At 42.6% G+C, this 57,671-nt stretch carries 44 protein-coding genes and 1 riboswitch (2 of these 45 cut by a window edge); of the genes, 35 read left to right on the top strand and 9 right to left on the bottom strand.

Annotation, left to right across the window (positions count from 1 at the left end; translation table 11 throughout):
- Together ACSYSH_RS01675 and pepT are read left to right on the top strand one after the other, a co-directional pair.
- On the top strand, positions 1–288 hold the 3' end of the coding sequence (locus tag ACSYSH_RS01675; protein ID WP_491702525.1) for a Nif3-like dinuclear metal center hexameric protein. It extends 501 nt beyond the left edge of the window; only the last 288 of its 789 coding nucleotides appear in the window; the start codon falls outside the window, past its left edge; the stop codon is at positions 286–288.
- Between the two features lie 26 nt (positions 289–314).
- Positions 315–1,556, top strand: coding sequence for a peptidase T (gene pepT / locus ACSYSH_RS01670; protein WP_489815707.1), 1,242 nt, complete (start codon positions 315–317; stop codon positions 1,554–1,556).
- 92 nt (positions 1,557–1,648) lie between these two features.
- Here pepT and ACSYSH_RS01665 read toward each other — a convergent pair whose 3' ends face one another.
- The gene (locus ACSYSH_RS01665) at positions 1,649–1,846 is read right to left on the bottom strand and encodes a YjzD family protein (protein ID WP_252773920.1); all 198 of its coding nucleotides are present in this window, start codon (positions 1,844–1,846) and stop codon (positions 1,649–1,651) included.
- Positions 1,847–2,063: 217 nt separating this feature from the next.
- On the opposite strand from ACSYSH_RS01665, the gene ACSYSH_RS01660 reads away from it, so the two are divergent.
- The 20 genes from ACSYSH_RS01660 (at position 2,064) to ACSYSH_RS01565 (ending at position 22,806) form a co-directional block, all read left to right on the top strand.
- Positions 2,064–5,465: a DNA polymerase III subunit alpha gene (locus ACSYSH_RS01660; RefSeq protein ID WP_491702526.1), complete on the top strand. Its 3,402-nt coding sequence runs from the start codon at positions 2,064–2,066 to the stop codon at positions 5,463–5,465.
- Positions 5,466–5,560: 95 nt separating this feature from the next.
- Positions 5,561–6,979: a pyruvate kinase gene (gene pyk, locus ACSYSH_RS01655; protein WP_252773922.1), complete on the top strand. Its 1,419-nt coding sequence runs from the start codon at positions 5,561–5,563 to the stop codon at positions 6,977–6,979.
- 93 nt (positions 6,980–7,072) lie between these two features.
- A complete protein-coding gene (locus ACSYSH_RS01650; RefSeq protein ID WP_489815704.1) occupies positions 7,073–8,074 on the top strand; it encodes a PhoH family protein in 1,002 nt (333 codons plus the stop codon).
- Positions 8,074–8,556: an rRNA maturation RNase YbeY gene (gene ybeY, locus ACSYSH_RS01645; protein ID WP_489815703.1), complete on the top strand. Its 483-nt coding sequence runs from the start codon at positions 8,074–8,076 to the stop codon at positions 8,554–8,556. The genes ACSYSH_RS01650 and ybeY overlap by 1 nt, the downstream gene beginning before the upstream one ends.
- Positions 8,534–9,055, top strand: coding sequence for a diacylglycerol kinase family protein (locus tag ACSYSH_RS01640; protein ID WP_489815702.1), 522 nt, complete (start codon positions 8,534–8,536; stop codon positions 9,053–9,055). Before ybeY ends, ACSYSH_RS01640 begins: the two co-directional genes overlap by 23 nt.
- An 8-nt stretch (positions 9,056–9,063) precedes the next feature.
- On the top strand, positions 9,064–9,975 hold the full coding sequence (gene era, locus ACSYSH_RS01635; RefSeq protein ID WP_489815701.1) for a GTPase Era: 912 nt from the start codon (positions 9,064–9,066) through the stop codon (positions 9,973–9,975).
- An 82-nt stretch (positions 9,976–10,057) separates the two neighbouring features.
- Positions 10,058–10,843, top strand: a complete 786-nt coding sequence (recO, locus tag ACSYSH_RS01630) for a DNA repair protein RecO (protein ID WP_491702527.1) — start codon at positions 10,058–10,060, stop codon at positions 10,841–10,843.
- Entirely contained in the window at positions 10,840–11,802 is a 963-nt protein-coding gene (locus ACSYSH_RS01625; protein ID WP_491702528.1) for an asparaginase, read from the top strand. Before recO ends, ACSYSH_RS01625 begins: the two co-directional genes overlap by 4 nt.
- A 130-nt stretch (positions 11,803–11,932) precedes the next feature.
- The gene (glyA, locus tag ACSYSH_RS01620) at positions 11,933–13,165 is read left to right on the top strand and encodes a serine hydroxymethyltransferase (protein ID WP_491702529.1); all 1,233 of its coding nucleotides are present in this window, start codon (positions 11,933–11,935) and stop codon (positions 13,163–13,165) included.
- A gap of 73 nt (positions 13,166–13,238) precedes the next feature.
- Positions 13,239–13,784, top strand: coding sequence for a 5-formyltetrahydrofolate cyclo-ligase (locus ACSYSH_RS01615; RefSeq protein ID WP_491702530.1), 546 nt, complete (start codon positions 13,239–13,241; stop codon positions 13,782–13,784).
- Positions 13,785–13,922: 138 nt separating this feature from the next.
- Complete coding sequence (locus ACSYSH_RS01610; RefSeq protein ID WP_489815697.1) at positions 13,923–15,260, top strand: Y-family DNA polymerase; 1,338 nt, start codon at positions 13,923–13,925, stop codon at positions 15,258–15,260.
- Positions 15,253–15,651: a hypothetical protein gene (locus tag ACSYSH_RS01605; RefSeq protein WP_489815696.1), complete on the top strand. Its 399-nt coding sequence runs from the start codon at positions 15,253–15,255 to the stop codon at positions 15,649–15,651. The genes ACSYSH_RS01610 and ACSYSH_RS01605 overlap by 8 nt, the downstream gene beginning before the upstream one ends.
- Positions 15,638–15,898, top strand: a complete 261-nt coding sequence (locus ACSYSH_RS01600; RefSeq protein ID WP_491702531.1) for a hypothetical protein — start codon at positions 15,638–15,640, stop codon at positions 15,896–15,898. The genes ACSYSH_RS01605 and ACSYSH_RS01600 overlap by 14 nt, the downstream gene beginning before the upstream one ends.
- Positions 15,899–16,032: 134 nt before the next feature.
- On the top strand, positions 16,033–17,856 hold the full coding sequence (gene spxB, locus ACSYSH_RS01595) for a pyruvate oxidase (protein WP_491702532.1): 1,824 nt from the start codon (positions 16,033–16,035) through the stop codon (positions 17,854–17,856).
- 116 nt (positions 17,857–17,972) lie between these two features.
- A complete protein-coding gene (locus ACSYSH_RS01590; protein ID WP_491702533.1) occupies positions 17,973–18,686 on the top strand; it encodes a 2,3-bisphosphoglycerate-dependent phosphoglycerate mutase in 714 nt (237 codons plus the stop codon).
- Positions 18,687–18,768: 82 nt separating this feature from the next.
- The gene (locus tag ACSYSH_RS01585) at positions 18,769–19,437 is read left to right on the top strand and encodes an SDR family oxidoreductase (protein ID WP_491702534.1); all 669 of its coding nucleotides are present in this window, start codon (positions 18,769–18,771) and stop codon (positions 19,435–19,437) included.
- 457 nt (positions 19,438–19,894) lie between these two features.
- A complete protein-coding gene (locus tag ACSYSH_RS01580; RefSeq protein ID WP_491702535.1) occupies positions 19,895–20,716 on the top strand; it encodes a 2-keto-4-pentenoate hydratase in 822 nt (273 codons plus the stop codon).
- Positions 20,717–20,915: 199 nt separating this feature from the next.
- Positions 20,916–21,021: riboswitch (TPP riboswitch) on the top strand.
- Between the two features lie 275 nt (positions 21,022–21,296).
- Positions 21,297–21,803 carry an energy coupling factor transporter S component ThiW gene (thiW, locus tag ACSYSH_RS01575; RefSeq protein WP_489815691.1) on the top strand — a complete coding sequence of 169 codons (507 nt, stop codon included), beginning with the start codon at positions 21,297–21,299 and terminating at the stop codon, positions 21,801–21,803.
- A 50-nt stretch (positions 21,804–21,853) separates the two neighbouring features.
- Complete coding sequence (locus ACSYSH_RS01570) at positions 21,854–22,510, top strand: HAD family hydrolase (protein WP_491702536.1); 657 nt, start codon at positions 21,854–21,856, stop codon at positions 22,508–22,510.
- Positions 22,507–22,806, top strand: coding sequence for a thiamine-binding protein (locus ACSYSH_RS01565; RefSeq protein ID WP_252773938.1), 300 nt, complete (start codon positions 22,507–22,509; stop codon positions 22,804–22,806). Before ACSYSH_RS01570 ends, ACSYSH_RS01565 begins: the two co-directional genes overlap by 4 nt.
- Positions 22,807–22,867: 61 nt before the next feature.
- Here ACSYSH_RS01565 and ACSYSH_RS01560 read toward each other — a convergent pair whose 3' ends face one another.
- On the bottom strand, positions 22,868–23,560 hold the full coding sequence (locus ACSYSH_RS01560; protein ID WP_489815689.1) for a YjjG family noncanonical pyrimidine nucleotidase: 693 nt from the start codon (positions 23,558–23,560) through the stop codon (positions 22,868–22,870).
- Positions 23,561–23,811: 251 nt separating this feature from the next.
- On the opposite strand from ACSYSH_RS01560, the gene ACSYSH_RS01555 reads away from it, so the two are divergent.
- On the top strand, positions 23,812–24,813 hold the full coding sequence (locus ACSYSH_RS01555) for a YeiH family protein (protein ID WP_491702537.1): 1,002 nt from the start codon (positions 23,812–23,814) through the stop codon (positions 24,811–24,813).
- A 112-nt stretch (positions 24,814–24,925) separates the two neighbouring features.
- Entirely contained in the window at positions 24,926–25,606 is a 681-nt protein-coding gene (locus tag ACSYSH_RS01550) for a type 1 glutamine amidotransferase (protein ID WP_491702538.1), read from the top strand.
- Positions 25,607–25,672: 66 nt separating this feature from the next.
- Here ACSYSH_RS01550 and ACSYSH_RS01545 read toward each other — a convergent pair whose 3' ends face one another.
- The gene (locus ACSYSH_RS01545) at positions 25,673–26,875 is read right to left on the bottom strand and encodes an ammonium transporter (protein WP_491702539.1); all 1,203 of its coding nucleotides are present in this window, start codon (positions 26,873–26,875) and stop codon (positions 25,673–25,675) included.
- A 217-nt stretch (positions 26,876–27,092) separates the two neighbouring features.
- Here ACSYSH_RS01545 and epsC point away from each other — a divergent pair, with 217 nt between their 5' ends.
- The 8 genes from epsC (at position 27,093) to ACSYSH_RS01505 (ending at position 37,024) form a co-directional block, all read left to right on the top strand.
- Positions 27,093–27,596 carry a serine O-acetyltransferase EpsC gene (gene epsC / locus ACSYSH_RS01540; RefSeq protein ID WP_252773942.1) on the top strand — a complete coding sequence of 168 codons (504 nt, stop codon included), beginning with the start codon at positions 27,093–27,095 and terminating at the stop codon, positions 27,594–27,596.
- 140 nt (positions 27,597–27,736) lie between these two features.
- Complete coding sequence (locus tag ACSYSH_RS01535; protein WP_491702540.1) at positions 27,737–28,420, top strand: zinc ribbon domain-containing protein; 684 nt, start codon at positions 27,737–27,739, stop codon at positions 28,418–28,420.
- 221 nt (positions 28,421–28,641) lie between these two features.
- Positions 28,642–29,427 carry a glutamate 5-kinase gene (proB, locus tag ACSYSH_RS01530; RefSeq protein WP_489815685.1) on the top strand — a complete coding sequence of 262 codons (786 nt, stop codon included), beginning with the start codon at positions 28,642–28,644 and terminating at the stop codon, positions 29,425–29,427.
- Between the two features lie 3 nt (positions 29,428–29,430).
- Positions 29,431–30,672 carry a glutamate-5-semialdehyde dehydrogenase gene (locus ACSYSH_RS01525; protein ID WP_252773945.1) on the top strand — a complete coding sequence of 414 codons (1,242 nt, stop codon included), beginning with the start codon at positions 29,431–29,433 and terminating at the stop codon, positions 30,670–30,672.
- 103 nt (positions 30,673–30,775) lie between these two features.
- Positions 30,776–32,305, top strand: coding sequence for a ClC family H(+)/Cl(-) exchange transporter (locus ACSYSH_RS01520; RefSeq protein ID WP_491702541.1), 1,530 nt, complete (start codon positions 30,776–30,778; stop codon positions 32,303–32,305).
- Positions 32,306–32,394: 89 nt separating this feature from the next.
- A complete protein-coding gene (gene rfbB, locus ACSYSH_RS01515; protein ID WP_252773947.1) occupies positions 32,395–33,402 on the top strand; it encodes a dTDP-glucose 4,6-dehydratase in 1,008 nt (335 codons plus the stop codon).
- A gap of 6 nt (positions 33,403–33,408) precedes the next feature.
- Positions 33,409–33,858, top strand: a complete 450-nt coding sequence (locus ACSYSH_RS01510) for a GNAT family N-acetyltransferase (protein WP_491702542.1) — start codon at positions 33,409–33,411, stop codon at positions 33,856–33,858.
- Between the two features lie 523 nt (positions 33,859–34,381).
- The gene (locus ACSYSH_RS01505) at positions 34,382–37,024 is read left to right on the top strand and encodes a cation-translocating P-type ATPase (protein WP_491702543.1); all 2,643 of its coding nucleotides are present in this window, start codon (positions 34,382–34,384) and stop codon (positions 37,022–37,024) included.
- A 481-nt stretch (positions 37,025–37,505) separates the two neighbouring features.
- Here ACSYSH_RS01505 and ACSYSH_RS01500 read toward each other — a convergent pair whose 3' ends face one another.
- Entirely contained in the window at positions 37,506–38,006 is a 501-nt protein-coding gene (locus ACSYSH_RS01500) for a prolyl-tRNA synthetase associated domain-containing protein (RefSeq protein ID WP_491702544.1), read from the bottom strand.
- A gap of 191 nt (positions 38,007–38,197) precedes the next feature.
- Here ACSYSH_RS01500 and ACSYSH_RS01495 point away from each other — a divergent pair, with 191 nt between their 5' ends.
- The 3 genes from ACSYSH_RS01495 (at position 38,198) to ACSYSH_RS01485 (ending at position 42,292) form a co-directional block, all read left to right on the top strand.
- Positions 38,198–38,512: a SemiSWEET family transporter gene (locus tag ACSYSH_RS01495; protein WP_489815678.1), complete on the top strand. Its 315-nt coding sequence runs from the start codon at positions 38,198–38,200 to the stop codon at positions 38,510–38,512.
- 143 nt (positions 38,513–38,655) lie between these two features.
- Positions 38,656–41,016, top strand: a complete 2,361-nt coding sequence (locus ACSYSH_RS01490) for a leucine-rich repeat domain-containing protein (protein WP_491702545.1) — start codon at positions 38,656–38,658, stop codon at positions 41,014–41,016.
- Positions 41,017–41,437: 421 nt separating this feature from the next.
- Complete coding sequence (locus ACSYSH_RS01485; protein WP_491702546.1) at positions 41,438–42,292, top strand: aldo/keto reductase; 855 nt, start codon at positions 41,438–41,440, stop codon at positions 42,290–42,292.
- Positions 42,293–42,568: 276 nt separating this feature from the next.
- Here ACSYSH_RS01485 and ACSYSH_RS01480 read toward each other — a convergent pair whose 3' ends face one another.
- From ACSYSH_RS01480 to ACSYSH_RS01460, 5 genes are all read right to left on the bottom strand, one after another.
- Positions 42,569–43,204, bottom strand: a complete 636-nt coding sequence (locus tag ACSYSH_RS01480; protein ID WP_491706151.1) for a hypothetical protein — start codon at positions 43,202–43,204, stop codon at positions 42,569–42,571.
- A 624-nt stretch (positions 43,205–43,828) separates the two neighbouring features.
- Positions 43,829–44,797 (bottom strand): S66 family peptidase, encoded by a 969-nt coding sequence (locus ACSYSH_RS01475; RefSeq protein ID WP_491702548.1) that lies wholly within the window; start codon positions 44,795–44,797, stop codon positions 43,829–43,831.
- A gap of 160 nt (positions 44,798–44,957) precedes the next feature.
- Positions 44,958–45,533, bottom strand: a complete 576-nt coding sequence (locus ACSYSH_RS01470; RefSeq protein ID WP_491702549.1) for a GNAT family N-acetyltransferase — start codon at positions 45,531–45,533, stop codon at positions 44,958–44,960.
- A gap of 642 nt (positions 45,534–46,175) precedes the next feature.
- Positions 46,176–56,078 carry a DUF1542 domain-containing protein gene (locus ACSYSH_RS01465; RefSeq protein ID WP_491702550.1) on the bottom strand — a complete coding sequence of 3,301 codons (9,903 nt, stop codon included), beginning with the start codon at positions 56,076–56,078 and terminating at the stop codon, positions 46,176–46,178.
- Between the two features lie 414 nt (positions 56,079–56,492).
- Positions 56,493–57,671, bottom strand: partial view of a DNA topoisomerase gene (locus ACSYSH_RS01460; RefSeq protein ID WP_489816520.1) — the 3' portion only. 906 nt of this gene lie beyond the right edge of the window; the window shows 1,179 of its 2,085 coding nt (coding positions 907–2,085); its start codon lies beyond the right edge, outside the window; its stop codon occupies positions 56,493–56,495.

The following is a 57,671-nucleotide window of genomic DNA, read 5'->3' as shown; positions in this document are numbered from 1 at the left end:
ACCAATGATGCGACTAAAATTGTGAACCGGGTTGCCATTCTAGGTGGTGATGGTGGTAAGTATTGGCAAAAGGCGCAAGAAGCTGGCGCTGACCTTTACTTAACTGCTGATTTGTACTACCATGTTGGTCATGATGTATTGGCCGCTGATTTTGCCGTGTTAGACCCCGACCACCATATGGAAGCCTTGGCCAAAGAACCGATGGCTCAAAAAGTGCAAGAGTGGTTTGATGGACAATTACCGGTCACGGCTAGTCAGATAAATACTGATCCCTATACCTATTTTTAGGTCTGTTTGCAAGCAGGAGGTTTTGCATGTCTGAGAAGTACCCGCAGTTAGTGTCTCGTTTCTTACGCTATGTCAAAGTTGATACGCGGTCTGATGAAGAGAGTCAGACGATTCCATCATCGCCAAAAGAAGTTCAGTTTTTAAAGGATTTGGCCGTTGAATTAAAGGAAATTGGCTTGGAAAACGTCCGCACGATGAAGGATGGCTATCTTTTTGCTGAATTGCCTTCGAATTTACCAAACGGACGGGGAACAAAGATCGGCTTTATTTCCCATGTGGATACGGCCGATTTTGAAAGTGAGCATGTCAACCCACAAGAAGTTGATCACTACGACGGACATTCCGTTTTGGAGTTGGGGACGTCCGGCTACAAGTTGGACCCAGAAGTGTTCCCGCATCTCAAGAACTATCAAGGACATGATTTGATTACGACGGACGGGACCACCTTACTAGGTTCTGATGACAAGTCTGGTGTGGCTGAAATCATTGCTTTGGCAGAATATTTGTTGGCCCACCCAGAAGTAAAGCATGGTCCAGTTCGCTTTGCTTTTGGTCCGGATGAAGAAATTGGTATCGGCGCTAATCATTTTGATGTTGCTGCCTTTGATGCTGATTTTGCCTACACCGTTGATGGCGGTCCGTTGGGCGAATTGGAGTGGGAAACCTTCAATGCTGCGCAGGCCGAGATTGTGATCACCGGTCAAAACGTTCATCCTGGTACTGCCAAGGGAGCAATGGTTAATGCCATTCAAGTCGGGATTGATTTTCATAATGCGTTGCCTGAGCATGACCGTCCCGAAAAGACAGAGGGTCGTGAAGGTTTTTATCATTTGATTGATATGGCAGGAACGCCAGAGAAAGCTACGTTAACTTACATTATTCGGGATCACGATCGGGAAAAGTTTGAAAGCCGCAAGCAAACGCTGGTCCAAATCGTCGACCAATTAAATCGGGATTTGCAAAAAGACCGAGTAGCTTTGACCCTAAAAGATCAATACTACAACATGGGTGATGTCTTGAAGGATCACCAAGAAGTTGTTCAATATGCCGATCAAGCCATGATGGATTTGGGCATCACACCGGATACACAACCGGCTCGAGGTGGTACGGATGGATCAAAGATTACGTTCTTAGGTCTGCCAACGCCAAATCTTTTTGCCGGTGGTGAAAACATGCACGGTCGTTATGAATTCGTGTCAAAACAGGTGATGGAACAGGCAACTGATGTTTTGTTAGGGATCTTGACAAAGGCGGCAGAGTCAAAGTAAGCAGACTGGCTTAACTTGATTAATTAAAATTAATGGCAATAAAAAAGACTAGGATTTTTTCCTAGTCTTTTTTAAAGTAAACTGTTGGTGTTTTAGGCTTGGTTGTCTGCCTTTTCTACATTTGGAGAATCTGACAAGGCAGGTACCAAAACGAGGGCAGCTTCACCAACGATAATCGTTACGAGAGCTGTCACACCTGGATTGAAAGTTACGCCGGTCATTTGTCCGACCAAGTAACCAAGAACTTCACCAAACAGTGCACACCAGAAGGCGGCGGTAATATAGCGCATGTTTCCACTTCCTTTATGATTTACCCACTATGATACGCCCCTCTGATAAATTCGCAAGAGAATTTGTTTGATTTAAGGACAACAATTTCAGATAAGTGTTGGTTAAAAAGGCCAAGCAGCTAAAAAGGGGCGGGCGATGTTCTTGGAATTTTTCAGCTAGGCAAACAAATTTTCGGTATAATGTTTTTAGACTAGTGACGCCGTCAAGGAGGACTTTATGTACGCACCATTACAACAAAAAAGCGCTTATTCGCTTTTGCAAAGTCCTAATTCGGTAGAGCAAATTATTCAAGTGGCCAAGGACCGGGGCTATCAAGCGGTCTCTTTGGCAGAAGAAAACGTGCTTTATAGCGTGGTTGCCTTTTACAAAGCGGCCAGAAAAGCCGGTATTAAACCAGTTTTTTCGCTGGTCTTGCAGGTTAATGGCTTGGTGAATGTGGCCACAGCTTTCCCGGTTTTACTGACCGCTAAAAATCAGGTTGGTTATCAAAACTTGGTTTATTTGTCTTCTAAAAAGATGGCAAATCCTGATCAGGCGCTTCAATTGTCTGACTTGACTGGTCACCTCGATGGGCTTTCTTTGACTTTGTCGCCAAAATCAGAATTGGGGCAGTTAATTGTTGTCGAAGATTCGGCGGTTAAAAATTACCTGGATCAGTTAACTGACAAGGTTGGTGGAGCTGATTTTTACTTAGGCATTAATCCATTAATGTCGGTTCACCACCAAGACCTCTTAGTCGCTTATGCCATGGCCCATCAAGTGCGCTTAATCGCTTGGGACCAAGTCGATTATTTAAACGAGGAAGATGTTTTTTTTGCTCAAGTTTTGCGAGCCATTAATCAGGGAACTCAGTTAGAAGACTTGGACCTTTTAGCCCGTGAAAAAGGGGCCTATTACCTCAGGTCACAGGCGGAAATTGCTGAATTGTATCAAAAAAATGCGGCTTTACGTGGTGCTTATCAGAATAATGAGGCCCTGATTGGTGAGGCGAACGTTGACTTGGCGTTCAAGTCACCAGCCCTACCTGTTTTTCAACAGGATTTTGGGTTGGATTCGAAAACATATCTGACCCAATTGGCCAATGCGGGCTTAAAGCGTCGGCTAACGGGCCATGAGGAATCCTTTCAAGACTATCAGGACCGGCTGAACCATGAGTTGACCGTCATCGTGGGGCTTGGCTTTGCTGATTATTTCTTGATAGTTTGGGACATTGTTAAGTACGCCAGAGACCACCATGTCCAAACTGGTTCCGGTCGTGGATCCGCTGCGGGGTCCTTGGTTGCTTATACATTAGGGATTACCAATGTTGATCCCTTAGCCGAAGGATTGCTATTCGAACGGTTTTTAAATCCTGACCGAGCATCGATGCCCGATATTGATATTGATTGGCCAGATGACCGTCGTGATGAAGTTCTTGCTTACCTTCATGATAAGTACGGTCAGGAATCTTTCGCACAGATTATTACTTTTGGTACCTTGGCAGCTAAGCAGGCATTGCGCGATACAGCCCGTGTTTTCGGCCTTGATGCCAAGGCACAAAAACGGCTTTCAGAGGGCGTACCGGCTGGTAAAAATGGTCGTAAGGTGCCTCTGAAAGAAGCCTGGACGGCGCCTGACCAAAAGCTTAAACAAGCGATTTATGACTTGGACTTTGGTCAACTGCTGCTAAAAACGGCTTTGGCAATTGAAAACTTACCGCGAAATTATTCAACCCATGCTGCCGGCGTCGTCCTTTCAGACCAACCATTAGTGGCCACGTTGCCGGTTCAAGTTGGCAATGATGGCTATCTCTTAACTCAGGTTGAGAAGGGGCCAGTTGAAGAACTTGGCCTATTAAAAATTGATATTTTGGGCCTGACGAACTTGAAAATTTTGGCGCAAACGATTGCCTTGGCTCAAGACGATCTGCCAGCTGATTTTGATATTAAAAAAATTGATTTTCAGGACAAAGAAACCTTGCAACTTTTTGCCAATGGCAATACAACAGGCATTTTCCAGTTTGAGTCGGCTGGTATGAAAAATGTCCTAAAGCGACTGGAAGTGGATGATTTTCATTTGATTGTGGCGGCCACGGCCCTTTATCGACCAGGTCCTAGCCAACACATCGACCCCTTTATTAAACGACGCTTGAAACAAGAACCCGTGCCGACGATTGACCCTGTCGTTGACCAAATCTTGGCCCCAACCTACGGTATCTTAGTTTATCAGGAGCAGGTCATGCAGGTGGCTGCTGCCTATGCTGGCTTCTCATTGGCCCAGGCGGATTTTCTTCGGTCGGCGATGTCCAAGAAAAAGCTTGAGCAGATGGCAGCGGTCAAAACTGCTTTTATAACTGGAGCACAGCAAAAGGGGCACCGTCTTGACGAAGCAGAAAAACTGTTCGCTTATATCGATCAGTTTGCTAATTATGGTTTTAATAAGTCGCATGCAGTCGCTTATAGTCAACTATCGTTCCAGCTGGCCTACATGAAGGCCCATTACCCATTGGCCTTTTATACAGCAATTTTGAATGCCCACCAAGGCGGTGTCGAGAAGGCGCAAGCCTATTTGGCCGAGGTCAAGCAACTCGGTTTGAAGGTTTTGCCGCCAGATGTTAATACCTCCACTAGGGATTGGTCTATCCAAGCTGGCGCTCTGGTTATGGGCTTGGGCAATATTAATGGCTTGCAAACGGCCTTTGTGACAACCTTATTGGATAGTCGCAGTCAGATTGGTCGCTTTGCTAGTTTGCAAGACCTGATCAAGGCTTTGCCTGAGAAATTCCGCGATGAAAAGTTTTTAAATCAGCTTGCCTATGCAGGGGCACTTGACCATTTTGGCTATAACCGGGCGGAACTCTTAGCCAATTTGCCGGACTTGATTAATGCGGCTAGTTTTGGTGACTTAGTTTTGTCAGAGACGAAAATCAAGAAATTGGCTGATTTACCGTTAGTAGAGCGACTGCAAACGGAAAAAGAGGCCCTTGGCTTTAACTTATCGGGCCATCCAACTGAGGCTTTTCAAGCCGATTACGACCGAGGAACCGTGACGGCCATGGTCAATTTAGTTGCTGGGCAGCGTGTCAAAGTTTTAGGTCTCGTTAAAAACGTCAAAGTTATCCAGACGAAACGGGGGGACGATATGGCCTTTGTTAATTTAACGGACATGACCGGCAGCGTCGATGTCACCATCTTCCCCAAAATTTATGACAAGGTCAAAGCGGTCTTAAAGGTTGGACGCTTAGTTCAGGTAGGCGGCAACACAGAAGTCCGCCAGGGGCTCTCTGTTATTGGCAATTTCGTTGACGCAGTGGATGCCAGCCAAAGTCAAAATTTCCAAGCTGATTTGGACAAAAAACATCCGGTTCATCAGCAAACAGCACCAACAAAAAAGACTGCTCAGTCAGGTACATGGTTTTTGCGCCTGGACGAAGACCATGATCAAGAGCCGATTAAAAATCAGCTTTGGCAGGTTATGCAACAAAATCCTGGTGACTACCCGGTTATTTTGTATTGGCCGAAGACAAAGATAAGGCGAATGTTACCACAATCTTACAATTTAGCTGGTTCAGACCAGTTAAAGTGGGCATTAGAACAGGTTCTATCTAGTAAAAATGTCGTTTTCCGACAAAAAGACTAAATTGTGTCTTGTGAATTGGTTATAGAGTGTATTACAATATGAAAAGGAAGTTGTTTGTAGGCAACTCACCAAGATATCAAAGGAGCTATTTACCCATGAAAAAGACGAAGATCGTCTCAACACTTGGTCCATCATCAACTGATGTAGACACAATTGTGAAGTTAATCGAAGCAGGTGCGAACGTATTCCGTTTCAACTTCTCACACGGTGATCACGAAGAACATTTGGGCCGTATGCAAGCAGTTGCAGAAGCCGAAAAGATTACTGGTAAGACTGTTGGTCGTTTGCTTGATACAAAGGGTGCCGAAATCCGGACTACTAAGCAAGCTGATGGTAAGATTCAATTCTCAACTGGCGATGTATTCCGTATCTCAATGGACGACAGCATCGAAGGTACAAAGGAAAAGATTGCAGTTACTTATCCTGGATTGTTTGACGACGTTAAGGTTGGCGGACAAGTGCTCTTTGATGATGGTTTGTTAGCTACTACTGTCACTGAAAAGGACGAAGCAAACAAGGAATTGGTTGTTAAGGCTGAAAACAATGGTTTGTTGGGATCACGTAAGGGTGTGAACGCTCCTGGTGTTTCAATCAACTTGCCTGGTATCACTGAAAAGGATGCTGATGACATTCGTTTTGGTTTGGACCACGAAATCAACTATATCGCTGCTTCATTCGTTCGTAAGCCTGAAGATGTTTTGGATATCCGTGCCTTGTTGAAGGAAAAGAACATGGAACACGTTCAAATCATCCCTAAGATTGAATCACAAGAAGGTATCGATAACTTAGATGCTATCTTGGAAGTTTCTGATGGTTTGATGGTTCCACGTGGAGACATGGGTGTTGAAATCCCTGCCGAAAACGTGCCTTTGATTCAAAAGGAAATGATTGACAAGATGAACGTTTTGGGATTGCCAGTTATTACTGCTACTCAAATGCTCGACTCAATGGAAGAAAACCCACGTCCTACACGTGCCGAAGCTTCCGATGTTGCCAACGCTGTCTTTGATGGTACTGATGCAACAATGCTTTCTGGTGAATCAGCTAACGGTGATTACCCAGTTGAAGCTGTTGCTATGATGGCCGCTCTTGATGAAAAGGCTGAATCAGCTTTGTCATTGTACAGCCGTCATGCTGATACTTTCTACGGTGATGATGATGTTGAATCAGTTGCTTCAGCAGCAGCTCGCTTGTCAGATTCAGTTGAAGCTAAGGCCGTCGTTGTTTTGACTGAAACTGGTTACGCTGCACGAATGGTTTCAAAGCACCGTCCTGCTGTCATGACCATTGCAATGACAAAGTCAGAACGTGTTCAACGTGGATTGACTTTGAACAACGGAATCTTGCCTGTTTTGGTTGACACACCAAAGACTGTTGATGACTTGGTTGCTAAGGCCAAAGAAGAAGCCCAAGCTCAAGGATTGGCAACTGCTGGTGACAAGATTGTTGTTGTGACTGTTGCTCCAATTGACATGGCTAAGTCAACGAACAACGTTTCTGTTGAAACAATCTAATAAGTTTACTGAAAAAGTCCGATTTTGTCGGGCTTTTTTTGTTCTAAATTGTGTTAAAATAGGGTAAGTTCAACTAAATGAGGTGCGGAATTTTTGACAACGCAAACTGAGAAACTATTCACTTTTGAAAACATTGAACAGCAGACCAAATTAACGGGTCCAAAGGATCAACTTTTGGTTTTAATAGAAGAAGGCCTGGCCGTTAAAATGCTCGTTCGTGGCAATCAGGTAGCTGTCCAAGGCGATTCGAACCAAGCTTCTTTGGCACTTGCCGTTTTGGAAGCACTGACACAATTAATTAAGAAACAAATCTCCGTTGGTCCTGCTGACGTTATCTCTGCGATGACGATGGCCAAGCGGGGAACGCTGGATTACTTTGCAGATTTGTATAGTGAAAGTATTATCCGCGATAACAAAGGCCGTGCAGTCCGGGTTAAAAACTATGGTCAGCGCCAATATGTTCAAGCGATTCGCAAAAATGATTTAACTTTTGGGATTGGACCAGCTGGAACAGGAAAAACTTTCTTGGCCGTTGCCATGGCCATCTCGGCCTTAAAGAAGGGTGATGTTGAGCGAATTGTCATTACTCGTCCTGCGGTCGAGGCTGGCGAATCACTTGGGTTCTTACCGGGTGATTTAAAGGAAAAGGTTGACCCTTATATGCGGCCGATTTATGATGCCATGAATGCTTTAGTCGGAGCAGACCATGTTGCTCGCCTAATTGAACGGGGTGTCCTAGAAATTGCGCCACTCGCCTATATGCGTGGTCGCACCCTTGATGATGCCTTTATTATTGTCGATGAGGCTCAAAATACGACAAATGCCCAAATGAAGATGATTTTAACACGCTTGGGCTTTGGCTCTAAGATGGTTGTTAACGGGGACCCCTCTCAGATTGACTTACCGCATGGTGTTCGATCTGGGCTGGTTGCTGCCCGTCGGATTCTTCGCGATGTCAACCGCATCGCCTTTATTAACTTTGAAAGTGGTGACGTTGTTCGTCATCCAGTTGTTGGTCTGATTGTTTCCGCTTATGAGGATGCAGATGCCCGACTAGCAGAACTAAAAAACGCACAGAAAGAAGCCAATAACTAATGGATTTAGCATTAATTGATCAGACGAGCGATGGTGTAACACAGTTTCACCAAGACCTTGTCCAATCTGTTTTAAATTATGCTGGTGCCTATCTAGAATTACCAGACAACACTGAGATGTCAGTGACCTTTATGAATAACGATGCCATCCAGGCCTATAACCGCGACTATCGTGGCAAGGATAAGCCAACGGACGTCATTTCTTTTGCCATTGAAGAAGATGGCGAGGATAGCCCTGTCTTGCTTGATGAAGAAATGGCCGCCGATATCGCTAAAAATATTGGGGATATTTTGGTCTCCGTTGATATTATTGAAAGCCAGGCGGAATACCTTGGTCACTCTTTTGAACGTGAACTTGGTTTTCTAGTGGTTCATGGCTTCTTACACTTAAACGGTTATGACCACATGCTTGGTGATGCCGAGGAAAAAGAGATGTTTGACTTGCAGAGGAAGATTTTAGATGACTACGGACTTACGCGATAACAATCACGGTCAGAGTGAAGAGGCTGATTTCCATCCTAAGTCTGCTGTGGAAGAATTGGCGGAACAAACCAATCCCAAGGCGCCGTCTGGGCGGAACAAGAATTTTTTAATTTCAATGTATCATGCATTGAAAGGAATTTTCTTAGTAGTGATTCGCGAGCGAAATATGCGCTTTCATTTAAGTTTTGCGTTCTTTGTTCTGGTGCTTGGCCTCTACTTAGGTCTGAACCGGTCTGAATGGCTTTGGGTCGTGATTGCAGTTTTTTTGGCTGTTTATGGCGAGTTCTTAAATACAGTGGTGGAAGCTGTTGTCGACCTGGTGGTTGAACGTAAATACCATCCTTTAGCTGGTCTGGTGAAGGATGTTTCGGCCGGAATGGTTTTAGTCGCTGTTGGTGCTGAGGTGATTATCTTAGCTTTGATCTTCCAGCCACACATCTGGCATTACTTCGGGATTGAAACGGACTTCTCTCGTTTTGTTCACCGTTTGAAAGGATAACTTACTTTATGACAAATCCAGGATTTAAATCAGGTTTCGTGGCCATTATTGGTCGACCAAACGTTGGAAAGTCGACTTTATTGAATCGCATTGTTGGTGAAAAAATTGCCATCATGTCCAATAAGGCGCAGACTACCCGAAACAAGATTCAAGGTATTTATACTACCAACGATGCCCAGGTGGTTTTTATCGATACACCGGGTGTTCATAAGCCTCAAAATTCTTTGGGCGATTACATGGTCAAATCAGCTTTCTCAGCCTTACATGAAGCAGATGCAATTTGGTTTGTTGTTGATGCAAGTCAAAAGCGGGGCGGGGGTGATAACTATATCATTGACCGTTTAAAGGAAGTGACGAAGACACCGATTTACTTGCTGGTCAACAAAGTCGACTTGTTGCCTAAGGAAGAACTGTTTGAAGTCATCCAATCTTATCAAGAAGATGCACCAGTCTGGAAGGAAATCTTCCCGATTTCAGCAACCGAGGGGGACAATGTTCCTGAGCTGTTGGAAACAGTCATCAGCGATCTGGATGAAGGCCCCCAGTACTTCGATTCAGATCAGTTAACGGACCATCCCGAACGCTTCGTTATCTCTGAATTAATTCGTGAGAAGGTTTTGCAATTGACCAAGCAAGAAGTCCCACATTCTGTGGCGGTTGTCATTGATAAAATCTCTTCCGATGATGATGGTTTGGTTAGCATCCAAGCTTCAATTATCGTTGAGCGTGCCAGTCAAAAGAACATTGTGATTGGTAAGCAAGGGCGGATGATTAAGGAAATTGGTACACGAGCACGGAAAGACATTGAACGTTTACTCGGGTCTAAGGTCTTTTTGGAAACCTGGGTCAAGGTTGAAGAACGTTGGCGTGATCGACCACAGGCCTTGCAAAGCTTTGGCTACCGTAAGGATGATTTTTAAGGTCGCCTTACCAGCCACAATAGCTGAGCAGACAACCATCAGCCTGATGGTTGTTTTTTTATGGAAAAGGGGGGGGACCGTGATGGCATTGATTGAAGGTCTAGTCTTGTATACACGACCTTACCGAGATAACGATTTACTGGTTCGAGTTTTTACGAAGGAACAAGGGATAATGACTTTGATGGCTCGAGGAGCTAAGAAGGCAAAGTCAAAAATTGGTTTTGCCTGCCAGGCTTACTCTTGGGCCATTTTCGATGGCGCTTATCCAAAAAATAATCAGGGTTTAGGCTTTATTAATGATGTGCAAGACAGTCATCCCTATAAAAATGTTGTTGGGGACATCAATGTGAGTGCCTATGCAGCACTAATTGTAAAACTCTTGGATTTAGCCTTCGAGGAGGGAAAATCAGAACCAGAATGGTATGAAAAAACGTTGATTGGTTTTGACAAACTCAATGAGCAGGTAGACCCCCAAGTCATTACCAATATTTTTGAACTGCAGTTGCTGCCTGCTTTTGGTGTGGCCCCTAATTGGCAGGCCGACCCGCTTTCCGGAGCGGTAACGGGGGTGTTTGATTATTCTGAAAAATATAACGGTATCATTGAACGGTCACATTTTGACCTTGATGACCAACGTTTAAACTTAGATCAGAAGGTTGTCTATTACTTACGGCAATTTTCAGCAATTGACATGAATAAGATTGCTAAGGTAACCTTATCTTTAATGACTAAGCGCGGTATTCAACGGGTGATTGACTATCTTTATGACCGAGAAGTTGGGTTGAAGCCAAAAGAAAAGGTCTTCATTCAAAAAATGGCTGCTTTTGAAGGGCAGCTGGCCATTAAGGCTCGAAAGGGAAAGCCATGAAAAGAATTTTAGTTTTACATACTGGTGGGACGATTGCCATGCACGAGGATGTTGATGGTGATGTTGAACAGGGTGCACAAAACCCATTGAATGATGCTCATCTTGATTTACCTGAAGTGGAGCTCACAACTGAAAATATTTTTAACTTGCCATCCGAACACATCACACCAACTCATATGTTGGCTCTCTATAACCGCCTCAAAGATGCGCAAAAAGATTTTGACGGGGTAGTGATTACGCATGGAACAGATACTCTAGAAGAGACTTCATTCTTTTTGGACGGAACGCTTTCCTTTGAAATGCCGATTGTCATGACTGGTGCGATGCGTTCCTCCAACGAATTGGGATCCGATGGTTTATATAATTTCCAATCAGCCTTACGCGTGGCCATCGATGAACAGTCTAAAAATCGGGGTGTCATGGTTGTTTTAAATGACGAAATTCATGCTGCTCGTTTCGTGACAAAAACGCATGCAACAAACGTTGCCACCTTTGCTTCACCGATTTCAGGGGCGATGGGCATGGTGAATAAACGCAAGATTCTCTTCTTTTATGATTTGACAGATAAGCGGACTTATCCAATTAAAGCTGTTGATAAAAGAATTCCGGTTATGAAAGCCTACGCTGGGATGGATGGCCATATTTTGAGCCTGTTAGCTGACTCAGGAATTGATGGCATCGTGATTGAGGCGCTTGGAGCGGGAAACTTGGGTGAGGACGCTGCCTTGGGCGTTTTGAAGCTTTTGGATGCTGGAATCCCAGTGGTGATTGTTTCGCGGTCTTTTAAGGGGATTGCCGAACCGGTGTACGATTACCTTGGTGGTGGTGTACAGCTCGAGAAGGCTGGAGCCATCTTTGCTTCGGCCGTTAATGGGCAAAAAGCCCGACTAAAGCTGTTGATTGGGTTGGAGAACAAGCTAAACACGAACGATTTAAACGATTACTTGCATGAATTTTAATAAAAGTCGTACTTATACTAGACTAGCGCAATCAATCTTTGCTATAATTACCTTACACTAGTTAATCAGCTGACTGGCTAGCCACTGTTGTTTGATTTAGTGAAAGAAGATGCCCAGGAGAGCTTAAATCATGAATTTTACTGACCAAGACCCATTGATTTTTTCAGCCATTCAACAAGAAGGTGCCCGGCAAAACCGGACAATCGAATTGATTGCTTCTGAAAACTTTGCTTCAAAAGCCGTGCGAGCTGCCCAAGGTTCGGTATTGACGAATAAGTACGCGGAGGGATATCCCTACAAGCGTTACTACGGTGGAACGGAATATGTTGATATTGTTGAACAAGCTGCGATTGATCGTTTAAAGGAGTTGTTTGGTGCAGAATATGCTAACGTGCAACCACATTCTGGTTCACAGGCAAACGCTGCAGCCTACATGGCCTTCTTGAAACCAGGCGATACAATTTTGGGTATGGATTTGGATGCCGGTGGTCACTTGACTCACGGAGCTAAGGTAAGTTTTTCTGGTAAGGTTTACCATTCTGAAACTTATGGTTTAGATCCAGAGACTGAAACTTTGGATTATGATGCCATCATGGTACAAGCTAAGGAAGTCAAGCCACAGATGATTGTGGCTGGTGCATCTGCTTATTCACGAACAATCGACTTTAAGAAATTCCGAGAAATTGCTGATGCAGTTGGGGCCTACTTGATGGTTGACATGGCCCACATTGCTGGGTTGGTTGCAGCTGGTTTGCACCAAAATCCAGTTGGCATCGCTGATGTTGTGACATCAACAACCCACAAGACTTTGCGTGGTCCACGTGGTGGGGTAATTTTGTCACAAGAAAAGTATGCTAAGCAAATCAATTCAGCCATCTTCCCTGGTTCACAGGGTGGACCTTTAGAACACGTGATTGCAGCCAAGGCCGTTGCCTTTGGCGAAGCATTACGTCCAGAATTTAAGGACTATGCTAAGCAAATCATCAAGAATTCACAGGCAATGGTTACGGTCTTTGAAAAGACTGACGACATCCGTGTTGTCGCTGGTGGTACTAATAACCATCTCTTCAACCTAGATTTGACCAAGACTGATTTGACTGGTAAGGAAACACAAGAATTGTTGGACCGTGTTTCGATCACGACCAATAAGGAAGCTTTGCCAAACGAACAACGCAGTCCATTTATTACTTCTGGAATTCGTATTGGAACACCCGCCATTACGACTCGTGGTTTTGACGAAAACGATAGTGCTGAAGTTGCTCGTTTGATTGTGGAAGCAATTCATAACCATGACGATGAGAAGGTATTAAAGGACATTAAGAAACAAGCGGAGCGTTTGGCAATGGCCCATAAATTACCGTAATGCCCAATTAGATGAGAATGATGAAAAGCTGTTAAGTCAGCTTTTTTTCTTTGAATCTGCTGGAGATGAAAAAATGCTTGATAAAAAGACGATTCGCCAGGAACAAAAGGCCAAGTTAAAGGCTTTGAACCCTTTAGTAAAAATTGAACAAGAAAAACAGTTATATCAAAAACTGTTTCTACAGCCAGCCTGGGTTCATGCTCAAACTGTCGCTGTGACGGCCTCGCTTCCTTTTGAAGTCGACACAAGGCCGATTATGGCGGCCGCTTGGCAGGCAGGCAAGACAGTTGGTTTGGCGAAGGTGGTTGACCGTGAATTAACCTTTATTGGAATTAGTACTGATAGTACCCTGACAGTCGGTCAGAGCTTTGGTATTTTAGAGCCCGAAAATGGTCGGCAACTGAAGAAATCAGCAATTGATTTGGTCTTAGTGCCGGGGCTTGCCTTTAACGAGGAAGGTCTGCGTGTCGGCTTTGGTGGTGGCTATTACGACCGCTTTCTAGCTGATTATGAGGGGGCAAGTGTCAGCCTTGCTTTAGCAGAACAAAGGCGGTCTGATTGGATTCCCGACAACTTTGATGGGGTGGTTGGCCAGGTTTTGACCCTAAAAAATCAGTGATTGTAACATAAAATTTGAATGAGAGTCTCAACGTGAACGTTGGGGCTTTTTCTTAGCAAATTTTTATTGATTTTTTCTTGCTAAAGCGAACATCTGTTCGTATAATGAAAACAGACTCAATAGGGAGGAGCCCGTCAAATGACCACTAATGATTTTGCCAAAATTTATCAAAATGAAGACCGGCGGGTTGTTTTTCTAATCGATTCAAAGAGTTTCTATGCCAGTTGCGAAGCGGTTGAACGGGGCTTAAATCCGCTGCAGGCCATGCTGGTGGTGATGTCACACCAAGAAAATGACACAGGGGGGCTAGTGTTAGCTTCATCGCCAATGGCCAAGAAACGGCTTGGCATCTCCAACGTTACTAGACAAAAGGATGTCCCAGATGTGCCTGGTCTGATTAAGGCAGAGCCGCGGATGAACCTTTATATCCAAAAAAACTTAGCGATTAATGCCATCTACCAACAATACGTTGATGATGAACACTTGTTACCGTATTCCATTGATGAATCAATCTTGGATATCACTGATTTTTGGCACCTTTTTGGTAAGAACCCAAGAGAAGTCGCTCAAAAAATTCAGCAGCAGGTCCTTGCTGAAATGGGAATTTATCTTTCAGTTGGTATCGGCGATAGCCCGGTTTTAGCCAAATTGGCCTTGGATTTGGAAGCGAAGAGGGCCCCACACCTACTGGCTGAGTGGCATTATGAAGATGTACCCAAGAAGCTGTGGCCTGTGACAAACTTTGGACACGTGTGGAGTATTGGCCAAAAAACGGCAGAAAAGTTGAAGGGGTGGGGAATTGCAAGCATTGGTGATTTAGCCAGGCAAAACCCATATATGCTGAAAGAGCGCCTTGGATTAATGGGTGAGCAACTTTATGCTTTGGCTTGGGGCATTGACCGGTCTGATTTAACAGAAAAAATTATGCCCAAAGATAAGTCTTATGGGAACTCACAGGTTTTACCGGAAAATTATCATGATGGGGCGGCCATCCAAGTAGTTGTGCAAGAAATGGCCGACCAGGTAGCAAGTCGTCTGCGGGCACATCAGCAACAAGCGACCTTAGCGTCACTTTACCTGGGTTACGCGGACCAAGGAATCGCTTTCAATACGCGCCACAGTCCAAAAACGGGTTTGCATCAAACTGTCCGGATTGAACCAACCAACCGTAGTCAAACATTAATGAACGTTTTGAAACGTATTTTTCAAGAAAATTGGTCGGGTGATGCCGTTCGCTATATTGGAGTTTCTTTTTCTGGCTTATCAAGTGAAAGTGTTCAAGAAATTTCACTTTTCGACAAGACTCCTAGTCCAACCGACCAAGAAGAAGACCCGGTTGATACGGTGGTTGACCAAATTCGCCGTCGCTTTGGGGCAGCGAGCCTGGTCCGATCTATTTCCTTAGAAAAGGGGGCGACGGCGATTAGCCGTGCTAATTTAGTTGGGGGCCATAATGGGGGCAATGCTTATGAGTGAGAATTTTTTTGCTGATCCTGATTGGCTAGCAACTGTCTCCGGCTACTTTGACCATGATTACCGTGACCGAGGCAAAGTTAAGTGGAATGGTTTTTTTCTTTCGGACCACACTGCCGAATTAAAAAATCAGAAGACGAATCAAGATCAGGCCGATCAAACAGAATTGCATGAGGCCATGTCATACGAACAAATGCAACAGGTGGTTGCTTTGGCATACCGTAACTCACAGCGGTTAGTTGTCCAGGCAAACAGTTTCGATATCGAGGGCCGTGCTAGTCCTGTGGAAATTGGGAAGGTAACTGGCTTTTTTATGGACGGTTTTTACTTAGACAAAGAACCAAAAAATTGGGAAGAGTTGCAGTTTGTGGGGGTTGATCATGATCGAAAATGAATTAATAACTGAAATTTTAAAGGAAATGGCACCGTTATTTAAACGGGCTAAAAATACTATTTATGAATTACGAGTGGTAGACCAACGATATGCTGGCCAAGTTAATTTTTTCTTTGAGTGGAATCAGGTTGGTCGCTCAACCATTTCTCGTCAAATTTTAACCGTTCCTAGACGGCGGGTAAAAGATTTAGAAGGATTAATTACGGCCTTGAAATTTAAAACAATGGTGACAGTGACACTGGTATAACCCCTATCAAAACAGCACTAAAAAACTTTTTATTAATAATTGTCTATTTTATGTTACAACTGTGCAAATTGTTTTACATCTTTGTAAAACAGAGATATAATATGGCTATAGCAAAGTAGAACAGGAGATGTCTTATGTCAGTAACAGTAAACACAGTTCCAGCAAGCATCGCAATGTTGAAGGTGCTTGAAGATTGGGGTGTTGATCACCTCTTTGGCTATCCTGGGGGTTCGTTTAACTCCACCATGGCAGCCCTCGCAGAGCGAAAAGAACAGATTCACTATATCCAAGTTCGCCATGAACAAGTTGGTGCTTTAGCAGCAGCAGCAGATGCCAAACTCACTGGTAAGATTGGTGTTGCCTTTGGGTCGGCTGGGCCTGGGGCAACAAACTTGCTAACGGGTCTTTACGATGCCAAGGAGGATCATGTGCCTGTTTTGGCTCTTGTCGGTCAAACACCACGCGCGGTAATGAACTCGCACTTTTTTCAAGAGTTCAACGAGGATCCAATTTTTGAAGATGTATCCGTTTATTGTCGAACTGTCATGACAGCCGAAAGTTTGCCACACGTGGTTGACCAAGCTATTCGTGAAGCCTACAAGCATCAGGGTGTCGCAACAGTGATTATTCCAAATGACTTGGGCTACGAACAAATTCCAGATATTGCTTATGGTTCTCATGGAGCCACAGATGATAAAAAGGCACCACAGCCAGAACCAACTGCGGCCGAAGTAGACCAATTCTTGGCAATGGTTAAGGAAGCCAAGCGACCAGTTATTCACGTTGGTCGTGGTATCCAAGAAGGTGGTGATGCCCTCATTGAATTGTCAAAGAAATTGCAAATTCCTTTGGTCATGACTGGTTTAGCAAAAGGGCATGTTGATGAAAGCTATGCCGGAAATCTGGGTATGGCTAACCGTGCTGCCTCAAAGGCTGCTGATGAAATCATGGCAAGTGCTGATTTGTTGATTGCTATAGGGGCCGATTTTCCATTTGCAAAACTAGTTTACACGACACATCCGTTTAAGTTTATTCAGGTTGATAACGACCGAACAGAACTTGGACGCCATCATAACCTGGATTTGGGTATCTGGGCAGATGCAACTACTTTTGTCCAGGCTGCCCTAGATCGTAGTGAACAAGCGCCAGAATCTGCATTCTTCAAGGCCGCTTGTGCCGATAAGGAAAACTGGTTTGCCTACCAAAAGCAATTGCAAGATGATACTCGTGAACCGCTTCGCGCTGAACCGATTTATAAGGAAATTAATCGTGTTGCTGACCCCGATGCTGTCTTTGCCATTGATATTGGTGACAATATTATTAACTCCTTCCGTCATTTGCATGTGACGCCAAAGAACAAGTTCGTGATTTCTGCCATTTTTGCTTCTATGGGTTCTGGACTGCCAGCTGCTTTGGCTGGACAATTATCATATCCTGGTCGCCAAGTTTGGAACATCGCTGGTGATGGTGCCTTTTCAATGATTATGCAAGATTTGTTAACCGAGAAGAAGTATGATTTGCCAATTATTAATGTCATTACAGCCAACAAGACATTGAACTTTATCAAAAGTGAACAGGATGATGTGGCCATGCATCATTCAGGAATTGATCTTGCTGATCAAAATTTCGCTATGATTGCTCAAGGAATGGGTGTTGAGGCGGTAACCGTGACAAAGGCTAGCGAATTGCCAGCAGCTTTTGACAAGGCGATTGAGGTAACCAAGGCGGGTCGACCATTCTTGATTGAAGCTAAGATTTCTGATGCCCGGTCATTGCCTGTCGAGGAGTTGCAATTGAAGCAAACAGACCAAGGGATGGAAGAAACGCTTAATCCAACGTATAACAGTAACCTTGATTTGCAAAGACCAAGTTCTGTTCGTGAATTCTTAGATTCATACGATGGTCAAAACTTGAAAACACTCCCAGAGTTCTTCGAAGAATACGGTGTTAAATGGTAAGCTTATAAGCTAACGTATAATAAAAGTCTTCTTTTGAAGGCTTTTTATTTTGTTGTTAGAAAGCATTGCTTGCTTAAAGAGAATCGGTGTAAAATAGAGCGCAAAGGAGCTTGATTATGCCAAAACTTGTTTTACTTCGTCACGGTCAAAGTGAATGGAACCAGTCTAACCGTTTTAATGGTTGGATCGATACTTATTTGTCTGTAACTGGCAAAAAGCAAGCACAGGACGCCGGGCGGGCACTTTTGAAACAGGACATTCATTTTTCCCGGGCTTATAGCTCAGTTCTTAGTCGAACGATTATGACCATGAATCGCATCTTGGACGAATTAGGTCAATCATATATTCCGCTTATGAAGTCTTGGCGGTTAAATGAGCGTCATTATGGTATCTTGCAAGGTGAGGATAAGGATGATATGCGCGCTAAGTATGGGAAAGAGCAGGTCCAAATCTGGCGACGGTCTTATTCTGTTCTACCACCTAAACAGCCTGCATATGATCCAACAGTGACCATTGCTGGTCAAAAGTACCCTGCTTTTGACCACCGCTATGCACAAGTGCCATACGGCCTTTTGCCACTGAGTGAGAATATTCAAAGTACAGAAATTAGAGTTCGACCACTTTTTGAAGAGGAAATTGTACCACGGTTACGCGCGGGAGAAGATGTCTTGATTGTTGCCCATGGAACGTCTGTCAGAGCGTTGACAAAGCTGATTGAAGGTCTGACACCAGAACAGGTAACTAACGTTGAAATCCCAAACGGTGAACCCATTATTTATGAGTTTGATAAAAGTTTATCCGTTTATAAAAAGAAAATTATTCATTCTTAAATAAAATGCTCTTAGAAAATAGGTTTGCTTGCGCCCATATTTTATTGGGAATGCTGTGAAAATGTTTAATGAAAAGGAGATTATGATGGCAAAAACATTGGTAATTGGTGCCCACGGTCAGGTCGGCCAAATTTTGGTTCAAGACTTAGCTAGTAAGCAGCAAGAAGTTTTAGCAGCCTTTCGGAATAAAGACCAATTGCAAACAGTGGCTGATGTAGCCGGTGTTGAGGGAGTCTATTTTGACTTGGACGTTGATGAACAAACGATGACACAGTTTTTTCTGGATCACCAAGTTGGCCAGATTGTTTTTACGGCTGGTGCCGGCGGTAAAGGTGGTATCGAGCGAACGGTAGAAGTTGATTTGGATGGCGCCATTAAAACGATGGCTGCTGCTAAAAAAGCTAGTGTTGCTCACTATGTGATGGTTTCAGCTGCTGGGGCGGACGACCGCGGTCGTTGGTCTGCATCCGGCATTTATCATTACTTTATGATGAAGCACTATGCTGATTTGTACTTACAAAATTCCGGTTTGGATTATACGATTGTTCGGCCAACGTTGCTCTTGGATACTACTGGTACTGGCAAGGTTTCATTGGATGTTGACTTCGCGGGTCCAAAGGAAAGCTTGCAAATTCCGCGAGCAGATGTCGCTGCCTTTGTCATAGCAGTATTAGCTCATCCTGAGCAAGCAGCTAATCAAATTTATGATTTAACAGCTGGTAACCAGGAAATTCAACATATTTTTGATTAAACATGAGGCCAAAAGGGGTTCTTAGTTTTATTTAAATTAAAAATAAATGATAAAAGGTTGACATTGACTCATAAAGTTGTAAACTACAAAGCAACAGATAGAAATGACAAGCGACAATAAGAAGTGTCTGGGTAAGAAAATGATTAGAGAGCGCCTATTTGGTGAAAGGGCGTCGTTTTCAAACTCAAAGACGATCATTCTTTAGCTAGTGGGCTGAAATCAGTAAGCCTTGCTCGGTTGGTACCGTTATCAAACCGGCGTATCGCTTTTTCGGCCGTACGTTTGAGGTTGAACTTTGTCGTTCAACAAATTAAGGTGGTACCGTGCATAAGCGCCCTTAACTACGAAAAAATCGTTGTTAAGGGCGCCTTTTTATCTGCTGATTTTTTAGAAAAGGAGGGCACCGTGAAGTTTCGTACTGTAGTGAGCTGTTTGTATACTGAAAGGAGCATTAAAAATGACAATGACTGAATTGAAGACCAAGGTGAAGGTAGTACCAGCAAAGCAAGAGGACAAATTGGCACAGGCCCTCTATCATGCTTACCAAGAACGCCAACCGCTTAAAATGACTGAATGGGAGCAGGTTGTTAGCGATGACCAAACTGCCTATGAAGTGCAAGATCAATTGATGGAACTCAAAAATCAACCACTTGGGGGTTACAAGGTTAGTTTGACTAGTCAAGAAACGCAAGATATGTTCGATTCAAATGAACCTTTGTATGGGGCTCAGGTGCAAAACCATTTCGTTCAATCACCGGCTAACCTTTCTTTGAAGAGCGATTTATTGGACCCATTGGCAGAAGTAGAATTGGTTTTCAAGGCGAAGGAAGACTTGCAAGTCACTGATTCTTTGGAGGATTTGCGTCGCAAAACGACTGTGGCGGCTGGTGTGGAAGTACCCGATGCTCGGTTTACGGATTGGTTTCCATCTTTGAGTAAGTACTTAGTGATGGCAGATGCGGCTGTTGGTGGTTTTGTGGTCTATGGGCCAGAACGAGAAAGTACATCTTTGACGGTTGCTGAATTTGAAGATGTTCAGGCCCAGTTAGCCCATAATGGTGAGGTAGTGGCCGAGGGCAGTTCGGCCGAAGTTTTGGGTAACCCACTGAAATCGTTGCAATGGCTAGTTAAAAAGTTGGCAGCGCAGGGAAAGACCTTGCATGCGGGGGAACGCGTTTCCTCTGGAACCTTCTTATTGCCGCCACACTTAACAGAAGGAACCTGGACAGCTAGCTTTAACCACGATTTTGCAGATGTTGTGGTCGAAGTTAGTAAATAAGCAAACAATTTTGAAATATCAAATTGGATAGTTGTCTTTTTCCGTTAAAATGAGTATAATCATTTCCGTTAGGGAATAAGGGTTACAATCGTGTTAGCGACCCTCATTATCCAGTCACCCATTTTAGCGGTTCCAAATTGTTTGTTGAAAAACACAACAATCGGCCGTACTAATAAATTGGGCGGCCTTTTGTTTTGAATAAAATCGATCGGGGAGTTTGTGTGACAGACTGAGAGGATGGTAGACCATCGACCCGAACACCTGAACCGGATAATGCCGGCGGAGGAAATCGTAGCTTTTTTGTAATCGAGGACTCCTTTTGTGGGTGCTCGATTTTTTCTTTTAAATCAGAAAGGAGTGTAGTGAATGATTCACGGTCATTTGACCGTGCGGGATGAAGGGGAGCGCCTTGATCCTGAAAAAACAGCGATGGGAAGCCGTGTTCCGGCGTGAGAGGAGACCAAGTAGTCTCGACCGAACTTTCTATCAGTCAGGTGCTTGTCTGACTGGTTTAACCGCTAAAGTGGGAAAGGAGCGCTGTTTTTCGCTACCCCACTGAATTTAAAAGGAGCGTTTTCAAATGAAGACACAGAAAAAATTATCAACGAAGAAGATGTTAGTGACTGCCTTGTTGGCTGCCTTAGCTTATGTTTTAAATAGTTTTGTCTATTTTCCGGCAATGGCGCCCTTTCAGCACTTCGTTGACGTTTTAGCCGCCGTTTTGCTGGGGCCATGGTACGGCTTTGCTAGTGCTTTGATTTGTGGCATTTTACGGATGATGTCCGGCAGGACAATTCAAGCCGTAACAGGGGCCATTTTTGGTCCCATTCTTGGCGGTTTGATTTATCGCAAAACCCACAACCTTTACCTGGTCTTCCTTGGTGAAGTGATTGGAACGGGGATTTTAGGGGCTTTGACTTCTTATCCATTGATGAAGATCTTTTATGGCTTGGACGTCCATAGGTGGTATTACTTCGTGCCATATTACACACCAGCTGCCATTGTGGGTGCTGGAATGGGGTTGGCAGTGGTCTTAATTTTTCAAAAGACAGGCTTACTAAAGCGAATCCAGGCGAACTTGGATTAACTAAACACCGTCAATCAGGCCAAATTAGCTTTGGCAAGGGGAAGTAAGCGATGAGCGATAGGGAATATTTGATCTTTGACCTCGATGGTACATTAGTTGATTCGATGCCTTTTTGGGAGAATTTAGCGACTGAATTGCTTGATCGATATGGCATTGACCAGCTGCCAGTCGGTTTGCATAATCAGATTCAAACCATGACTTTGACGGATTCAGCCATTTTCATACAAGAATTATTAGCGCTACCCGTTACAGCTGCCAACTTGGTGCAGGAAATGCGAGCTTTGATGGACCAACATTACCAACATGATATTCCACTTAAAGTTGGGGTAGCTGCATACTTACAAGATGCCTACCAAGCTAGTCATAAAATTGTCTTGGCAACGGCCAGTAGTTCAGTTTTGGCCAAAGACTGTCTTCGCCGGTTGAAATTATTGCCGTTTTTTGACTTTGTCTTTTCTTGTGAAGATGTTGGACAGGATAAAACAAAGCCCACAATTTATCAGGTTGCTGCACAATATTTTGACCAGCAGCCCAACAGGATTGCAGTCTATGAAGATGCTCTGTATGCTGCTGCCACAGCAAAGCAAGCGGGTTTTCATTTGATTGGTGTTTATGACCATCAGTCAAAAGAAGAGTGGACTGATTTACAAAAGTTAGCGGACGAAACGATTGATTTTGCCACAGCAGTAAAAGGAGAAAATAAATGAGTGCAAGTGTTGCGATTCAGGTTTTACCAGCAGCTGAAAATGACCAAGAGTTGTGCCGAATGGTTGATGAGGTGATTGCTTATATTCAAAGTACCGGCTTACGCTATGAAGTTGGTCCCTTTGAAACAACGATTGAAGGCGATAATTATAACCAGTTGATGGACATCGTCAAAGAGTGCCAACACGTGGCTGTCCGGGCAGGTGCCAAGAAAGTCTCTGCCTATATTAAGGTTGCCTATCAGCCAGATGGCGAAATTTTAACGATTGATCAAAAGATTGGTAAGTATCACAAATAAAAAAAATCAGACCTGCAGAGGTCTGATTTTTTAATCTGTAATTATCAAAGTATGAGTTGTATTATTGCAAGATTGCTTCCAAAGTTGGTAAATCTGCAACTACCTGAGTAGGCTTAATTTTCGCCGGGCTCTCCTTGTGATTTGGATTAATCCAAATTGTGTCGAGTTGATAATTTTGGCCCCCCATGATGTCAGATGTTATGCCATCGCCAATCATCACCGTGTTTTCTTTGGTCATATGTGGGTTATCCTGGAAAATACGATCAAAAAAAGCTGAGTCAGGTTTAGAAGCACCAATCATTTCAGAAGTAAATATTTGGTCAAAGTATTTTCCTAAGCCGGTTTCCTTGAGGCGAAGACGTTGTGTGGCATCCTGGCCATTTGTACCGGCGATAATCGTATATTGTTCTTGCAAGTGTTGCAAAATTTCAGTTGCATAGGGAACCAGCCGATAATTGTGGTCACGCAATGTGGCGTATTCTTGTTCAAGATGGTCGGCATCATAGTCAATTGCTAGTGCTGCAAGAGTTTTTTTAAAACGTTCTTCAAAAATTTGTTGTCGAGCAATTTCTTTCAATTCGTATTGTTGCCAGAGATGGTGGTTAATCTCTTGGTAAGTTTTGAGTGCATGGTCTAAATCAGTGCCTGTTAAGCCTAATTCATTTGAAAAAAGCTGACGAATAGCAGCGACTTCGCCTCCGGTAAAGTCTAAGAGGGTGTCATCAAGGTCAAAAATCAAGTATTCATAGGTCATGCTACAATCCAACTTTCTATACTATAATTAACTTTAATTATGATAACACGGTCATTAAAAGACAACCCTTTAATTTTTGTCTTATTTTAAAAGCGGGTGGCCGGCTGGATTCATTTTAAAAATGGTTAAAAAGCGTTCTTTGTTATCAAATTTTAATCTTGATAAGCTTGACGGAGCCCCCCTGGTTAGGTGTTTAATAGGGAAGGAATATTTTTTGTTAAAAAGCTAACGAAAGAAGGAATAGTTGTCTGATGAGAATCGAGAAGAAGCATGTTGTTGGGATTGTCCTGGCAGTCGTGGTTTCGCTTTTTGCCCAATTTTTGAGTAGGTACTTACCGCAATTGGGTGCGGAAAGTTTGGCAATGATTATTGGGATTTTGCTGGGAAATACTATTTTTGCCGGTAACCAATATGGAGCTGGGGTTAAGTGGTCCGAAAAGTACCCGATTGAAATTGGGATTGCTTTGCTGGGCTCGACTTTGACCTTTAAAACGCTTTCCAAGTTAGGACTAAATGGGATCGCTTTTATCATTATTAATATGATCTTGGTGATTGGTATCGTATTTTTGTTGGGGAAGTACCTATTTAAGGTCGACGATCACAGCACGATGTTGATGGGTGCCGGAAATGCCGTCTGTGGCTCCAGTGCGATTGCTGCTGTTGCCCCGGTCATCAAGGCCAAGGATGACAATCGGCGTACGGCAGTCGCCACCGTTTCCTTGACGGGTATGCTGCTTTTGCTGACGTTGCCTAGTTTGTCACACTTTTTATTTGGTAATAATGATTTACTGCGTGGGGCCTTAGTTGGGGGGACTGTCCAGTCTGTTGGTCAGGTAGTTGGAACAGCCTCTTTGATTAATTCAAACGTTGTAACCTTTGCAACTCTGTTTAAGCTATTGCGGGTCATTATGCTGGTCTTCGTCGTTGTGTTGTTTGCTTACATCGCTAAGCGGCAAAATGCGAAAGAGGCGGTTGAAGAAGACGAAAAGGCTAAAATTACGATTTTACCTTGGTACATTATCGTCTTTGCCATCTTATTGGTCGTCAACTCAATCATGGCTTTGCCGGCCCCAATCCATCAATTTAGCCATACGGTGTCAACTTTCTTCGGCGTCGTCAACTTAGCTGCAATTGGTTTGAACCTAAAGTGGGCAGTTATCAAAAAAAGTGGTGTCAAGTTCCTTAGTTTCGGTTTCTTAGTTGGTGCGGTTCAAGTTCTGCTCGCCGTCATCTTAATTCATTTATTCTTTTAAAAATCAGTCCTGACTTAAACTGTCGGGGCTTTTTGTGTTACAATTAACCACATTAAGGGCATATGCAGGCGAAACCCGTATCAAATTGCCGTCGAAAAAGGAGGCTTTTTTGATGCGCATTCATGTTTTGCAACATACACCGAACGAAGGACCAGGGAGCATTGCCCGTTGGTCAGAAAAACACGGTCATCAGCTGACCGTTCACCATCCAGCTCATTTTCGGGACGTTTTGCCAAGGGCAGAGGATGTGGATTTTTTAGTTATTTTGGGTGGGCCCATGAGTCCCAACGATCATTTGCCGTGGATTGCTGAAGAGCGAGCGCTAATTGCACAATTAATGGCCCAGCATAAGCCAATTTTTGGAGCATGTTTTGGTGCTCAGCAAATTGCTAAGGTCCTTGGGGGTAAAGTTCTTGATGCTCCTTATAAGGAAGTTGGCTGGGCATCGGTTCAGCGGGTTAGTGATTGCATTCCGGGCTTACCAGAGAGGGTGGAAGCGCTACATTGGCATGAACAGATGTTTACCATTCCTGACCAGGCCGAGTTGTTGTTCAGCACTGCTTTGGTTAAAAATCAGGGCTTTATCCTTGGGAACATTTTAGGATTGCAGTTCCACTTTGAACCGGAGGCGGATAACATCCGTGAAATGGTTGCTAACGACGGCGAGTATGCTAACGATGCTAAAAACGCTTTGCACCAAACTGGCGCAGCTATTTTAGCTCATGGTGTTCCTGAAGAGAATCAGGAAGTGATGTTTCGACTGTTGGACTATTTAGCTAAAAAAACAAATTAATTTCAGACCAAAAATAAAAGGACTGTCATAAATGACAGTCCTTTTACGCTACATGATTTAATCGACTTAGTCTTTAATTACAAGTAAGTGGATTAATTTGTCGTATCCAGTACTTTCATCGGTGTCGTCCATTCGTAATGGCCCAGCGATAACGCGGGTAACACCGGCCAAAACGAGTGTTCCAATAACGACCAAAGCAAGTGTTACCAAAACGGCAATGACCTGATGACCAAGTAAGTCCCAGTGGCCAGAAATTAAACCAGCGGCACTACCAGGCAAGTTTTTATCAGCGAAAACACCGGTCAGAAGAGCGCCAACGGTACCGCCAATTCCATGAATACCAAAGGCATCCAATGTATCATCGTAACCGAAGAAGTTCTTAATTGTTGTGATGCTGATAAAGCCAAGAACCCCGGCAATCAAGCCCATGACAATCGCTGCCCATGGTTTTACGTAACCAGCTGCTGGCGTGATGGCGACCAAGCCAGCTAAGGCGCCAGTGACCAATCCATCGAGTGTTACCCTCTTTTGAATCTGGTAGGCAATCAACCCCCACGAAAGAACAGCTGCTGAGGAAGCCACCCATGAATTAATCAACGCCACAATGGCTTGGTTGTTGGCAGCCAAAGCTGAACCAGAGTTGAAGCCGAACCAACCAACCCAGAGTAAGAAACCACCAACTAAGACGAAAATTGGGTTTGTTTGATGTGGTTTTTGATCGTTACGTGGGCCGAGAATCAAGGCTAATACCAAACCTGTAACACCAGAAGAAATGTGAACAACTGTTCCTCCCGCAAAATCGATCGCCCCCAACTTAGCTAAGAACCCGTTATCCCAAACCATGTGGGCAAGGGGAGCGTAAATGAAAAGCAGCCATAATGTTAGGAAAACTAACATTGACTTCAAACGCATCCGCCCGACCACTGAGCCGGTGATGATCGTGACGGTGATAATTGGAAACATTCCTTGGAAGATGGCAAAGGCACCATCCGGAATGGTCAAACCCCGAGTAGACCCTGACAGGGAAACGTGGTTTAATCCCCAAAAATGTAGGTTTCCAATCAGCGAGCCAGAACCACCGAATGACAAGCTATAGCCTAACAACGCCCAGACTACCGTTGCTAGACCAATCAGTAATACTGAGATGCCAACCGTATGCAACAAGTTTTTCTTATCACCCAATCCTGCGTAAAACAATCCCAAACCCGGGGTCATGATCCAAACCAAAACCGCTGATGTCAGGACCCAAGCAATACTTCCACTATCCATGTAAATTCCTCCAAAAACTGTTTCCCTGCTATTGATTACAGGTTTTATCATACCGCTTGTTGTAACTGTACCAATTTAAATTTGGTAGCTTTCCTGACAAAGATTATATGTCTTGTTAGGCAAAGGGGAGTATATTCATCAGTAAATATTCGGGAAACGCGATAAGTTGCTGACCTGGCGACCGAATACGCTAGGGATTTATCAATAAGGAGAATTCATGTTTGACACTGCTGATGATTTTATTCGACGTGATCCTGCTTTACAATACCGTTATCAGGTTTTACTTTTCCATACTGGTTATAAGGCTGTCAGGGTTTATCGCAAAAGCCACTATCTCTGGACGCATGGCCATCCATTCTTGGCTCAGCTGCTGGCAACACATAGTAAAAGAAAAACCGGGATTGATATCCATCCCGGCGCAACAATTGGCAAAAATTTGGTCATTGACCATGGGGTCAATGTTGTGATTGGTGAGGAAACTGTAATTGGAGATGATGTAACAATTTATCAGGGTGTTACACTAGGGGCTCGTTGTGCTGTTAAGGATGGTGTACGACGTCATCCGACTATTGGCGACCGAGTCTTAATCGGTGCTGGTGCAAAGGTAATTGGCAACATTCATATTGGCCAGGATAGTAAAATCGGAGCCAATGCCGTCGTTTTGCAAGATATTCTTGCTGGTCAAACCGTTGTGGGGATCCCTGCCCGTGTTGTTAGTTAATTAAAATTTGCCGTCGAGATAGAATTAATCTTTTTATTAAGAATTATACTTATTCTAATAAAAATCTTGTATTCCGACATTATTATTTGTACAATAAAAATATTGAGAAAGTAAGTATTTATATTGGAGGAATATTTGAGATGGCAATGACTGATGAAGATCGGGCACGTAAAGAAGGTATTACACAAGATGGTGTAACAAAGATTGATTACATGGCTTCGATCCTGTTTTTTTGGGTAAAGGGTTATGTTGAAGTTGACAACCGGGTAATTAAGGTTCAACGCCAGAACACGATTGCACATATTATCCCAGCTGGAGAAGACAAGCAGGTTTTCCGTTTGGACAATGTCCAGGGATCAAGCCAACACACTAGTTACAAGCTCTTCAACTTTATTGTTGGAGCGTTGATTGCCTTTTTTGGTGTTGAAAGCCTTGGTAGCAATGCTGTTTTGGGAATTGTTTTAGCAGTGTTTGGTGTTATCTTCTTCTTAAATGGAATCGTGACGGAATTGGTGATCAATGGAAATGGTTCTAACTATTTTGTTGGTGTCACGCTGTTCGATAAGCAAAAGGTTATCGACATCAATCAAAAAATCCAAGAGGCTTTGATCTATGGTCAAGATGCTCATGATAACAATCGAGTGATGGCTAACGCTAACATGAACTCGCAAGCAATGATTGATGCCATTCGCGATCAGAATAACCATTCGACCGAAGCTCAAGAAGACGCCCAGAAACAAGGAACCACTTTCTGTAGCCAATGTGGCGCTAAAATTGATGGTCAAGCCAAGTTCTGCCCTTCATGTGGTGCACCGCGGGGCTGACTTTCCATTCGTAACTCGGTATTGGTTAAAACAGCAAATTATTTTGCTGTTTTTTATTTTAGATTCAATTACTTGGGTAAGTTAAGCCTAATATTCAGGTGGTGTTTTAAAATTTTTTCTTCATTTTAAACTAAAATGCTTACTGATCTTAGCTTCTTTTTATTGCGTTATCATCATTATTTCTTGCTATAATAGAATAAACTTAATGAAGGAAAAAGTGCATGGCAGACTGGCAGAAAATCGTTGTAAAAGTTGGAACAAGTACCATTGTGGACCTGGATGGGCAAATCAAATATCCGGTTGTGAATCGTTTAGCCCAAACACTCTCGACCCTACAAAAAGATGGTCACCAGGTGCTATTGGTGACCTCTGGTGCCATTGGCGTCGCTTTAAACCAGATGAATTTGCACCAGCGGCCAAAGGAAATCCCACAGCAACAAGCACTCGCGGCCATTGGGCAGGGTTATTTAATGTCTTTATACCACCAAAGCTTTGCCTTCTATCAGCAACAAGTTGGACAGGTTCTTTTGACTTATGACGTCTTTGACAATCCAGCGATGCTGGAAAATACCACCAATGCTATTGAAACTCTTTTTGACCAGGGGGTCATTCCAATCATTAACGAAAACGATGTCATTGCCGTTGATGAGTTGGATCACCAACACTCATTTGGTGATAACGACCGTTTGGCTGCATTAGTTGCAAAACAAATTCAGGCGGATGGTTTAATCATTTTGAGTGATGTCGATGCACTTTATACAGCTAATCCGAATATTGATTCGAATGCTAAACCCATTCATCGAGTTGAGGCGATTACGGAAACACTTTGGCTTAGTGCAACGGGCTCAACTTCCGGTTTGGGCACTGGTGGTATGAGTACTAAGTTAGCAGCAGCTGATTTAACGATCAAAAATGGCCAAAAAATGGCCTTGGTGAACGGCAATGACCCGGCTAACATCCTTGCTGTGATTGCAGGAGACGAAATTGGGACACTTTTTGAGGAATAGACGATGATAACAGTTGAAAAAATTGGTCAACAGGCGCAAGCAGCAGCACAAGTTGTTGCACAATTATCAATAGAAGATCGAAACCAAATTCTATTGTCGATGGCTGAAGCCCTGCGAGAGCAAAAATTAGCTATCATGGCAGCGAACCAAGCGGATCTAGATCATGCAGCAACGCTTTCTGGCCCAATGCGTAATCGCCTAACACTTGATGATGCAACGATTGAGGACATTGCTACTTCTTTGGCTGCCGTGGCAAACCTGGCGGATCCCTTGGCCGGCCCTAACGAAAACTGGAAACATCCATCCGGGTTCCAGATTATCAAGAAGCCCGTTCCACTTGGAGTTGTGGCAATGGTCTACGAAGCCCGCCCGAATGTGACGGTTGATGCAGCTGCTTTAACGTTTAAATCAGGAAACGCTGTGATCTTACGTGGCGGTAAAGAAGCAATCCATTCGAATATTGCCTTGGCCCAGGTGCTACGTTCCGTGCTGACAGACCACCAGTTAAACCCCAATATCATTCAATTAATCACTGATACAACCCATGATTCTGTTAACGACTTGCTCCATCTTCGTCAATATGTAGATGTTTTAATTCCGCGTGGTTCTGGCAGCTTTATTGACTTTGTGGTGACGAATGCTACTGTACCAGTGATTGAAACTGGGGCAGGTAATACGCACATCTTTGTGGATGAAGATGCCGACCAGGATCAGGCAATCAAGGTGATTGTCAATGCCAAGACGCAAAAGCCCGCTGTCTGCAATTCAGCCGAAAAACTACTAATTCATGAAAAAATTGCCGCTGAATTTTTACCGAAGGTGACTTCATCTTTAATTGAAGCCGGGGTTGAACTACGTGGCGATGATCGGGCTGTGGCAATTGATGATCGTCTTTCATTAGCAACAGCGGCTGATTGGGATACAGAATACAATGACTTAATTATGGCAATTAAGATTGTGCCCGTTATCGATGACGCCATCGATTGGATTAACGCGCATACGACTCACCATTCTGAAACAATTCTCGGGCAAAATCCGCAGCATGTTGCTGATTTTATGAACCAAGTTGATGCTGCGGTGGTCTATCAAAACGTTTCGAGTCGCTTTACGGATGGTTTTGAATTCGGTTTTGGTGCCGAAATCGGTATTTCAACGCAAAAGTTACACGCTCGTGGGCCAATGGGCTTGAAAGCATTAACGACGATTAAGTATGAAGTTTTTGGTGATGGTCAAACACGTCATTAAAAGCTGATATTCAAATAATTTTTTGTTAAATAGTTCAAAAGTTTAATTACTTTTGAACTATTTTTTATTACTGTTTTAGAATAAAAAGGTGTAAACTAAAAATATGCAAAAAAACACCTTTCATTTTAATACAAATCGATTGATGGTCATTATTAATGGGACTCTGGTTGGTTTTTTGACCGGAATCGTAGTATCCATCTTTCGAATGAGCATTGAACATTCACTTTCATGGTGGCGTGATATGTATACATATATTCGAAACGACCACTGGTCAGTCCTTGTCGTCGCTATTTTTATTAATTTAGCAATTGGGCTGATTGTCGCAGTGCTAGTTAAAAAAGAGCCCAACATCGCCGGTTCTGGGATTCCTCAGGTTGAAGGGCAGTTAATGGATCAATTGCATTTAAATTATTTCTCGATTCTATGGCGAAAATTTGTTGCGGGTATTTTAGCCATTGGTTCGGGCTTGATGTTGGGACGTGAAGGACCATCGATTCAACTTGGGGCTGCCGTCGGACAAGGTGTTGCCGAAACCATCAAGGCTGACCATAGTCAAAAAAAGTCACTGATTGCGGCTGGTGCAGCATCTGGTTTGGCTGCTGCCTTTAATGCACCGTTAGCCGGCGTGATGTTTGTTTTGGAAGAAATTTACCATAGTTTCTCACCAGTAATCTGGCTGGGTGCGCTAGCTGGTGCCGTAATGGCCGATGCAATTTCCACGATTGTGTTCGGCCAGACACCAGTTTTGGCGGTTGGACAATTGCCAATTATTCCGGTACGGCTCTATGGCCTGCTATTGATTTTGGGACTCATGCTTGGTTTGCTTGGCTTTTTATACCAAAAAACGCTTTTGGCCAGCCAGAAAATCTACCAATGGACACACCTACCAAAATATCTGAACGGAATGATTCCGCTGATATTAGTCATTCCTTTGGGGATTTTTTGGTCGAACGGCCTGGGCGGGGGAAATAATTTGGTCTTGGCGCTTGGCAACCATGTTCCAGGCATCAAAATTTTATTGGCCATGGTACTGGTTCGCTTTATCTTTTCGATGATCAGTTACGGCTCGGGCCTTCCCGGAGGAATCTTTTTGCCAATTTTGACACTTGGTGCCATAAATGGTGCTATTATTGGCCAGGTCTTTGTCATTTTTGGTTGGGTCTCTGCGTCTTACCTCATTGATTTCGTGGTGATTGGTATGGCAGCTTATTTTGCAGCCATCGGGAAAGCACCCTTTACGGCCATTATCCTGATTATTGAAATGGTCGGTTCTGTGACCCACGTTTTGCCATTGGCCTTTGTCAGTTTAGTGGCTTACCTAGTGGTTGATTTGTGCAATGGTGCGCCAATCTATGAATCCTTGTTGAACCGTCTTTTGCAAAATCAGGAAGGCAATGGCAGCCAGCAACTGATCACCATGGAAGTGCCCGTTTTGGCCGGAACAGTTTTAGAGGATCACGAAATTCGCAATGTTGACCAGCTCAGTCACAGCTTAATTACAATGGTGAAGCGGAGCAACCAAAGCTTACTGCCTGCTGGGGACCTAATTTTACGTCCGGGAGATATTATCTACGTTCGAACAGCACGAGCTGAATCTGAAAGGATTCGGGCAGCGCTTCTATTAAAAATGTAAGAATCTTGAAAAAAAGGGACCAATTCAGTATTTGCTGGTTGATCCCTTTTGCTATAATATTTTTTAAAATTAGTCAAAGGAGAGAGGGCATGCGCTATCAGAAAATACTTGTAACGGGAGGGGCTGGTTTTATTGGCACGAACTTCGTTCGTTATCTGCTGGAACATTATCAGGGAGTTGAAATCACCGTTTTAGATAAGTTAACTTACTCCGGAAATCTAGAAAATTTGGCTGATTTGTCAACCAAGCGATTAAACGTGGTGGTCGGAGATGTTTGTGACGCTTCCTTGGTTTGCCAGCTAGTTCAGAGTGTCGACGCAGTGATTAACTTTGCGGCGGAAAGTCATAATGATAATTCTTTAGCCGATCCCAGGCCATTTTTGGATACGAATATTATTGGTACTTATACGTTGCTGGAAGCAGTTCGCAAATACCATGTTTTTTACCACCATGTTTCGACGGATGAGGTTTTTGGTGACTTATCAATTGATTCAACAGCGAGGTTTCAAGAAGAATCGCGCTATCAACCTTCGTCACCATATTCGGCAACCAAGGCCAGTTCTGATCATCTGGTTCGGGCTTGGGTCCGCTCTTTTGGTATTCAGGCCACGATTTCAAACTCGTCGAATAACTATGGACCTTATCAATATGTTGAAAAGCTAATTCCGCGGACGATTGCCACCATTATCAGTGGTGCAAACCCTCAGGTATTTGGTTCGGGAAAGCAGGTGCGCGATTGGTTACACGTAACCGACCACGTTCGGGGATTGTTAGCTGTGCTGGAAAAGGGGGAAAGTGGCCAAACCTATCTTTTTTCGGCGAATTGTCAACTGAGTAATTTAACGGTTTTGCAAAAAATAATGCGCCAGCTCGGCCAAGATCCGTCGAATATTGTGCATGTTGCTGATCGCCCTGGTCATGATCAGCGTTATGCCTTGGACGCCAGTCACACGATGGCAGCTCTTGACTGGCACCCGGTGGTGACTGATTTTGATGCTGGTTTAGAAGAAACAATTGCTTGGTACCAAAATCACCAAGATTGGTGGCAGCAGGCACACTCGATTGTCGAAGCTAAGTACCTGAAGGAAGGGCGTTAATAAAAAATGACTGAAAAATTCTTTATTCGGGAGGCAACGTTGTTCGATTTGGCCGCCATTCATAGGTTGAACACAAACGAACTGGATTATGATTATCAAATTGAGAAGGCGAAAAATCAGTTGGTGCAGTTACTTGAAGATCAACGTCACCATCTGCTGGCAGTTGCCGAGGATTCGCACCACCAGGTTTTGGGTTACCTGCATGCCGAGGTTTATCAGGAAATTTATGCTGATCCTGCGTTGAATATCTTAGCACTAGCAGTAAACCGGTTAGCGCAGGGACAGGGGATAGGCACGGCTTTAGTCGTGTGGTTAGAGGAGGCGGGCAAAAGTCGAAATATTTGGACCATCCGGCTTAATTCTGGTGCCAATCGTCATGAGGCCCATGCCTTTTATCGTCGCCTGGGTTTTGAAGAAATTAAAACGCAGAAGAAATTTGTGCGAGTGAATCGCTGATGGTCAATCCTACGACGTAAGACGGAAATTTAGCGAGATAAGCGCCTGACAAAATTGGTATAGGCGTTTTTTTAATCAACATTATTCTAATTAAAGTATATAATTACTGATTTAACAACTTTTATTATTAGAAAAATTACTTTATCTTCTAAAACCGACAAAAATCGTTATATGTATGATACAATATTATTAGTCATACTTATTAGTTTAAGAATACTTTTGTTCACTCTAATGGCGTCGTACTTTCATACATATCTGAATATTAATTTTGACAGTTAATTGTGCCAGTATTCCAATTAGCTAAAAACCTACATGTTAATCGCCAACGATTAGCCGAAAATGTTCGCTTTTTATCTATGAAGAGACACGATTTCAAAATTCGGGGACTTACACCACTTGATTGTTGGCGCCGAACTTTGAGTAGTATGCAACTGCCAACACGATCACGCAAGAGAAGACGTGCCGTGGCCAGGAGACCACCTCTGGTGTGATACCTTCTCATGAACCATCGAAAGGAATACTCATGCAAGCATTCCAAAAAGGAGTTCAAGCAACACTCAAGGCCTTTGGAACGAAATTGGACCAAGGACTTTCTGAAAAGCAGGTTGAAAAAAGCCGGCGAGAACATGGAAAAAATGTTTTCGTGGCTGAAAAGAAAACATCTTTAGCTAAGAAAATCTTACTTAGTTTAAAGGATGTCGCCACAATTATTTTGTTGATTGCGGCTGGGATTTCCTTTGTCGCCACTTATTTGGAAGGAAGTAATAATTACTTCGAAAGTCTGCTGGTGATTGGCATTGTGGTCATCAACTCAGCATTGTCGATTTTTCAAGAAGACAAGGCTGAAAGTTCCTTAGCCGCTTTGAAAGATTTGAATAAGAGTCAGGTTAAGGTTTTGCGCAACGGTCAACCAGAATTAATTGACTCGGATGACGTTGTTGTCGGCGATCTTTTGCTCTTAGAAAATGGGCGGTCAATTGCAGCTGATGCGCGTTTAATTGAAGCTGTTGAATTACAAACGGAAGAGTCCGCACTGACTGGCGAAAGCTTGCCCGTGGAAAAAGATACGGATGCTACTTTTAAAGGGGACGGTAACGTTGACCTCGGTGAACGAGTAACGATGGTTTACCGTGGTACTACCGTTGTCAATGGTCACGGCCTGGCCATCGTCACTGCTGTGGGAATGGCAACTGAAATGGGTAAGATTGCTAGCCTATTGAACAATGAAAACAGTACGCCTTTGACACCATTGCAACGTCGTTTGGCCCAATTAGGTCGTAATATTTCTTATTTGGCCATTATTTCCGCTGCCGTTGTTTTAACGCTAGGAATTGCTCAAGGAATGGATTTGAAGCACATCTTCTTAACGGCCATCTCCTTAGCAGTGGCCATCGTGCCAGAAACGTTACCAGTGATTGTGACAATGACTCTAGCTCTCGGCGTTCAACGAATTGCCAAGAAGCACGCGATTATCCGACGGTTACCAGCGGTTGAAACACTGGGAACAACGAATGTCATTGCTTCGGATAAGACTGGAACGTTAACACAAAATAAGATGACGGTTCGTCAGGTCTGGCAAGCCAATCAAAATCAGTTGTCCGCCATAGCTGATGGTATTACAACTGAGGCTAAGGAAGTTTTGTCTTTGGCAGCAATGTCAACCAACGTGGCAGTATCGGAAGATGAAGATGGGGCAACACGTTTTGATGGTTTGCCAACAGAAGTTGCTTTGGTGCGGGCTATTGATCCAATTAAGAGTCGAGACGACTTGTTGACTGAATATCCCGTCGTGGACCAGGTACCATTTAATTCGACGAAAAAGCGAATGACAACCGTTCATCAGCGGCCGGATGGTGGCTATCTTGCCATTACTAAGGGAGCCTTTGATGTCTTGGCACCAATGCTTTCAAATGGTGATGTTGCCGAAGCAGAAAAGGTCAATCACAAGTTCGGTCGTCAGGCACTACGTGTTTTGACCATTACCAAGCACGTCTTTGATCAAATGCCGGCAGAACCAACTCAAGAATTTTATGAAAGCAACCTAGAACTGGTCGGTTTGATTGGTATTATTGATCCGCCACGTCCAGAATCGGCCGCCGCTGTTGCCCAGGCAAGACAAGCCGGGGTTAAGACGGTGATGATTACTGGTGACCACGTTGAAACGGCTAGCGCAATCGCTCGTGAAATCGGAATTTTACAACCAGGCGACAAAACATTAACTGGTGCCGAATTGGGGCAATTATCCGATGCTGAATTGGATAAGAATGTTCAGGATTATAGTGTTTATGCCCGTGTAACGCCAACGGATAAAATCAGAATTATTAAGTCATGGCAACGACAAGATGCGACGATTGCCATGACGGGTGATGGTGTTAATGATGCGCCGGCCCTGAAGGCAGCGAATGTTGGTATTGCGATGGGGCAAACCGGAACTGATGTTGCCCGTGGTGCTTCAGACATTGTTTTGACGGATGACAATTTTGCGACAATTATTAGCGCCATCGAAGAAGGACGGGGGGTTTATGTTAAGGTTCGTAAGACAATTAACTTCCTCTTGTCTGCTAACATCTCGGAATTAATTGCCATCTTAATTGCCATGATCTTAGGCTGGGGTTCACCGTTGCTCCCAATTCATCTGCTCTTTATCAACCTTGTAGCTGATGGTTTGCCAGGCTTTGCTCTGAGTCGTGAACCAATGTTAACGGATGTGATGGACAAGGCGCCAATGCCCAAAAATTCGTCATTGTTTAGTCAGGGACTTGGACGACAAATTGCCCTCAATGCCTCGCTTTTTGCCTTGGTGACCTTAGGCGCCATCTGGTTTGGTCAAAATATGGCCATGGGCGGCCTTGCCACTTCAGAAGAGGTGGGCCAGACAATGGCCTTCGTCGTCTTGTCATTAACGTCGATTATGCACGTTTTCAATATCCGTTCTGAAAAGTCTCTTTTTTCAATTCGTTATGGTGCCAATCCATCATTGGTGAATATGGCTCTCTTAGCAACACTAATTACGGTTGCAGTTTCGATAATTCCGGGTGTTCAAGGACTCTTCGGTTTGGTCGGCTTATCGGCTAGTCATTGGTTGCTGATCGTTCTCTTAACTGTTATACCGACGATTGTCTTAGAAATCCTGAAGAAAATCAGCCCAAGGCTCTTTCAGGTTTAATGACAAATAACTAATTCGAAAGGTAATTTGTATGCCAGTAACGTCGCGACCCGAACACCAAAATAGAGGCTTTTCAATTAGCAGCATTTTCATTATTTTAGGCAGTTTTATTGGTATTGACATGGTTGAAAATACTTATCCCGCTATAAAGGATAATCTTCTTTTGAACTTTGTTATCTTTGTCTCGATTTATATAGGACTAAGGTTCATTGCGAGGGAAGTGCAAAAAATTAAACTGCGATTCTTGTCGTAAAATATAAATACAAAAAAGACCCGTTGCTGAAGCAACGGGTCTTTTTTCTATCCTTACTTGCTATGACAGCCATTGTTGGCAGTGAGATGAGTCAACACTTCCAGCAAGTGCTAACTGGACCAGTTTCCCAGGAGCAATATCAGCAAAGCATTTTTTAAACAGAATTAAATGGTCCAAAAAAGCGACAACACTTAAAAATAACGTTGTAGCTTTCTAAATGCCTTTTGATCAGTCTCGTTCGGGGATAGGAACGGTCGTCACTTCATTACCATGTTCTTGAATTATCTCGAGGAGATCAAGGGTTTTTAGCCAAACCGTTGCTGTGTTTTCATTTGGGTGAATCCCAATTAGTCCAGGTTCTTTTAGAAATTCCTCATCAAGAAAGAAGTTGACTTGGCGGCCATCATTATTTAAGAGACCGAAAGGAGAGACAGAACCAGGAATTAAGTCCAATAACCTTAGCAAGTCTTCTTCTGAGGCAAATGATAGCGGTCGGGTCTGATTTTCCTTGCGAAAAGCCTTTAAATCAACTCTTTTATCACCTTTAACAGTAATCAGAAAATAATTTCGTTTTTTATCGTCACGGACAAAAAGGTTTTTGGCATCGGCATCTGGGTAGGGTAAGTCAACATCAACAATACTATCCATACTAAATAATGCTTGGTGTTCTGTAATTTCGTGCCAAATTTTTTTTTGCTGCAAATACTGAAAAACTTCATTTTTATCCATACTTTTACCTCAGCTTTTAATATAGGTCACATTATATCATTAGCAAGAGTTACTTAATGATTGCAATCGTTGAGCTACTTATTTTTATATTACTTAAAATACAAAAATGTTTCATTTTCACTCGCTATGCTCGCAAAAATAAGTTACAATTATTATATGAGGGAATAAGGAAAGGAATTAAGAAAAATTTTATGAGAATTGATACTTCAGAATATCCAACAGGTGAAAACGCTGTACCTGAGAAGCGCGTTAAACGGCTAAAGTTGCTTAGTAAGGCTGCTACCTTTACTTGTATTGCGATGTATGTTTCATATATCCCGCAAATTATTAGTAACTTTTCTGGGCACCCAGTTGGTGTATTACAACCACTGGTGGCAATGATTAATGCTTCGCTCTGGACTGGTTATGGATGGACTAAGACCTTTAAAGATTGGCCGATTATCATTTCAAACGTTCCTGGTGTTTTGTTTGGATTGTTCACAGTGATTACGATTTATATCCATTAATCCATGAACCAATCACTAATAAAATAAACGAGTTTGACCAATGATTGGTCGACTAGTTGGTTTTTCTTAATCTCAAAGAAGAAATGATCAATTGATTTTTTCAACAAACACAACATTAATATGAATAGTGAAAGGAGTTTTTTATGAAAAAAATCATTCCACAAGAAAAGCCTTTACTGGCTTCCAAGAAATTGTGGCTCTTCGTCGCTTTTTCTACCCTGACTAGTGCCGGGTTTTTAACGCAAACAGAGGGTCATGCTGTTGGTTTAAACAATGATTTAACCGCTTCGGCCGATGAAACGGCAAATACGCTGCAAACAGCTAATACCGTCACTTTGGCGTCAAAGCAACAAGACACATCGAATAGCACTTCAGCAACTGCTACTAGTACAGAAAATAACAACGAAACAGTAGCTAGCCAAGCTACTAGCCAAACGAATACTACTAGCCAAACGAATAGCGGAAACGAGTCAAGTTCCATTTCTGCTAGTCAAACTAATACTGATAGTGGGGAAGGTTCTGCAACTACTAGTCAAACATCCACCAGTACTGATTCAAACTCTTCAACGAGCCAGTCAGAAAATAGCTCCAGTCAAAGTACGAATGATAGTACTGGATTGACGAGTCGCATTGCTGATGATAGCAGTACGAGTCAGTCTACCGGTACGGGTAACTCAGCCAATGTTGGTACAACTAATGACAATTCCACTTTAATTGGCCAAGCATTGGTACCAGATAATACTTTACGAGCTGCTTTTGCGACGGCCTTAAATAAGTCAGCTGACCAGCTAACGGTGAGCGACTTGGAGCAAGTCAAAGCAATTAAGATTACTTCTGGTAAGGTTGAATCGCTACAGGGCCTGCACTATGCTAAAAATCTCGAAAGTATCACTGTCATTGGTAATTATAAGCAAAATAGTGACGATGATGACAACACAATTAGCAGCTATTACCCTCAGAGCGATAGCCCTTATCAGTATGACAATGAGAGTGGATCTGCTGATATTTCTGCTGTCCTTTCGGATGATAAAATTACAGAATTTAATGAGTTGACCCAGTTGAAGTTCATTCAGTTGACTGGTTTGGGTTTGAGTGATGCTAATTTTTTGCGCAAGCAGGCGGAACACAACCAAAATTTGGTAACCCTTTATATTAATCGGAATTCGATTTCTGATTTAACTCCCTTTACTGGCACTACCATGTCGCATCTTCAGACACTAAATATCGCTAATAATAATTTTTCTGATATCAGCGTTATTCAAAATATTAATTTACCAGCGATAACAACGATAGATGCTAGCTACAACCAGATTAGTGATATTACGCCGATTACCAAGGCCCAAATCACCAATATTCAATATTTATTTGCTAATAATAATCAGCTTAGCAATATTGATGCTTTTAAGGATTCTCCCTTGACGAAATTGAAGTGGCTTGCTATCAATAATAATAATATTAGTGATATTACCGTTATGACGGGGCTCTATAATCGTTATCCAGATTTACATGTTTTCCAAATTGATAACAACCAACTAGGCGATATTAGCTTTATGAATGGTTTCCAGCTGTTATTCCAGACGACTGCCCAAAATCAACACCATCAAGAAACAGTAACCGCCGTTCGATCAAATCAACCGACAATTGATATTGCTTTGCCGATTAAAACCAGTTCTTATGATGATGAAATTCAAGTGGGTAATCAGTCTTATTACAATGGTCAAAGTGACCCGCAGGGGAACACTTTGACGATTAGTCAGCTTTCAAATACAATTCAGAGTGTTAACCTTTACAACGGACAAACTATTTCCGGTAAACAGCTTGCCGATCAATCATTTACTGGAGTGAAATCTCTTACGATTGCGGTACCAACTGATAACACCACGAATACTGTATTATCTTATCAATGGTCTGGTGCCCGGGGTCAGTTTAATGGTACTGGGACAATTACCGTTAACTGGGTTGACCCAGTGCAGCCAGAAATCGTTGCCAATAACCAGACCATTACCCAAGGTGATCAATTTGATGCACTGGCACAGGTGAGTGCTTTTGATCAACAAAATGATGGCAGTGGTCGTGTTGATTTAACCAAGCAGATCACTGTTACCCAAAATCAAGTCAATCCTCAAGTAGCTGGAACTTATACAGTTGTTTATCAAGTAACCAATTCTTACGGGCTAACTACAAGTAAAAGCATCCAAGTTACAGTACAAGCACCAGCATCAATTCCAAACAATGATGGTCAATCTAACACTCAGCAAAACCAACAGAGTAACCAGTCCCAGGTTCAACAGAGTGCACAAGAAGCGCAACACGTTGCTACAAGCGCCGTTCCATTAGCCGCAAAAAATAATACAGTAGCTGTTAACCAACAAGAAGCTGAGCATGCGCTACCTGATACTGCTGACACAGCTCCGCAAAGTCGCGTTGAAAAATTTGCACCCGTGTCTTTGTTTGCTTCGTTAACACTCTTATTCTTAGCTAAAAATAAGAAAAAGAAGCACTAGCAGTAATCATCAAAGCAGTTGACAAAATTTGGACCTTGTAAATAGGGCTTGTCAGCACAGCGACTAATTAAATAACTGTTGCCAAAAGGAAGAATTCTTGATAAGAATTCTTCCTTTTTCGCTAGCTGCTGATTATGGTTATTCAATAACTATTAAGTTCAGTCGCCGTTGCTTTGGTTTGCTAGGGCAGCGCGGTTGTCAAAGCAACATTGCTTTTCTGATGTCTTGATTAACATATGAAAAGAAGAACTCAAAATCAGTAATATTAACTTGACTTGGAGCTCGCTTCAAGGTGTTTAATAGTCTGTGTAAGAAAAAATTACTTGCATTTAGACCAAATTTTAAATGGTTGACAATGAGAAAAATTTTTTCTGATATTTTGATTGAAAAAGTATTGCTATGTTAGAAAGGAAATGAATTGATGGAGTACTCAACATTAAACAATAACGTTAAAATGCCAAAATTAGGGTTTGGTGTTTACCAAATTCCTGAAAATGAAACTAAAGAGGCCGTCCTGCATGCCATTAAGATTGGCTATCGTTTAATTGATACAGCGGGTGCGTATCAAAACGAAATCGAAGTGGGAGAAGCTGTTAAAGAGGCCATCAATGCAGGAATCGTTCAGCGCGAAGATTTATTTATTACAACTAAACTTTGGATAAATGAGTACAAAGAGCAAAATGCTGAGAATGCAATTAACGAACGTTTACAGAAAATGCAACTTGATTATTTAGATCTGCTATTGTTGCATCAACCTTATGGTGACATTTATGGTGCTTGGCGTGCAATGGAAAGGGCTCTAGATGCAGGAACATTGCGGTCGATTGGTGTTTCGAATTTTGATGCAGGAAAAATTGTTGAATTTGCAAAATTAGTTGAAACAACCCCGCAAGTTAATCAGATCGAATTTAATCCATGGAACCAACGTGAAAAAGATCAAGAGTGGAATAAAAAATATTCTGTTCAACCAGAAGCGTGGGCGCCATTCGCTGAGGGCCGGTTAGACCTATTTCACAACCAGGTTTTGCAGGAAATTGGTAAGAAATATAACAAGACAGTTGGGCAAGTTGTTTTAAGATGGTTAATACAAAGAAACATTGTTGTTTTAGCCAAATCTGTTCATGAGGAACGGATACGCGAAAATTTTGATGTTTTTGACTTTAATCTTTCAGAAGAAGACATGGATTTAATCAAGGGTTTGGACAAAAAAGAATCTGCTTTCTTTGATCATAATGATCCCGTTTTTGTTGAACGGTTAACCGGTTGGTTGATTTAAAGCATTAATTAGCGTTAACTAGCTAATCATTACTCTAATTAATTAATATGTAAAAAATGAGGTTTCCAAAAACGTTCATAAAGTTTTTGGGAACCTCATTTTAGCATTTGCTTTTTTAAAATTAACAACCTTTTTTAGAATAATTGTCAATCTTGGGTACGTGATGGTTGTTATAGAAATTAAGTTAAGACGGAAGCAATCCTGAAAGGGGGTAAGGGTGATAATGTTGCCTTGGGGGGCGTAATCATAAGCAGTGACGGCCTTGATTGATCTCAATCACTTTTTAAGCACCTCTTTTTTTAATGATTTTCTAAAAAAACGAGTACTAATAGCTATACCGACAATGATCAGTACAAAACCAATACAGATGCCAAAAAGTCCTGTGGAAGAAGAAGCAAACTCAGAATGTTTATAAGATAACAAAGCGTACTGTGTCATTACAATTGCAACCAATCCGTCAGCTAAATTAAGTGCTTTAAGATAAGAAATAATTGGACTATTGAATTGTCGAGAATTTATCCAACCAATAACTGATGTAACGATTTTTATAAAACCAATTAATGCTATGAACAAGACAATATTATGATTATAATTTTGAGGTTGACCATGAACAAACATAAACGTTGACAGTCCCACCAAAACCAAGCCTAAAATTGAATAGAAAATGCCACCTTCACGTAAGTATATTTCTTCTAATTTTCTACGTTCTAAATTTGAAAAATTAGCTATTCTAACCTGTTTATAACGAAATAAAAAATAAGAACGGATGGCTAACAGAATTAGATAGTAGAAGCCAAAAATTAAAAACCACAATGACCAAAGCACTAAACCGATTGTAATTTTTATCACGGCGAACATTGAATTAGGCACTGTACTGAATAAATTATATAGAACCACTCGATCTGCTTTCAAAGATATATGTCTTTTTAAATTATGTTTTTTAATAAAAATATTAAGTTGCTTCTTTATTTTTTTGATAGTGTTCACCTTGATATATTTTGCCTTCACAATCGATAAGGTTATGTACAATTCATTTTATCAAAACTCTATCAAAGTTGGTGATTAAAACTGACTATTAACAAAACAGCAACAAAACATTGGCAATTTATCGAAACGCCAGGTAGATCATACATTTTTAACGAAATATATGATTGGGGGGTTGATAATCCTCACTGATAGTTAACTTTCGATAATATATATTATGTAAAGTAAGATGTCTCAAGAATTTAACCAGTACAAATTTGACCAATATTACTAGCGTGTGCTACCACAATTATACCTTCCTTTATTATTCTGGTCGTTTTATCAATAACTACTGAAACACCACGTATTTAAAATAAAAACTTCCTATTTCAGGAAGGCAAATTAATTGATTTAAATTATTGTCTCGTTGGTTGGTCATTTCAGCCAGAAAATCCGGATTGTGGCTATTAGCAATATCGATAAAAATTAATGGTTTAACTGTTTTTTCCAAGAATTCCCTTAACACCTAATCCTTTAAAGACACTCAAAATACAAAAAAATTCTTTCAAAAATCTAACTTTCTTGCACAATAACCTCAATTTTGTTACTGTTAAGCGCGTTCACTTTGATACTTTGTCCCAATGGTACAGTGAAAATTGGTTGAGTATGCCCAAAATCTAAATCATATATTACTGGTATCTTCTTTAAAATTGAAAATTTATCTAAAACTGAATGCAGCTTCTCTTCATTCATCGCATTGATAGTAGGAAATCTTCCTATTATAAGTGCTTTTATATCAGTATGTATTTGTAAGATTTGGGCCAATTCCCGTAAAAATTCTAGTGGTTCACCACCCTCTGCTTGCTCGATGAAAATAATAGGATCTTCTGTTTTCGGAAAATATGGCGTTCCAGCTTGTAAACAATATGTCTGAATGTTTCCTCCAGTCGATATACCAGTAGCTTCTCCGACATTATATACTTTCCATTTGTTAACCAATGGATGTCGTGGTAAAGTCGTGTCAAACCACAAATCACTAGTCCAAAAATCGCTAGGCTCTAACTTAAAGGAATCATTTAAAGATGCCTTTAGCCATTCTGTTGTTTGGTATTCCTGCAATTCATCCATTTTGAATGAAGAATAGCATGGACCATAGTATGTGATTTGATGTGTCATGGCGCGAATTGCATTATGCAAACTGGTAGCGTCGGAATATCCAAAAAACATTTTAGGATTTGAGCGAACAATCTCCCAATCAATTTGTGTTAATAATTCATTAGAATTAAAACCACCAATAGTGGTCATAATTGCCTTAACATTTTTGTCAATGAATGCATCATGAAAATCTGAAACCCTTGATGCGATGCTACTGGAGTAAAATTCATCATTTTCAAGAATATGTTTTCCAAAAGTTACTTTAAATCCTAAATTTTCTAATCTTTGTTGGGCAATTAAATTTTCTTCAAAACCACCAACACGTTCTATTGAAGAACTTGGAGATATGATTCTAATTTCGTCACCTTTTTTGAGCTTTAATTGCATAAAAAGCCGAACCTCCTAACCAATTAACTTGAATTTAATTTAATCTTATTTAACACAAATTCACATTTTGATTGTAACATCAACAAAATGTTTGGCTACATTGTTTCAAAAGATCGTTGTTTTCCATCAGAAATTTGGATTTCATTCCCATATTCTCTATTTAATCTCCTAACAACTGCGTCTTTTTTATCCATTCTTTTTTTAATAATGAATACATACATGAATCACTAATTCCTGTATTACTATAGCTTCTTTGTCTTAAAGTTCCTTCAAAAACAAAGCCACATTTTTTTAAAACTCTTTGTGATCGTTGATTACGAATATCGCATTTTGCTTCAATACGTCTTACATCGGTAGTGTTAAAAAGATAATTAACTATACTATGTAATGCTTCAGGAAGGTAACCCTTCCCCCACCATGATTTTCCGATAACATAACCAATTTCGAACATTCTTAAACGATTATCTTTATTAACTACGGTTATTGTGCCGATTAAAGTATTAGTGTCCTTTATGACTATTCCCCAATCATAAAAATCAGATAACAAATATTTTTTCTCTCGAGTTTTAATGCTACGTCTAACGCTCTCTAGACTCTTATAGTGCTTCCAGGTTAAAAAATGTGTTGAAACGGAATCAGATGCCCAATTTTCAAACATTTGAGGAGCATCATTCACAGTAAGTGGCCTTAGAAATAATCTTTTAGTTTCAAGAAAATCTGTTCCTATTTTCTTCATTATTCATCCTCATTTACAGACATATCATTAATTCACATTTTTTCTGATAACGTTTTGTTTTGCTTACGACTAATATTGCTATGGAGGTATCAACATAAACACATCCATAATAAAAGCCTTAAGAATCTATGAAGGCATTAATTTTTTACCAGCTTTTCAACAAAATTATAATTTACAAATATTTTATGAGTTAACAGATTAAACTGCAATCTCTTTAAACAGAACTGAATTTAGTATACAAACTCTTAACTTTTGAACATTAAAAATAGTTCGTATATCAAAAACCAAAGTCACACTCTTTAGAAAACAGAACTCGCTAAAGAATTTTTAGATGTTTTAATGTAGCTACAGTATAGTACTTATATTATTTTTTAAAACCCTAGAATTACTAAACTTTAAGTTTGCTAGTTTAAGTAGTAGTTGCCTTGTTTTGATTTAATACTGAATTTCTTGCTGCGCTCTAATCAAGTGTACTAATAGGTCAGCATAATCATTTCATGCAACGTTGCCATGATTGTCAATTTTATAATATAAAAATACCCCGGAAGTTATCATAACTTCCGGGGTATTCATTACCCTTCAATTCATTTTTTACAATCAAAGGTGTTTATTCTAAAAAATAATAGTACTTTAAAATGAAAGTTAGTCCTCATTCCTCTTACGTCGAGCAAAGAAGAGCATCAATCCTGACAGCGTCAACAGTGAAACCAGACCAACTGCGTTAGCCGAGGAAAAGCGGGCAACCCTCGTTTTCGCAGTTGCTTGTCGGTCAGTCTGCGCTTTAGCACTTTCATGCTTTTGTTGGACATCCTTCTTATACGGTACTTCCACTTTAGCGCTTTCATACTGCTGTTGGACATCTTTCTTATACGGTACCGCTTGCACAGCTGCTTGTCGGTCAGCGAGTGCTTTAGCGCTTTCATACTGTTGTTGGACATCCTTCTTATATGATATTTCCGCTTGAGTAGTACCATAATCCAAGCCAGACAAAATAGTATCAGCATTCAACGCACCATTAACTTCAGCCTTAGCCTTAGCTACTGCTGCATCCAACTTCGCATAGTCTTCATTTTTTTGATCTTGTGTCAAGTTTGGATCGTTAAAGATTTGAGCACGAATAGCATTTGCTTTTTGATCAATTGATGCAATAGCAGCAGCCTTTTGTGCTGGCAAATCAATACCGGGTTGATGCGCTTTTTCCATTTGGTTGGTTGTGTTGAGCTTAGCATCTAAGACCTGTTGAGCTGTTGAAGCAGTATTGACATCGTTCTTAGCATCAGTCAACGATTTTTCAATGGCAGCAATTTGGTTTGCCTTCTCATTAGTTGATAACGTGTTATCACTATTAATAGCGGCTTTCATCTGAGCAGCCTGGTTTTCTAACACAGACAATGCATTTTGCTTTTGTTGTGCTAAAGTGTCGGTTGCCTGTTGATGCCCATTTGTCACTTTTTGCTGAACTTCATTAGAATCAGGCACAGCATTGACATTTTCTGGCGTCAGTCCAGCATCAATCTGCCCCTGTGCCTTGGTAACAGCTGCTTTAATATTCTGAATCTGGTCAGCCTTTTCAGCATCTGAGAGGTTTGAATCTGATTGAATAGCATTAATCACCTGGTCAGCTTGATTTTGCAGTTTTTGCCGGGCCGAGTCCTTGTCTTGATTCAGATTCATCAAATTACCAGTAACTTGACTTGCAAGAGCTTGGACATCCGAACCATCTGTCGAACCAGATGGAGCAAGCGCATTATCAATTTTGTCTGTGGCAGCCTGCATAGCTGCTTGAACAGCGGCTTTTTGAGCGTCTTTAGCTGTCTGATCTAAGTTTTGATCCTGATCAATATCCTTCAATGCTTGTTCATAAGCTTGATTGATATTAGTATAGGCCACTACCTTAGAATTATTCAGATTATCTAAAGCAGTCAAACTGGGTTGTTGTGCAGCAGCAGCTGTCGCAGCATCCTTAGAACCGTCAATTTGATTTTGAGAAACCTGACTAGCCTTAACCAAAGCAGCTTTTTGGTTCGCCTTTTCGTCAGCTGTTAAGCTACTATTGTCATCAATAGCTGTATTCAAATCCGCAATCTTCGTGGCAATTGCATCACTTGCAGCAGTCATATTTTGAGCCAAATCCGTCACTGCTTGTTCACCAGCAGACTGATTATCACTCAAATGCTGAGCATCATTCGATTGATTAATCGTTTGTTCTTGTTCTGCCTCAAGCTTATCAATACCTGCCTTTTGGGCAGCTTTGCTCGTCGCTGATAAAGTAGTATTTTGGTCAATACTATCCTTAGCTTGTTGTGCCGCTGTTTGAACAGCCCTTAGTGCAGCTTCCTTCTGGTTGCTCAAGGATGGCACATTATCAAAGTTTTGGACGGTATCGGCAGCTTGAGAAAAAGTACTCTTGTCATCCGAAGCTGAGCTAGCATCTGTTGTTGTAGTGGCAGCATTAATTGCGTCTTGGGCCGCCTGTTGCGCTTTAGCCAAGTCATTTAACCGGCTTTGCTTTTGAGCGTCTGTCAAATCAATATTGCTATTAATCGCAGCTGTTGCGTCCTGTACCTTTGAAGCCAAAGCATCATCAGCAGCACGCTTGGCATCTGCTAAGTCACTAAAGTTCGTTTTAGCAGTTGCAACTACCTGGTTCAAGACGGTCGAATCTTGATTGTGAGCAGCCGTCTCAGCAGCAGCTTTACTAGTTTTTGCTTGCTGGTCAACGATTGCTTCTTGCGCCTGCTTATCAGCTGCAGATAAGTTTGGATCTGCTTCAATTTTAGCCTTCGCATCCTTGGCTGCATCATCAATTTGCTTATTAGCTGTCAAAGTATTCATGGCTGTATCCAAGTCAGAACCAGTTGCCACTGCATTTGTAGCATCAGCCGGTTTTGCTGCTGCATTGATACTACTTTGAGCAGCAGCTACCTTGTTATTAAAGTCTTGCAAGGCATAGGCTTTCGAATTAACATCATTCACATCACCTGAGTCATTCAAAGCCGCATTATTGTTAATCGCATCACGACCAGCCGTTGCTTTTTGAGCCAAAGTATTATCAGCATCTTTTTGAGCATTAATCAGATTTTGACCACTCTGAGCAACATCTGCAGCTGCTTGAGCATTTTGTGCATTGGTTACATTCTGCTTAGCAGTCGTTGCCGCATTATCAATGGCCGCCTTTTGATTGGCTTTTTCTGTATCACTTAAGCCAGCTTCTTGATCAATGGCGTTTTTGGCCGTAGTAGCAGCAGTATCAATTGAGCCTGTCAACTGCTTTTGCTTATCAGCCAGTGTCTGGTAACCACCATCTGCTAAGCCACTTACTTGTGCTGGGTTGTTAGCATTATTAACCGCAGTCGTTAAGTCTGCAGCATTTTGGCCGTTGGTCACACCATCAGCGGTTGTGGCTTGATCAATAGTATTCTTTGCAGCAGCTGCCGCGTTATCAATGGCCGTATTCAACTGATCTTTTTGTGCCTGCGTCAAGTTTTGATTATTGTTTACTTGATCCTTTGCGTTTTGAGCACTCGTATCAACGTTGTTACGGGCTGTGCTCTTGTCTTGGTTCAAGCCGTTAATCAGATTTTGACCACTCTGAGCAGCATCCGCAGCTGCTTGAGCATTTTGCGCATTGGTTACATTCTGCTTAGCAGTCGTTGCCGCGTTATCAATGGCCGCCTTTTGATTAGTTTTTTCCGTATCAGTTAAGCCAGTTTCTTGATCAATGGCATTTTTGGCGGCAGTAGCGGCAGTATCGATTGAGCCTGCCAACTGCTTTTGCTTATCAGCCAGTGTCTGGTAACCACCATCTGCTAAGCCACTTACTTGTGCTGGGTTGTTAGCATTATTAACCGCAGTCGTTAAGTCTGCAGCATTTTGGCCGTTGGTCACACCATCAGTGGTTGTCGCTTGATCAATGGTATTCTTCGCAGCAGCTGCCGCAGTATCAATGGCCGTGTTCAACTGATCTTTTTGTGCCTGCGTCAAGTTTTGATTATTGTTTACTTGATCCTTTGCGTTTTGAGCACTCGTATCAACGTTGTTACGGGCTGTGCTCTTGTCTTGGTTCAAGCCGTTAATCAGATTTTGACCACTCTGAGCAGCATCCGCAGCTGCTTGAGCATTTTGCGCATTGGTTACATTCTGCTTAGCAGTCGTTGCCGCGTTATCAATGGCCGCCTTTTGATTAGTTTTTTCCGTATCAGTTAAGCCAGTTTCTTGATCAATGGCATTTTTGGCCGTAGTAGCAGCAGTATCAATTGAGCCTGTCAACTGCTTTTGCTTATCAGCCAGTGTCTGGTAACCACCATCTGCTAAGCCACTTACTTGTGCTGGGTTGTTAGCATTATTAACCGCAGTCGTTAAGTCTGCAGCATTTTGGCCGTTGGTCACACCATCAGTGGTTGTCGCTTGATCAATGGTATTCTTCGCAGCAGCTGCCGCAGTATCAATGGCCGTGTTCAACTGATCTTTTTGTGCCTGCGTCAAGTTTTGATTATTGTTAACAGCCGTATGAGCGTCTTGAGCTTGCTGACCAACACTGCTATAGGCATTACTCTTGTCTTGGTTCAAGCCACTAATCAGATTTTGACCACTCTGAGCGGCATCTGCAGCTGCTTGAGCATTTTGTGCATTGGTTACATTCTGCTTAGCAGTCGTTGCCGCATTATCAATGGCCGCCTTTTGATTGGCTTTTTCTGTATCAGTCAAACCAGTTTCTTGATCAATGGCATTTTTGGCGGCAGTAGCGGCAGTATCGATTGAGCCTGCCAACTGCTTTTGCTTATCAGTCAACGTCTGGTAACCACCATCTGCTAAGCCACTTACTTGTGCTGGGTTGTTAGCATTATTAACCGCAGTCGTTAAGTCTGCAGCATTTTGGCCGTTGGTCACACCATCAGTGGTTGTCGCTTGATCAATGGTATTCTTCGCAGCAGCTGCCGCATTATCAATGGCTGTATTCAACTGATCTTTTTGTGCCTGCGTCAAGTTTTGATTATTGTTTACTTGATCCTTTGCGTTTTGAGCACTCGTATCAACGTTGTTACGGGCTGTGCTCTTGTCTTGGTTCAAGCCGTTAATCAGATTTTGACCACTCTGAGCAGCATCCGCAGCTGCTTGAGCATTTTGCGCATTGGTTACATTCTGCTTAGCAGTCGTTGCCGCGTTATCAATGGCCGCCTTTTGATTAGTTTTTTCCGTATCAGTTAAGCCAGTTTCTTGATCAATGGCATTTTTGGCGGCAGTAGCGGCAGTATCGATTGAGCCTGCCAACTGCTTTTGCTTATCAGCCAGTGTCTGGTAACCACCATCTGCTAAGCCACTTACTTGTGCTGGGTTGTTAGCATTATTAACCGCAGTCGTTAAGTCTGCAGCATTTTGGCCGTTGGTCACACCATCAGTGGTTGTCGCTTGATCAATGGTATTCTTCGCAGCAGCTGCCGCAGTATCAATGGCCGTGTTCAACTGATCTTTTTGTGCCTGCGTCAAGTTTTGATTATTGTTTACTTGATCCTTTGCGTTTTGAGCACTCGTATCAACGTTGTTACGGGCTGTGCTCTTGTCTTGGTTCAAGCCGTTAATCAGATTTTGACCACTCTGAGCAGCATCCGCAGCTGCTTGAGCATTTTGCGCATTGGTTACATTCTGCTTAGCAGTCGTTGCCGCGTTATCAATGGCCGCCTTTTGATTAGTTTTTTCCGTATCAGTTAAGCCAGTTTCTTGATCAATGGCATTTTTGGCCGTAGTAGCAGCAGTATCAATTGAGCCTGTCAACTGCTTTTGCTTATCAGCCAGTGTCTGGTAACCACCATCTGCTAAGCCACTTACTTGTGCTGGGTTGTTAGCATTATTAACCGCAGTCGTTAAGTCTGCAGCATTTTGGCCGTTGGTCACACCATCAGTGGTTGTCGCTTGATCAATGGTATTCTTCGCAGCAGCTGCCGCAGTATCAATGGCCGTGTTCAACTGATCTTTTTGTGCCTGCGTCAAGTTTTGATTATTGTTTACTTGATCCTTTGCGTTTTGAGCACTCGTATCAACGTTGTTACGGGCTGTGCTCTTGTCTTGGTTCAAGCCGTTAATCAGATTTTGACCACTCTGAGCAGCATCCGCAGCTGCTTGAGCATTTTGCGCATTGGTTACATTCTGCTTAGCAGTCGTTGCCGCGTTATCAATGGCCGCCTTTTGATTAGTTTTTTCCGTATCAGTTAAGCCAGTTTCTTGATCAATGGCATTTTTGGCCGTAGTAGCAGCAGTATCAATTGAGCCTGTCAACTGCTTTTGCTTATCAGCCAGTGTCTGGTAACCACCATCTGCTAAGCCACTTACTTGTGCTGGGTTGTTAGCATTATTAACCGCAGTCGTTAAGTCTGCAGCATTTTGGCCGTTGGTCACACCATCAGTGGTTGTCGCTTGATCAATGGTATTCTTCGCAGCAGCTGCCGCAGTATCAATGGCCGTGTTCAACTGATCTTTTTGTGCCTGCGTCAAGTTTTGATTATTGTTAACAGCCGTATGAGCGTCTTGAGCTTGCTGACCAACACTGCTATAGGCATTACTCTTGTCTTGGTTCAAGCCACTAATCAGATTTTGACCACTCTGAGCGGCATCTGCAGCTGCTTGAGCATTTTGTGCATTGGTTACATTCTGCTTAGCAGTCGTTGCCGCATTATCAATGGCCGCCTTTTGATTGGCTTTTTCTGTATCAGTCAAACCAGCTTCTTGATCAATGGCATCTTTGGCCTGCTGAGCAGCAGTATCAATTGAGCCTGTCAACTGCTTTTGCTTATCAGCCAGTGTCTGGTAACCACCATCTGCTAAGCCACTTACTTGTGCTGGGTTGTTAGCATTATTAACCGCAGTCGTTAAGTCTGCAGCATTTTGGCCGTTGGTCACACCATCAGTGGTTGTCGCTTGATCAATGGTATTCTTCGCAGCAGCTGCCGCAGTATCAATGGCCGTGTTCAACTGATCTTTTTGTGCCTGCGTCAAGTTTTGATTATTGTTTACTTGATCCTTTGCGTTTTGAGCACTCGTATCAACGTTGTTACGGGCTGTGCTCTTGTCTTGGTTCAAGCCGTTAATCAGATTTTGACCACTCTGAGCAGCATCCGCAGCTGCTTGAGCATTTTGCGCATTGGTTACATTCTGCTTAGCAGTCGTTGCCGCGTTATCAATGGCCGCCTTTTGATTAGTTTTTTCCGTATCAGTTAAGCCAGTTTCTTGATCAATGGCATTTTTGGCCGTAGTAGCAGCAGTATCAATTGAGCCTGTCAACTGCTTTTGCTTATCAGCCAGTGTCTGGTAACCACCATCTGCTAAGCCACTTACTTGTGCTGGGTTGTTAGCATTATTAACCGCAGTCGTTAAGTCTGCAGCATTTTGGCCGTTGGTCACACCATCAGTGGTTGTCGCTTGATCAATGGTATTCTTCGCAGCAGCTGCCGCAGTATCAATGGCCGTGTTCAACTGATCTTTTTGTGCCTGCGTCAAGTTTTGATTATTGTTAACAGCCGTATGAGCGTCTTGAGCTTGCTGACCAACACTGCTATAGGCATTACTCTTGTCTTGGTTCAAGCCACTAATCAGATTTTGACCACTCTGAGCGGCATCTGCAGCTGCTTGAGCATTTTGTGCATTGGTTACATTCTGCTTAGCAGTCGTTGCCGCATTATCAATGGCCGCCTTTTGATTGGCTTTTTCTGTATCAGTCAAACCAGCTTCTTGATCAATGGCATCTTTGGCCTGCTGAGCAGCAGTATCAATTGAGCCTGTCAACTGCTTTTGCTTATCAGCCAGTGTCTGGTAACCACCATCTGCTAAGCCACTTACTTGTGCTGGGTTATTAGCATTATTAACCGCAGTCGTTAAGTCTGCAGCATTTTGGCCGTTGGTCACACCATCAGTCGTTGTCGCTTGATCAATGGTATTCTTCGCAGCAGCTGCCGCATTATCAATGGCTGTATTCAACTGATCTTTTTGTGCCTGCGTCAAGTTTTGATTATTGTTTACTTGATCCTTTGCGTTTTGAGCACTCGTATCAACGTTGTTACGGGCTGTGCTCTTGTCTTGGTTCAAGCCGTTAATCAGATTTTGACCACTCTGAGCAGCAGTCGTCACGTCATTAGCGTCAGTTGCAGCATTGGCTTGAGCTTTAGCAGCAGCTGCCGCATTATCAACGGCCGTCTTTTGATTAGCTTTTTCTGTGTCAGTTAAGCCACTTTCTTGATCAATGGCGTTCTTGGCCGTAGTGGCAGCAGCATTAATCTGGGTAGTTGCGGCGGTTTGAGCATTCACCAAATCTGTTAAAGTCTGGCTACCACTCTTCAAATCTGCCACGACATCGTCAGCCGTAGCAGCTGCTTGAATTTTTGCTTTTGCGCTATCAGCCGCTGCCTGAATAGATTTGATCTGTTCTTCCTGTTCATTTTCAGGCAAAGTTGAATTCTTAATTGTTGCTATGGCACTGTCTGCTTGAGTTTGAATTTGTTGAGCAGCAGTCGTTTTGCGATCTGACAGGTCTTGACCAACCTGGTGTAAAGCGCTTAAGTTTGTTGCCGCATTATTTTGGATATTTTCATCATTTTGCGCCGTTGCACCCGAACCAGTAATCTGTGCGTTTAATTGCGCAGCTGCCGCATCAATTGCCGCCTTTTGATCGCTTTTTTCTTGAGTTGTTAGGTTTGCATCAGTATCAACTGCATCTTTGGCCTGCTGTTGAGCAGTTGTGACGGCAGACAAAGCTGCCTGCTGTCGTTGCGCTTGTGTAGCGGATGAAGCGGATTGGTGGGCACCAGCAATTGTTGCAGCAGCTGTTGTATCTCCCGCTGCATTGTTAATGCCGTCAGCATCCGTCGCATTATTAATCTTGCTAGTAACACTGGCAACTGCATCAGTAATTGCCTTTGTCTGGCTAGCTTTTTCAACATCTGTTAAAGTCGGATCATTAGCGATGTCTTGTAATTTCTGGTCAACATTGTTATCTGCCTTAAACTTTGCAATTGCATTAGTCTTTTGTTGGTCAACAGATGTTCCTGAAGTTTCGCCATCACTGATGGCTTTTTGAACTGCTGCCTGAGCATCTGCAACGTTCTGCGCTGTCGCGCTATCAGGTAAATTCTTTAATGTATTCAGGGCATCGTTGATGGCTTGAATCCGCGCCTGACGATCGGCCGTTGACAAAGTCGGATCAGAATTGATTTTACCATTCGTTCCAGTTGCATCATTCACAGCTGCCTCTTGGTTAGCAACGGCAGAATCTCGCTGCTGCGCAGGTGTCGTCGTACTCTTTTGATAACCGTTATTAATTGCACTTGCATCAGCGCTATTAGCAACATTTTGGATGTCATCAGCATCAGTTGCATTATTTAAGGCCTGCGTAGCATTGTTCAAAGCAGTTGTAATGGCAGCCTTTTGACTGTTTTTTTGAGCGGTCGTCAAACCATTATCAGCATCAATTAACTGTGTTTGCGTCTGAGCAGCCTGTGTCAGTGCTGCTTGTTCATCACTACGTTGCTGATCAACCGGTTTACCGGATGTATACTGCGTAGCCAAAGCCTGAGCAGCAGCCTTATTCGCAGCATAGTCCTTCAAATAACTAGTATCATTCAGTTTTGCTTGTGCTGCTTGAACATTCGCGTCCACTTGATTTTCAGCGGCCTGTTTCTGCGCGGCTGTCAAAGTCTTATCATTTGAGATGGTTGTCTTGGTTTGGTCTCCTTGATTAGCCAGTGCCGAGATATCAGTTTGTCGGTAGCCATCCAACGTCTTTTGATCTTGAGTTTGCTGTGCAATTTCTTGTTGCAACGTGGCGTCGTTTTCAAACTTAACGTTCAAGTTAAGGTAGTAATCCTGGTTTCCACTGGCACCACCAACATTTTTATTTGAAACAAAAGACAAACGAATGGCGTTATACTTAGCAGCATCGCTGTCACTAAGACTAGGGACTTGAAAATCTTGCCAACTGCCAACAGGGGTATAAACCTGCTTAATATTATTCCAACCAGTATCTGCTGACCCATTTGCTATCGAACCTTGCAAGGCAGTATTATTCCACTGCCCTGTGTTCTGCCCAATATCAACCGAAACGGTATTTTGAGTCCCATTGGGTGAAATCGAAATCGAGGTTTTACCCGGAACATAAACAGCAACTAACTGCGGCTGCCCATTAACAATGTTATTAGGGTTTAAGTACACATAAACATTTTTAATTTGGTAATTAATCGATTGACTTGCATTGTTCGGATCTGCGGCAACGTTGGTTTGAACCGGTAGAGCATCCACATATTTTCCAATCAGTGCCTCGCGTTTGGAGCTAAAACTCACTGAACCCAAACCAGATTGATCGCCCTTTGGCACGTAGGGGGTCGTATCAAATCCATTAGTTGTTGTCCCCGTGGTATCAGCCGCTACCTGATTATCAAGATGGGTCCCGGACTGAACCACCCCTAATACTCCGGCAAGAGCAATGGTGGTAATGGTAGCAAAGAGCCACTGCTTGCCGGATTTATACATTTTGTAGTGTTCCTTAGCATTTGAGTTATTCATCAAACCCTCCTCCGACTTTTACTTTTACTTTAGAATAGTCAATTTTTATTATAAAACAGTGACTTAGATATTTCAAGAAAGGCAAACAGGTGCAAAACAACCGCCGTTGACACAATTGTCATTAAAATTAGCAAAGCCAAATCGGTTTGCATAGACTTTATGTCATCAGCTAAATTTGCCTTCATCCCCAGCGGTTCTAATCTCAGTGCCATCTGGACTATCACAATAAGGTACAAGGACTCGCCCGTGATTCTCATCTTTCTTCGTTGATTTAAGCCCCTTTAGCCTAACCATTTCAAAATGACTTTCGCTAAAAGTTACAGACGGCCGTTCATTTTATCAATACCTAAAAAGATTAATCGCAGTAAAAAGTCCCACAGTTCAAGAAAGAACTGCGGGACTTTTTACTGCGATTTAGTTTTTCTTATTGCGCGGTTCAAATTTGGGCTTAAAGCCAACATATTTGTGCTTGCGGTAAACCTGTTGCGCTAATTTACCAGAAACTTCGTACGGTCGGCCATGGCGACTTTTAGCTTGAAAGTGGATCACCTTGCCTGCTAATAAATCAACAATTTCCTGATCCGTAAAACGGTGGCCCGAGAATTCATTGCTAAAGGAGATTTCAGTCCCTTGCCAAATGCCGGTTGCTTTTTCCTTTTTTGGAACGCTTTTTTTGGCCTTGGCTTGTGGCTTTCCTAAGGCTGCTTCTAACTGGTTAGCATTGTTTACCATCACGGGAATGTCATGGTTCACGGTTTTAACGATTGAGTCCAATGCTTGGTCAGCGGTCATTTCAAATTTGCCAACTTGATCAAAAATATCAAAAACCCGCTTCGTTGTTTTGGGATTGGCTAACCAAGTGTTTTGAGCTAGAATGGCCACGGCCTGCCCGTTTCTTGTTAGGTCAATCTTACCCTTTTTATCAATAATGTAGGCATCTTTACTGCTGGATAATTCCCCGTAAGTGCTTGTCCGCGTGGCTCCCGTACCAATCTCGTTTTTTTCCAGAAAGGTCTTGAGCCACTGCCAGGTTGGCGTTGTTGGCTTTGGATTCTGTCCCTCGTGAACAAAACGGTCCGCTCGTTGACCCAGGGCTTTCGGCTGATTGCCTTCCTCATCTTGGTCTTGATTCTGATCCTGATAAACAGCTTTCCACCCTAATGAAAGTGGGTTATTCAGGGTCGTTTTAAAATCAGGGTACTCAACAATCGACCCTTTAATCTGTTGATAATGATAATCCTCGGCGAACATCGCTAAAAAGTTCTTCGCTAAGGTTTGATAGATCCGCTGAGCAGATGGACCATAGGACTGCAGTGCTTCTAAACTAGTGGGCACCTTTGTTCCGGGACGATTTGCTCCGTGGGCACCCGCTTCTTTAACATGTGTTTTTCGGGGAGCTCTGTGAGTTAACAAACCGACCTCGGTCCCCACTACTTGTGCAATTTGGTCAACTAATGGCAGCAAATCGTGAAATTGCTCCGGGGTAATTGTCTTGTCTTCGGTTCGCGGATAAGAAACAATTTGCGCTTCATATAATTTTTGATAAGTAGCCAGAACTTCCTTGGCCTTATAGCCCTCTTTGGCTAAAATGGC

Source organism: Fructobacillus sp. ESL1117, assembly GCF_058508565.1.
Note: the sequence above shows the minus strand (reverse complement) of the source record. Positions and strands in the feature narration are given on the sequence as shown.

Excerpts from the sequence above, each read along its gene's own strand:
- ACSYSH_RS01610 (WP_489815697.1), top strand. The coding sequence starts at position 13,923 with ATGACCACTAATGATTTTGCCAAAATTTATCAAAATGAAGACCGGCGG.
- glyA (WP_491702529.1), top strand. The coding sequence starts at position 11,933 with ATGAATTTTACTGACCAAGACCCATTGATTTTTTCAGCCATTCAACAA.
- ACSYSH_RS01495 (WP_489815678.1), top strand. The coding sequence starts at position 38,198 with ATGAGAATTGATACTTCAGAATATCCAACAGGTGAAAACGCTGTACCT.
- ACSYSH_RS01640 (WP_489815702.1), top strand. The coding sequence starts at position 8,534 with ATGACTACGGACTTACGCGATAACAATCACGGTCAGAGTGAAGAGGCT.
- ACSYSH_RS01560 (WP_489815689.1), bottom strand. The coding sequence starts at position 23,560 with ATGACCTATGAATACTTGATTTTTGACCTTGATGACACCCTCTTAGAC.
- spxB (WP_491702532.1), top strand. The coding sequence starts at position 16,033 with ATGTCAGTAACAGTAAACACAGTTCCAGCAAGCATCGCAATGTTGAAG.
- recO (WP_491702527.1), top strand. The coding sequence starts at position 10,058 with ATGGCATTGATTGAAGGTCTAGTCTTGTATACACGACCTTACCGAGAT.
- ACSYSH_RS01625 (WP_491702528.1), top strand. The coding sequence starts at position 10,840 with ATGAAAAGAATTTTAGTTTTACATACTGGTGGGACGATTGCCATGCAC.
- ACSYSH_RS01475 (WP_491702548.1), bottom strand. The coding sequence starts at position 44,797 with ATGCAATTAAAGCTCAAAAAAGGTGACGAAATTAGAATCATATCTCCA.
- era (WP_489815701.1), top strand. The coding sequence starts at position 9,064 with ATGACAAATCCAGGATTTAAATCAGGTTTCGTGGCCATTATTGGTCGA.
- ACSYSH_RS01545 (WP_491702539.1), bottom strand. The coding sequence starts at position 26,875 with ATGGATAGTGGAAGTATTGCTTGGGTCCTGACATCAGCGGTTTTGGTT.
- ACSYSH_RS01485 (WP_491702546.1), top strand. The coding sequence starts at position 41,438 with ATGGAGTACTCAACATTAAACAATAACGTTAAAATGCCAAAATTAGGG.
- ybeY (WP_489815703.1), top strand. The coding sequence starts at position 8,074 with ATGGATTTAGCATTAATTGATCAGACGAGCGATGGTGTAACACAGTTT.
- ACSYSH_RS01555 (WP_491702537.1), top strand. The coding sequence starts at position 23,812 with ATGAGAATCGAGAAGAAGCATGTTGTTGGGATTGTCCTGGCAGTCGTG.
- ACSYSH_RS01505 (WP_491702543.1), top strand. The coding sequence starts at position 34,382 with ATGCAAGCATTCCAAAAAGGAGTTCAAGCAACACTCAAGGCCTTTGGA.
- ACSYSH_RS01565 (WP_252773938.1), top strand. The coding sequence starts at position 22,507 with ATGAGTGCAAGTGTTGCGATTCAGGTTTTACCAGCAGCTGAAAATGAC.
- ACSYSH_RS01580 (WP_491702535.1), top strand. The coding sequence starts at position 19,895 with ATGACAATGACTGAATTGAAGACCAAGGTGAAGGTAGTACCAGCAAAG.
- ACSYSH_RS01510 (WP_491702542.1), top strand. The coding sequence starts at position 33,409 with ATGACTGAAAAATTCTTTATTCGGGAGGCAACGTTGTTCGATTTGGCC.
- ACSYSH_RS01535 (WP_491702540.1), top strand. The coding sequence starts at position 27,737 with ATGGCAATGACTGATGAAGATCGGGCACGTAAAGAAGGTATTACACAA.
- ACSYSH_RS01500 (WP_491702544.1), bottom strand. The coding sequence starts at position 38,006 with ATGGATAAAAATGAAGTTTTTCAGTATTTGCAGCAAAAAAAAATTTGG.
- ACSYSH_RS01600 (WP_491702531.1), top strand. The coding sequence starts at position 15,638 with ATGATCGAAAATGAATTAATAACTGAAATTTTAAAGGAAATGGCACCG.
- ACSYSH_RS01465 (WP_491702550.1), bottom strand. The coding sequence starts at position 56,078 with ATGAATAACTCAAATGCTAAGGAACACTACAAAATGTATAAATCCGGC.
- proB (WP_489815685.1), top strand. The coding sequence starts at position 28,642 with ATGGCAGACTGGCAGAAAATCGTTGTAAAAGTTGGAACAAGTACCATT.
- ACSYSH_RS01605 (WP_489815696.1), top strand. The coding sequence starts at position 15,253 with ATGAGTGAGAATTTTTTTGCTGATCCTGATTGGCTAGCAACTGTCTCC.
- pyk (WP_252773922.1), top strand. The coding sequence starts at position 5,561 with ATGAAAAAGACGAAGATCGTCTCAACACTTGGTCCATCATCAACTGAT.
- ACSYSH_RS01590 (WP_491702533.1), top strand. The coding sequence starts at position 17,973 with ATGCCAAAACTTGTTTTACTTCGTCACGGTCAAAGTGAATGGAACCAG.
- ACSYSH_RS01550 (WP_491702538.1), top strand. The coding sequence starts at position 24,926 with ATGCGCATTCATGTTTTGCAACATACACCGAACGAAGGACCAGGGAGC.
- epsC (WP_252773942.1), top strand. The coding sequence starts at position 27,093 with ATGTTTGACACTGCTGATGATTTTATTCGACGTGATCCTGCTTTACAA.
- ACSYSH_RS01615 (WP_491702530.1), top strand. The coding sequence starts at position 13,239 with ATGCTTGATAAAAAGACGATTCGCCAGGAACAAAAGGCCAAGTTAAAG.
- ACSYSH_RS01490 (WP_491702545.1), top strand. The coding sequence starts at position 38,656 with ATGAAAAAAATCATTCCACAAGAAAAGCCTTTACTGGCTTCCAAGAAA.
- ACSYSH_RS01665 (WP_252773920.1), bottom strand. The coding sequence starts at position 1,846 with ATGCGCTATATTACCGCCGCCTTCTGGTGTGCACTGTTTGGTGAAGTT.
- ACSYSH_RS01525 (WP_252773945.1), top strand. The coding sequence starts at position 29,431 with ATGATAACAGTTGAAAAAATTGGTCAACAGGCGCAAGCAGCAGCACAA.
- ACSYSH_RS01660 (WP_491702526.1), top strand. The coding sequence starts at position 2,064 with ATGTACGCACCATTACAACAAAAAAGCGCTTATTCGCTTTTGCAAAGT.
- ACSYSH_RS01470 (WP_491702549.1), bottom strand. The coding sequence starts at position 45,533 with ATGAAGAAAATAGGAACAGATTTTCTTGAAACTAAAAGATTATTTCTA.
- rfbB (WP_252773947.1), top strand. The coding sequence starts at position 32,395 with ATGCGCTATCAGAAAATACTTGTAACGGGAGGGGCTGGTTTTATTGGC.
- thiW (WP_489815691.1), top strand. The coding sequence starts at position 21,297 with ATGAAGACACAGAAAAAATTATCAACGAAGAAGATGTTAGTGACTGCC.
- pepT (WP_489815707.1), top strand. The coding sequence starts at position 315 with ATGTCTGAGAAGTACCCGCAGTTAGTGTCTCGTTTCTTACGCTATGTC.
- ACSYSH_RS01570 (WP_491702536.1), top strand. The coding sequence starts at position 21,854 with ATGAGCGATAGGGAATATTTGATCTTTGACCTCGATGGTACATTAGTT.
- ACSYSH_RS01520 (WP_491702541.1), top strand. The coding sequence starts at position 30,776 with ATGCAAAAAAACACCTTTCATTTTAATACAAATCGATTGATGGTCATT.
- ACSYSH_RS01585 (WP_491702534.1), top strand. The coding sequence starts at position 18,769 with ATGATGGCAAAAACATTGGTAATTGGTGCCCACGGTCAGGTCGGCCAA.